Source organism: Kitasatospora sp. NPDC056076, from assembly GCF_042266305.1.
Taxonomy (GTDB): domain Bacteria; phylum Actinomycetota; class Actinomycetes; order Streptomycetales; family Streptomycetaceae; genus Kitasatospora.
Genome location: NZ_JBHJWG010000030.1, coordinates 56,498 through 114,113, shown reverse-complemented (window position 1 = coordinate 114,113; position 57,616 = coordinate 56,498). Strand labels below are relative to the sequence as shown.

The 57,616-nt window shown below is 74.4% G+C and carries 39 protein-coding genes (1 of these 39 only partly in view); 13 read left to right on the top strand and 26 right to left on the bottom strand.

The features are described 5' to 3' along the window. Nucleotides 1-188 precede the first annotated feature (188 nt). The 5 genes from ACFC1T_RS24165 to ACFC1T_RS24145 all read right to left on the bottom strand — a co-directional run bounded on the left by ACFC1T_RS24165 (nucleotide 189) and on the right by ACFC1T_RS24145 (nucleotide 2,517). On the bottom strand, nucleotides 189-701 hold the full coding sequence (locus ACFC1T_RS24165) for a DUF6879 family protein (RefSeq protein ID WP_375891699.1): 513 nt from the start codon (nucleotides 699-701) through the stop codon (nucleotides 189-191). Nucleotide 702: 1 nt separating this feature from the next. Beyond that, nucleotides 703-975, bottom strand: a complete 273-nt coding sequence (locus ACFC1T_RS24160; RefSeq protein ID WP_375891697.1) for a hypothetical protein — start codon at nucleotides 973-975, stop codon at nucleotides 703-705. A 201-nt stretch (nucleotides 976-1,176) separates the two neighbouring features. Next, nucleotides 1,177-1,380, bottom strand: a complete 204-nt coding sequence (locus ACFC1T_RS24155) for a DUF397 domain-containing protein (RefSeq protein ID WP_375891696.1) — start codon at nucleotides 1,378-1,380, stop codon at nucleotides 1,177-1,179. 94 nt (nucleotides 1,381-1,474) lie between these two features. After that, nucleotides 1,475-1,696 (bottom strand): DUF397 domain-containing protein, encoded by a 222-nt coding sequence (locus tag ACFC1T_RS24150; RefSeq protein WP_375891694.1) that lies wholly within the window; start codon nucleotides 1,694-1,696, stop codon nucleotides 1,475-1,477. Beyond that, the gene (locus ACFC1T_RS24145) at nucleotides 1,693-2,517 is read right to left on the bottom strand and encodes a helix-turn-helix domain-containing protein (RefSeq protein ID WP_375891693.1); all 825 of its coding nucleotides are present in this window, start codon (nucleotides 2,515-2,517) and stop codon (nucleotides 1,693-1,695) included. Before ACFC1T_RS24145 ends, ACFC1T_RS24150 begins: the two co-directional genes overlap by 4 nt. 173 nt (nucleotides 2,518-2,690) lie before the next feature. On the opposite strand from ACFC1T_RS24145, the gene ACFC1T_RS24140 reads away from it, so the two are divergent. Next, entirely contained in the window at nucleotides 2,691-2,894 is a 204-nt protein-coding gene (locus ACFC1T_RS24140; RefSeq protein WP_375891691.1) for a hypothetical protein, read from the top strand. Between the two features lie 6 nt (nucleotides 2,895-2,900). Here ACFC1T_RS24140 and ACFC1T_RS24135 read toward each other — a convergent pair whose 3' ends face one another. After that, on the bottom strand, nucleotides 2,901-3,317 hold the full coding sequence (locus ACFC1T_RS24135; protein WP_375891690.1) for a DUF3592 domain-containing protein: 417 nt from the start codon (nucleotides 3,315-3,317) through the stop codon (nucleotides 2,901-2,903). A 284-nt stretch (nucleotides 3,318-3,601) separates the two neighbouring features. Between ACFC1T_RS24135 and ACFC1T_RS24130 the strand changes: the two genes are divergently transcribed. Then, nucleotides 3,602-3,838: a hypothetical protein gene (locus ACFC1T_RS24130; protein ID WP_375891688.1), complete on the top strand. Its 237-nt coding sequence runs from the start codon at nucleotides 3,602-3,604 to the stop codon at nucleotides 3,836-3,838. Between the two features lie 66 nt (nucleotides 3,839-3,904). Further along, nucleotides 3,905-5,089 (top strand): SPFH domain-containing protein, encoded by a 1,185-nt coding sequence (locus ACFC1T_RS24125; RefSeq protein WP_375891686.1) that lies wholly within the window; start codon nucleotides 3,905-3,907, stop codon nucleotides 5,087-5,089. Here ACFC1T_RS24125 and ACFC1T_RS24120 read toward each other — a convergent pair. The 3 genes from ACFC1T_RS24120 to ACFC1T_RS24110 form a co-directional block, all read right to left on the bottom strand. Next, nucleotides 5,086-6,318 carry an NAD(P)/FAD-dependent oxidoreductase gene (locus tag ACFC1T_RS24120; RefSeq protein ID WP_375891685.1) on the bottom strand — a complete coding sequence of 411 codons (1,233 nt, stop codon included), beginning with the start codon at nucleotides 6,316-6,318 and terminating at the stop codon, nucleotides 5,086-5,088. The genes ACFC1T_RS24125 and ACFC1T_RS24120 overlap by 4 nt on opposite strands. Nucleotides 6,319-6,450: 132 nt before the next feature. Beyond that, entirely contained in the window at nucleotides 6,451-6,882 is a 432-nt protein-coding gene (locus ACFC1T_RS24115; protein ID WP_375891684.1) for a nuclear transport factor 2 family protein, read from the bottom strand. 7 nt (nucleotides 6,883-6,889) lie between these two features. Then, entirely contained in the window at nucleotides 6,890-7,693 is an 804-nt protein-coding gene (locus ACFC1T_RS24110) for an MBL fold metallo-hydrolase (RefSeq protein ID WP_375891682.1), read from the bottom strand. Between the two features lie 279 nt (nucleotides 7,694-7,972). On the opposite strand from ACFC1T_RS24110, the gene ACFC1T_RS24105 reads away from it, so the two are divergent. After that, complete coding sequence (locus tag ACFC1T_RS24105) at nucleotides 7,973-11,068, top strand: SpaA isopeptide-forming pilin-related protein (RefSeq protein WP_375891680.1); 3,096 nt, start codon at nucleotides 7,973-7,975, stop codon at nucleotides 11,066-11,068. A gap of 157 nt (nucleotides 11,069-11,225) precedes the next feature. Here the strand turns inward: ACFC1T_RS24105 and ACFC1T_RS24100 are convergent, their stop codons facing one another. Together ACFC1T_RS24100 and ACFC1T_RS24095 are read right to left on the bottom strand one after the other, a co-directional pair. Further along, nucleotides 11,226-11,795 carry a hypothetical protein gene (locus tag ACFC1T_RS24100; protein ID WP_375891678.1) on the bottom strand — a complete coding sequence of 190 codons (570 nt, stop codon included), beginning with the start codon at nucleotides 11,793-11,795 and terminating at the stop codon, nucleotides 11,226-11,228. A gap of 31 nt (nucleotides 11,796-11,826) precedes the next feature. Further along, on the bottom strand, nucleotides 11,827-13,110 hold the full coding sequence (locus ACFC1T_RS24095; RefSeq protein WP_375891676.1) for an MFS transporter: 1,284 nt from the start codon (nucleotides 13,108-13,110) through the stop codon (nucleotides 11,827-11,829). 177 nt (nucleotides 13,111-13,287) lie between these two features. Between ACFC1T_RS24095 and ACFC1T_RS24090 the strand changes: the two genes are divergently transcribed. Together ACFC1T_RS24090 and ACFC1T_RS24085 are read left to right on the top strand one after the other, a co-directional pair. After that, the gene (locus ACFC1T_RS24090) at nucleotides 13,288-14,382 is read left to right on the top strand and encodes a DUF5937 family protein (RefSeq protein ID WP_375891674.1); all 1,095 of its coding nucleotides are present in this window, start codon (nucleotides 13,288-13,290) and stop codon (nucleotides 14,380-14,382) included. A gap of 65 nt (nucleotides 14,383-14,447) precedes the next feature. Next, nucleotides 14,448-15,299: a PhzF family phenazine biosynthesis protein gene (locus tag ACFC1T_RS24085; protein WP_375891672.1), complete on the top strand. Its 852-nt coding sequence runs from the start codon at nucleotides 14,448-14,450 to the stop codon at nucleotides 15,297-15,299. Between the two features lie 51 nt (nucleotides 15,300-15,350). Here ACFC1T_RS24085 and ACFC1T_RS24080 read toward each other — a convergent pair whose 3' ends face one another. The 11 genes from ACFC1T_RS24080 to ACFC1T_RS24030 form a co-directional block, all read right to left on the bottom strand. Beyond that, complete coding sequence (locus ACFC1T_RS24080; protein ID WP_375891700.1) at nucleotides 15,351-16,580, bottom strand: PLP-dependent aminotransferase family protein; 1,230 nt, start codon at nucleotides 16,578-16,580, stop codon at nucleotides 15,351-15,353. Nucleotides 16,581-16,645: 65 nt separating this feature from the next. Then, nucleotides 16,646-17,797 (bottom strand): alpha-hydroxy acid oxidase, encoded by a 1,152-nt coding sequence (locus ACFC1T_RS24075; RefSeq protein WP_375891670.1) that lies wholly within the window; start codon nucleotides 17,795-17,797, stop codon nucleotides 16,646-16,648. Continuing rightward, the gene (gene hppD / locus ACFC1T_RS24070; RefSeq protein ID WP_375891669.1) at nucleotides 17,794-18,927 is read right to left on the bottom strand and encodes a 4-hydroxyphenylpyruvate dioxygenase; all 1,134 of its coding nucleotides are present in this window, start codon (nucleotides 18,925-18,927) and stop codon (nucleotides 17,794-17,796) included. Before hppD ends, ACFC1T_RS24075 begins: the two co-directional genes overlap by 4 nt. 131 nt (nucleotides 18,928-19,058) lie before the next feature. Continuing rightward, the gene (locus tag ACFC1T_RS24065) at nucleotides 19,059-20,354 is read right to left on the bottom strand and encodes an MFS transporter (RefSeq protein ID WP_375891667.1); all 1,296 of its coding nucleotides are present in this window, start codon (nucleotides 20,352-20,354) and stop codon (nucleotides 19,059-19,061) included. An 83-nt stretch (nucleotides 20,355-20,437) separates the two neighbouring features. Beyond that, nucleotides 20,438-21,469, bottom strand: coding sequence for an aminotransferase class I/II-fold pyridoxal phosphate-dependent enzyme (locus ACFC1T_RS24060; RefSeq protein ID WP_375891665.1), 1,032 nt, complete (start codon nucleotides 21,467-21,469; stop codon nucleotides 20,438-20,440). After that, nucleotides 21,469-22,515 carry an SAM-dependent methyltransferase gene (locus ACFC1T_RS24055; protein WP_375891663.1) on the bottom strand — a complete coding sequence of 349 codons (1,047 nt, stop codon included), beginning with the start codon at nucleotides 22,513-22,515 and terminating at the stop codon, nucleotides 21,469-21,471. The genes ACFC1T_RS24060 and ACFC1T_RS24055 overlap by 1 nt, the downstream gene beginning before the upstream one ends. 100 nt (nucleotides 22,516-22,615) lie before the next feature. Continuing rightward, nucleotides 22,616-36,172: an amino acid adenylation domain-containing protein gene (locus ACFC1T_RS24050; RefSeq protein ID WP_375891661.1), complete on the bottom strand. Its 13,557-nt coding sequence runs from the start codon at nucleotides 36,170-36,172 to the stop codon at nucleotides 22,616-22,618. Between the two features lie 125 nt (nucleotides 36,173-36,297). Further along, nucleotides 36,298-46,083, bottom strand: coding sequence for an amino acid adenylation domain-containing protein (locus ACFC1T_RS24045; RefSeq protein ID WP_375891659.1), 9,786 nt, complete (start codon nucleotides 46,081-46,083; stop codon nucleotides 36,298-36,300). 114 nt (nucleotides 46,084-46,197) lie between these two features. Then, nucleotides 46,198-46,410 carry an MbtH family protein gene (locus tag ACFC1T_RS24040; protein WP_375891657.1) on the bottom strand — a complete coding sequence of 71 codons (213 nt, stop codon included), beginning with the start codon at nucleotides 46,408-46,410 and terminating at the stop codon, nucleotides 46,198-46,200. 107 nt (nucleotides 46,411-46,517) lie between these two features. After that, nucleotides 46,518-46,676 (bottom strand): hypothetical protein, encoded by a 159-nt coding sequence (locus ACFC1T_RS24035; protein ID WP_375891655.1) that lies wholly within the window; start codon nucleotides 46,674-46,676, stop codon nucleotides 46,518-46,520. 350 nt (nucleotides 46,677-47,026) lie between these two features. After that, complete coding sequence (locus ACFC1T_RS24030; protein WP_375891653.1) at nucleotides 47,027-48,388, bottom strand: IS256 family transposase; 1,362 nt, start codon at nucleotides 48,386-48,388, stop codon at nucleotides 47,027-47,029. A 342-nt stretch (nucleotides 48,389-48,730) separates the two neighbouring features. Here ACFC1T_RS24030 and ACFC1T_RS24025 point away from each other — a divergent pair, with 342 nt between their 5' ends. Both ACFC1T_RS24025 and ACFC1T_RS24020 read left to right on the top strand, forming a co-directional pair. Further along, nucleotides 48,731-49,717: a LuxR C-terminal-related transcriptional regulator gene (locus ACFC1T_RS24025; protein WP_375891652.1), complete on the top strand. Its 987-nt coding sequence runs from the start codon at nucleotides 48,731-48,733 to the stop codon at nucleotides 49,715-49,717. A gap of 172 nt (nucleotides 49,718-49,889) precedes the next feature. Next, entirely contained in the window at nucleotides 49,890-51,143 is a 1,254-nt protein-coding gene (locus ACFC1T_RS24020) for a phosphotransferase family protein (RefSeq protein WP_375891650.1), read from the top strand. 145 nt (nucleotides 51,144-51,288) lie between these two features. Here ACFC1T_RS24020 and ACFC1T_RS24015 read toward each other — a convergent pair whose 3' ends face one another. Then, the gene (locus ACFC1T_RS24015; protein WP_375891648.1) at nucleotides 51,289-51,567 is read right to left on the bottom strand and encodes a ferredoxin; all 279 of its coding nucleotides are present in this window, start codon (nucleotides 51,565-51,567) and stop codon (nucleotides 51,289-51,291) included. Further along, nucleotides 51,564-52,784, bottom strand: a complete 1,221-nt coding sequence (locus ACFC1T_RS24010; RefSeq protein ID WP_375891646.1) for a cytochrome P450 — start codon at nucleotides 52,782-52,784, stop codon at nucleotides 51,564-51,566. Before ACFC1T_RS24010 ends, ACFC1T_RS24015 begins: the two co-directional genes overlap by 4 nt. A gap of 611 nt (nucleotides 52,785-53,395) precedes the next feature. Here ACFC1T_RS24010 and ACFC1T_RS24005 point away from each other — a divergent pair. The 3 genes from ACFC1T_RS24005 (at nucleotide 53,396) to ACFC1T_RS23995 (ending at nucleotide 55,596) form a co-directional block, all read left to right on the top strand. Further along, nucleotides 53,396-54,481: an S-(hydroxymethyl)mycothiol dehydrogenase gene (locus tag ACFC1T_RS24005; RefSeq protein ID WP_375891644.1), complete on the top strand. Its 1,086-nt coding sequence runs from the start codon at nucleotides 53,396-53,398 to the stop codon at nucleotides 54,479-54,481. Further along, nucleotides 54,478-55,107, top strand: a complete 630-nt coding sequence (locus tag ACFC1T_RS24000; RefSeq protein WP_375891642.1) for an MBL fold metallo-hydrolase — start codon at nucleotides 54,478-54,480, stop codon at nucleotides 55,105-55,107. Before ACFC1T_RS24005 ends, ACFC1T_RS24000 begins: the two co-directional genes overlap by 4 nt. 87 nt (nucleotides 55,108-55,194) lie before the next feature. Then, nucleotides 55,195-55,596, top strand: coding sequence for a pyridoxamine 5'-phosphate oxidase family protein (locus ACFC1T_RS23995; protein WP_375891640.1), 402 nt, complete (start codon nucleotides 55,195-55,197; stop codon nucleotides 55,594-55,596). A 42-nt stretch (nucleotides 55,597-55,638) separates the two neighbouring features. Here the strand turns inward: ACFC1T_RS23995 and ACFC1T_RS23990 are convergent, their stop codons facing one another. After that, the gene (locus tag ACFC1T_RS23990) at nucleotides 55,639-56,616 is read right to left on the bottom strand and encodes a M48 family metalloprotease (RefSeq protein WP_375891639.1); all 978 of its coding nucleotides are present in this window, start codon (nucleotides 56,614-56,616) and stop codon (nucleotides 55,639-55,641) included. Further along, a complete protein-coding gene (locus ACFC1T_RS23985; RefSeq protein ID WP_375891637.1) occupies nucleotides 56,613-57,044 on the bottom strand; it encodes a BlaI/MecI/CopY family transcriptional regulator in 432 nt (143 codons plus the stop codon). Before ACFC1T_RS23985 ends, ACFC1T_RS23990 begins: the two co-directional genes overlap by 4 nt. A 188-nt stretch (nucleotides 57,045-57,232) precedes the next feature. On the opposite strand from ACFC1T_RS23985, the gene ACFC1T_RS23980 reads away from it, so the two are divergent. Beyond that, nucleotides 57,233-57,397 (top strand): hypothetical protein, encoded by a 165-nt coding sequence (locus ACFC1T_RS23980; RefSeq protein ID WP_360234200.1) that lies wholly within the window; start codon nucleotides 57,233-57,235, stop codon nucleotides 57,395-57,397. A gap of 187 nt (nucleotides 57,398-57,584) precedes the next feature. Then, nucleotides 57,585-57,616, top strand: partial view of a lantibiotic dehydratase gene (locus ACFC1T_RS23975; protein ID WP_375891635.1) — the start only. It continues 2,833 nt past the right edge of the window; 32 of the gene's 2,865 nt are visible here — the first part of the coding sequence; it begins with the start codon at nucleotides 57,585-57,587; the stop codon falls past the right edge of the window.

Here is a 57,616-nt window from a genome sequence, read left to right as displayed (position 1 = left end):
CGGACGAGGCCGACAGATCCGGTTGAGGACCCGAGGTCAGTCAGAGGTTGAGTCAGACCTGCCCGGGAACCGCTCATGAACATCCTCACTGTCAGGTGTGCATCCTGACGGATCTCGCGTAGCCGATCTGCTAGCGCCTTCCGGGCCTGCTGAACGCTCGATGAGCGAGAAGTACGCATCTCTTTTGGTTACTTGAGCACGTACTCTTCGTGCGGAGTCGCCCTTTGCCACACGGTCTCGAAGGCATTCTTCACGAGCCGAACGACGTCAGGCTTGGTCGTCCACTCCCGGTCCACCACATCTCCGTCGCCGGAGAAGAAGGTGAACATGATCTTGGAGTCGTCGAACATCCACAGGTCGGTTCCGGGCAGAGCGATGTCTGCCGCCAACCGGCGCGGAAGCCAGCGGACCTGCTCACCGATGGCCAGGTTCAGGAATGTCACGTGGTGCTCGTAGCGGATGTACTCCGTGACCGGCTCGGAGACGATCCGGGCCCGACGCATGATGACGCCACGGTTGATCACCTCCCCGGCGAAGGCGGTCCAGTTCTGGAACCACTCCGGGCGGTCGTCCGGGCCGTAGCGAAGACCCTCCCGATAGCGCCGGAACTGTGGGTCGTTCGGCGTGTAGCTGTCACGCATCTCCAGGTGCACGGCGGAGAATTTGGCCTCGGCCATGGCCGAGGCGATCGGGTTGGCCACGCTATTCCTTCTCGTTCTCTTGAGTCGCCAGCCGTGCGGCGAGGTCCACGACGTACTTGATCATTTCTTCCGGGAGGCGGATCACGGTCTCGTGCTCAGGCACGTCAGTCGAGTGCCCGGGAATCGAACCGACCTCCTTGCAGCGCCTCAAGTCCTCGTCGCTGGCCTTGTACGACTGGATGAGGAGGTCGCCGTTCTCCGGGTCGCGCCAGATCGTCGGCGAGTCGACCTCTGGCGTGTTGGAGATGATCCCGATGAACTGTAGGGGTTCCACGAAGCTCCCTGTGAACTCGGCAATCGCGCGTGGCTACGGGCGATCATCGTGTCGTGTGCATGTAGTGGCTGTCAGGCGTTTCGGCCGACCCGGTGAGCCCAGCGCTGATGCTGCTCTCGCTGGACGGGGAGCCCGGCGAGGTCAGCGGACACTGACTCCGGGCCGCCCCACCGCGCGGTGGGGCGGCCCGGCTGAACTGCGTCAGAAGTCGCCCGCCTTGATCCCGGAAACGAACGCCGCCCAGGCGTCGGTGGGGAAGAGCAAGGACGGCCCTTCGGGGTCCTTCGAGTCGCGAACGGGCACGATCCCGGAGTAGTTGTGGGCGACTTCGACGCACTGTCCACCATCCCCGTTGCTGTAGGTGCTCTTGCGCCAAGTGGAAATATTTGTGCGGGAGTTGATCATATCTCCTGCTCCTGGCTTGTCGTGCGGTGGGCAGTGGGAAATGCGCGCTCAGCGGGAGTCCGCCGCACCGTTGGGTGGATGCAGTGGGCAGGGCTCAGGAGGCTGAGAGCTTGCCGGACTTGAGCTCGGTGACGAACGCGGTCCAGGCGTCGGCGGAGAAGAGCAGCGACGGTCCTTCGGGGTCCTTGGAGTCGCGGACGGGAACGAGGCCGTGTGCGGCGGCGGTCCGTGAGAATTCGAGGCACTGTCCGCCGTCCGAGCCGCTGTAGGACGACTTCTCCCAGTGGGTGCCTATGTGATGGCGTAGCCGGCTCATAGCAGATGCTCCTTACGTACCTGGTCGATGAGGGTCAACGAGTCGTCAGGGGCCAGTGCGTGGGCGCGCAGCCTGTCGCAGTTCTGCGAGAACCTGGTGACCAGCTCGCTTGACCGATACATCTTCCCGCCCTGCGGGTCGCCCGCGTACAGCACGGTGGGTGCTGACTCGAAGGTGAGCAGCGTGAACGGGTTCGTGTGGGCGGCAACTGCTCCCGCAGAGAACGGGATCACCTGAAAGTCGACGGCCGGGGACTCCGCGGACCGCAGGAGGTGCTCCAGTTGTGCTGCCATGACCGACCGGCCGCCCACCAGGGTTCGCAGGCACGCCTCGTGGAGGACCACCCACAACATGGGGGGATCCGGCTTCTCCAGAAGCTTTCGACGAGCCATGCGGGCCACCACCTTGCCGTGTACCACCTCTGGCGACTCGCGCGGGTGCCCCGCGCGGAAGATGGCTCGTGCGTAGTCCTCGGTCTGGAAGATTCCCATGATGCTGGTGGCCGAGAAGTCGAAGATCCCGGCCGAGGTCCATTCCAGCTGGAGGTAAGGAACGAACCACGGGGGACTTTCGCTCTCTGCGATCCCCTCGCGGAGGCGAGTGAAGAGGCCGTGAGTCTGAAATACGAGATCGCACTTCTGAGCGAATCTCTCCGAGGGCATCATGGTGCCCTTCTCGACCTTGCTGACGTACCCCTCGGAATAGCCGGTCGCCATTCCTAGGCCTTTTTGTGTGATATTGCGACCGCGTCGGACCTCTCTGACTTCATGGCCGAAACGCTGCAGCGGAGTCAAGTACTCGGGTCGTTCGTCCCTGGTCACCCGTCTGACCTCCCACTTGTGCAGCACAGGCATGTGATGGGCGCATCGCTGAACTTGACTGACTCATAGTCAAGTCACTCCAGGGTAGCGCGTTTGTGGTGGAGTGACGGAAGAACCCGGCGACCGCTTGCACGGTCCCGGGGTGTGGCCAACCTGGGCGAAAGCAGGCTGACATGGACGACTTCATCGAATCCCGCCTCGGTGGGCGGATCTACCGGGTGTGGATCTTTCTCCGCTACCAGCCGGGCGACTGGTGGTTCGTCCACATCAGCCAGCGGCCGGTTTCGCGTCGGCTGCGCGCGAGGCGACGCGCGCTCCGGGCCGAGCGGGCGCGGCAGGCCAGACGGGGAGCTGTCATCCGGTCGTGGGCGCGGTGACCGAGCTCAGAGCACAGCGGCACCGAGGGTGATCGAGGCCAGCACCATCAGCAGGCCCAGCGCGACGAAGCCGTACTCCAGCCGTACCCGCTCCCGCCCGTCCACCAGGACCTGCCGGGGGTCCGCCGGGTCGTAGCGCACGGGGACGTAGCCGCCGTCGGGCAGGGGGTGGCGGGCGGTGGACGGGACGGGGGAGAACACCTCGACCACCCGGCCGTCCGCGGTCTCGAACTGGAGCAGCGGCCGCGGCGGCAGCGCCCGGTCCTCCGGAGTCGCGACGCGGGACCGCACCAGGGCCGGGACCGGGACCCCGACCCGGCGCAGCCGCCGCAACTCGCGCAGCCCGACCACTCCGGCGAGGTAGGCGACCACGCCGCCCAGCGCCCCGAACACCACCACGGCGAACCCGGCCGTCCCGCCCACCGCACGCCTCCCAGCCCAAATACCAGCCCGAATGCCAGCCCCGAGACTCCCCGAACTCCCAGTATCGCCGAGGGCGGGCGGTCCTGACCCCCAGGAATGGTTCAGTCCACTGCGGGCCTGCGGCCGGAGTACCGTGGAAGGCGTCGAGGCATCACTGCCGTCGGCGGATGCCGCAGGTGTTCCCGGTGCGTGACACGGTCGGCGGCCCGGGCTTCTCAGGGTGCTCGGCCGCCGGGCGGCTGTGCACGGCCCGGGTGCGGCGGACCTGATGACCGGAGGCGCCGGTGGCGCATGCGCGTACGTCCCCGGCCGATGACGCCCGGCAGAGCCCGGTCGGGGCCGTCGGCAAGGTGACGGTGCCCATTCCGCTGGACGGTCCGGGTGAAGTGCTGGTGGCCCTGAGGGGCGGTTCGGAGGTGTTCGCGGCCTGGTGCTCGGAGCCGGTCGGCCGGGACGTCCGGGTGGTCGTGGTGGACGCGCTCTCGGCCCGCTCGGTGATCGTCGAACTCCTGCCGGCCTAGGACGGCCCTTGAGGCGCGCGTCGCAATCCCGCAGGTCAGGTGGCCCAACAGGTCAGGTGGTCGATCATGTTCTTCTGGCACGTTCCCGCGCCCAACGAGGCGATGCTCATCTCCGGTTCCAAGCACCAGGCGCAGGACACCCAGTTCCGCATCGTCACCGGCCACGGCAGCCTGGTCCTGCCGGTCAAGCAGAAGGTCCGGATGCTCTCCCTGGCCCTCCGGGAGGCGGAGATCGCCGAGGACTGCGTCACCCAGCAGGGGATCCGGCTCACCGTGCGTGCGGTCTGCGTCTTCAAGGTCGGCGACGACGCCGTGTCGATCGCCAACGCCGCCCGCCGCTTCCTCTCCGAACAGGACCAGATGGAGGAGCTCGTCGGCCGGATCTTCGCCGGCCACCTGCGGTCGATCATCGGCGGGCTGACCGTGGAGCAGATCATCCGGGAGCGCAGCAGGGTCGCCCAGGAGGTGATGGCGGGCAGCCACGGCGAGATGGAGAAGCTGGGCATCGTGGTCGACGCGCTGCAGATCCAGGAGATCGAGGACTCGACCGGCTACATCGACAACCTGGCCGCGCCGCACGTGGCGGCCGTCGCCAGCCAGGCCCGGATCGCCCAGGCCAAGGCCGACCAGGAGGCCACCGAACGGGAGCAGCAGGCGGCCGCCCTCAAGGCCGAGTACGAGCGCGACACCGCGATCAAGCGGGCCGGCTTCCTCGCCGAGACGGAGCAGTCCAGGGCCCGCGCCGCCCAGGCGGGCCCGCTCGCCGAGGCCCGGGCCTCCCAGGACGTCATCGAGGAGCAGACCGCCCTCGCCCAGCGTCGGGCCGGGCTGGCGGCGCAGCAGTTGGAGGCGGAGGTGCGGCGCCCGGCGGACGCGGAGGCGTACCGGCAGCGGACGCTGGCCGAAGCCGCCCGTGACCGGGTGAAGTTCGAGGCGGACGGCAACGCCTACAGTGAGCGGGCGCTCGCCCAGGCCCAGGCGGACGCCAACACCGCCCGGGCGGACTCCCTGCGCGGCGGCAACCAGGAACTCATCGCCGCCAACCGGATCGTGGAGAACCTTCCGGCCCTCGCGGACGCGGCCGCCCGGGGCATGTCCGGAGCCGAACTCACCGTCCTCAACGGCAGCGACGGCGTCAACCAGATGGCGGCCGGCATCGTCAGCCAGGGCCTCGCGATCCTGCACTCCCTGCAACACTCGACGGCCGTGTCCGGCGACGGCAAGCCCGTACCCCGTCGCCCCGCGGCCTAGACGTCGGTGAGGGGGACGGCCGGGTCCGCCAGGCGGTCGGCGTCCACTACGCGCCTGGAGACGATCAGTTCGCGGATCGGGTCCACCACGTCCCAGACGTTGACGTTCATCCCGGCGAGCACCCGGCCCCCGGAGAGCCAGAAGGCGATGAACTCGCGGGTGGCCGGGTCGCCCCGGAAGACCACCCGGTCGTAGCCGCCGGGTTCGACGTAGCCGACGTACTCCAGGCCCAGGTCGTACTGGTCCGAGAAGAAGTACGGGACCCGGTCGTAGACGGCGTCCGGCTGCCCCAGCAGGGCCCGGGCGGCGGTCTGCGGCTGGTTGAGGGCGTTGGCCCAGTGCTCGACCCGCAGGTGCCGGTCGAACAGCGGGTGGTAGGCGTTGGCGACGTCGCCGGCCGCGTAGACGTCCGGGTCGGAGGTGCGCAGGTGCTGGTCGGTCTTGATGCCGTTGTCCACCTCCAGGCCGGCGGCCTCGGCCAGCGCGGTGGCGGGGGAGATGCCGATGCCGACCACCACTGCGTCGGCCGCCAGCTCGGTGCCGTCGGCGAGCTTCACGCCGCCCACCGTGCCGTCGGCGCCGGTCAGTTCGGCGACCTGCACGCCGAAGCGCAGGTCCACGCCGTGGTCGCGGTGCAGGTCGGCGAAGACCTGGGCGACCTCGCGGCCGAGCACCCGCAGCAGCGGCAGCTCCAGCGACTCCAGGACGGTGACCTCGGCACCCGCCGCGCGGGCCGCGGCCGCCACCTCCAGGCCGATCCAGCCGGCGCCGACCACCGCGATCCGGGCGCCCGGCCGCAGCACGGCCTTGATCCGGTCGCTGTCCTCGACCCGGCGCAGGTAGAGCACGCCGTCCTGGTCCGCGCCGGGCACCGGCAGCCGGCGCGGCACCGAGCCGGTGGTCAGCAGCAGCTTGTGGTAGCCGATCTCGCCGTCGTCGGCGAGGGTCACGGTGCGGGCGGCCGGGTCGATCGCGACGACCGGGGTGCCGAGCCGCAGCGTGACGTCGTGCTCGGCGTACCACTGCGGCGGGTGGACGTGGAGCTTCTCCCGGGCCTCCTTGCCGAGCAGGTAGCCCTTGGACAGCGGCGGGCGCTCGTACGGGCGCTCGTGCTCCTCGCCGATCAGCACGATGCCGCCCCGGTACCCGGCCCCGCGCAGGGCCTCGGCCGCCTTGGCGCCGCCCAGGGAGGCCCCGACGATCACGATCGGCCGTTCGCTGCCCGCCATGCCCGACTCCTTGCTCTCCGTGGACGATCCGGGGTCAGCCTGCCGCCGAACGGGTGGTGTGTCGAGACCGCGCCGGGCGCGCCGCGCCGCGCTCGCCCGTACGGGTGAACGGGGGGAGTTCGACGACGGGCCTCACGGCGTCGCCGCGTCTCTGACCAGCGCGGTGTCGGTGAACTGCTCGAAGCGGACGATCCGGCCGCCGCGCACCACGAAGTGGTGGGCGACCCGTACCGCGAGCGGCCGTCCGGTGGCCTTGTGGACGGCCGTGTAGCGGGCCAGGACCACCACGTTCTCGCCGTCCACCACGTACAGGTCGTCGTGGGCCGTCCAGTTGTCCCACTCGGCGGCCAGCCGCTCCATCACATTGGCGGTGACGCCCTTCGGGGTGCGGTAGGTGCCGGCCAGCGGGAAGCCGGCCATCTCGGTCCACTCGACGTCGTCGGCGAGGGTGCTGCGCAGGGCGGCCAGGTCGCCCCGGGCGGAGGCCAGGTACTGGCGGCGCACCACGTCGGCGGGGGCGGCGGACTCGGCGAAGCCGGCGACGTCCCTGGGGATCTCGATCATCGCGCGCTCAACCCCACGCCATCTCGCCCATGGCGACCTTGGTGCCGATGTCGACGGCGATCCGCAGCCCGAGGTCCGGGAAGCGCCGCTCCAGCGCCTCCTTCGCGGCGGCGGCGTCCGCGGCCCGGCCCAACTCGGTCTCGAAGGCCCGCAGGTAGGCGCGGGTGTGGTCGAGGGCGTTGAGGTCGGTGGGCGCGTCGGCGACCCGGTGGCCGGCCGCCAGCCAGGTCGGGTGGAGGGCCTCCATGCCGTCCAACAGGTCGATCCAGGCGGCCCGTTGGGCCGCGGTCGGGGTGTCGGCCGTCCACACGTGCAGGCCCTCGAAGAGCAGCACCCCGCCGAGCACCGCGCGGTGGTGGTGCTGCCACAGGTAGTGCCGGTCGGGGAGGTGGAAGTCGGCGCCGCGCAGTTCGAACCGGTGGCCCTCGAAGACGATCTCGTCCCCGGTCAGCACCTCCGGCCGGACCAGCCGGGTCGGCAGCTCGGGGCCCAGGTGCGACCAGGCGCGCAGCTTGGACTCGTAGGTGTCCTGGATGTGCTGGACGGTCGAGGCGGTGGCCAGGAAGCGTGCCCCGGGGAAGGCGTCCTGGAGCTCCTGGGCGCCGAAGTAGAAGTCCGGGTCGCCGTGGCTGACGAAGACGGTGGTCAGCCGCTTGCCGCCGGCGCGCACCCGCTCGACCAGCCGGCGCCCGTCGGACCGGGTGAACCCCGCGTCCACCAGCAGCGCGTCGTTCGGTCCGGTGACCAGGACGGCGGTCTTGTTGAGCGAGCTGTCGGGGGCGTCGATGATCTCGAAGTCGAGTGCACTCATGCTTCTGGGTCCCTCCTCGGGCCGGGCACGCCTCGTCGCCAGCATCCCTGCCGGAACCGGCCCGCGCATGCCGGGAAAGCTGATCGGGTGCTCTGTGGGCGGTGCTCGGAGGACATCCCGTGCGCGTCGCCGGTCGCCCCGGCCGCGCCCCAGGAGACTGCCAGGGCCCCATCGTGTTCACGTCATGAGAGGACCGAGGTGAAGCCCAGTCAGAGACCGGCGGCCCCGACCACCGGCTGGAGACGCCGACTAGGCAAGGCGATGAGTTCCGCCCTGGCCTTGACGCTCGTACCCTTCGCCATCTCGCTCGTCGCACCCACCCAGGCCTCGGCGGCCGGCCTGCCCGGCGGGCTCGGGCCCTGCCTGGGCGCGGACTGCCCGGCCCCGTTCCCCCCGGTCAACAACGGCCCCTTCGCGGGCCGCGACGCCGGGATCAACATCTTCGTCGGCGGCGACTTCAACGTCGGCGGCTCGGCCGCCGAGGCCGAGGGCCACGTGGTGACCCTCGGCAGCTTCTCCCAGAACAAGGCCGCGGGAGCCAGCTCCGGGTACAACATCGGCATCGTCGGCGTCGGCTCCCGGGTGCCCCCGCCCGACGGCGCGGACTTCCTCACCGCCGGCGGCAACGTCACCGTCGCCCCCGGCCAGCGGCTCCTGGCCGACGGCGGCGTGGTCCGCTACGCGGGCACCGCCACCGGCACCATCACCGGGACGACGGTCCAGGACGCCCAGGCCGTCGCCGCCTACACGCCGCTGCGCGGCCAGTTGCAGTCCGCGAGCGAGTGCTACGCCGGGGTCGGCACGCCCCGCCCGGCCACCGGGACGGCCGTCAACCAGGGCTACCAGACCCTGTTCACCGGCGACGGCAGCTCCGCGCTCCAGGTCTTCAACGTCGACTTCGACCTGGTCGGCAACGGCGGCGGCGCCCAGGGCGTCGCCTTCGCCAACATCCCCGCGAACGCCACGGTGCTGGTCAACCTCACCGGCGGCGCCCGCACCATCAACACCTTCAGCGGCAGCTTCGACGACAACGACCCGTGGAACCGGCTGCGCCCGCGTCTGCTGTGGAACTTCCCGACCGCGAGCACCGTCACCCTCACGGGCTCCGGGCAGTTCCAGGGCAGCGTGCTGGTCGGCAACCCGGCCAGCACCAGCACGATGAACCTGCCCGGCCTGAACGGGCGCTTCTTCACCACCGGTTCGTTGCTGCACAACTCCGGTTCCGGCATGACCGGCACCGAGTTCCACGCCTACCCCTTCAACGGCGACCTGCCCGACTGCGGCAGCCCGCCGATCTCGACCGCGTCGACCAGCGTGACCAAGGTCGACTCGGTGACCTCGCAGCCGCTGGCGGGTGCGGTGTTCCAGCTGTGGCGGGAGACCAACGGCGTCGCCGGCCTGCAGACCACGGGCACCACCCCGGACACCAAGGTCGGTGCCCCGTGCACCACCGGTCCGGACGGCCTCTGCTCCGTCAGTGACCTGCCGCTGGGCACCTACTACTGGCAGGAGACGGCGGCCCCGCCCGGCTACGACCTGCCGCAGCAGCCGGTGACGACGGTGGTGCTGGACACCAACGGGCAGACCGTCCCGGTGACCGTCGCCGACACCAAGAGCCCGGTCGTCGAGACCGCGTCGACCAGCGTGACCAAGGTCGATTCGGCGACCTCCCAGCCGCTCGCGGGTGCGGTGTTCCAGCTGTGGCGGGAGACCAACGGTGTGCCCGGCCTGCAGACTTCGGGTGCGAACCCGGACACGGCGGTCGGCTCGCCCTGTACGACCCCGGCCTCGGGTGTCTGCTCGGCGACCGGCCTGCCGCTGGGCACGTACTACTGGCAGGAGACGGCGGCCCCGGCCGGGTACGACCTGCCGCAGCAGAACGTGACCGAGGTCGTGCTCGACACCAACGGGCAGAACGTCGGCGTGACGGTGGCCGACACCAGGACGGCGGCCCCGACCGCCTCCACGACCGTCACCAAGGTCGACTCCGCCACCGGGCAGCCGCTGGCCGGTGCGGTCTTCCAGTTGTGGCGGGAGACCAACGGCGTCGCCGGGCTGCAGACTTCGGGTGCCAACCCGGACACGGCCGTCGGCTCGCCCTGCACCACCGGGGCGGACGGCGTCTGCGCGGCGCACGGCCTGCCCCTGGGCACGTACTACTGGCAGGAGGTCTCCGCGCCCAACGGCTACGAGCTGCCCGACCTGAACGTGACGACGGTGGTGCTGGACGCCAACGGGCAGACCGTCCCGGTGACCGTCCAGGACACCAAGACCGTCGCCCCGACCGGTTCGACCTCGGTGACGAAGGTCGATTCGGCGACCTCGCAGCCGTTGGCGGGTGCGGTCTTCCAGTTGTGGCGGGAGACCAACGGTGTGCCCGGCCTGCAGACGACCGGCGCGAACCCGGACACGGCGGTCGGTTCGCCCTGCACCACCCCGGCCTCGGGCGTCTGCTCGGCCGACGGCCTGCCGCTGGGCACGTACTACTGGCAGGAGACGGCCGCCCCGGCCGGGTACGACCTGCCGCAGCAGCCGGTGACGACGGTGGTGCTGGACACCAACGGGCAGAACGTCCCGGTCACCGTCAAGGACTCCAAGACGGTCACGCCGACCGGTTCGACCTCGGTGACGAAGGTGGACGCCGACACGGGTAAGCCGTTGGCCGGAGCCGTCTTCCAGCTGTGGCGGGAGACCAACGGTGTACCGGGCCTGCAGACCACCGGGGCCAACCCGGACACGGCCGTCGGTTCGCCCTGCGTCACGTCCGACACCGGTGTGTGCTCGGTGACGGGTCTGCCGCTGGGGACGTACTACTGGCAGGAGACGGCCGCCCCGGCCGGGTACGACCTGCCGCAGCAGCCGGTGACCACCGTCGTGCTGGACACCAACGGGCAGAACGTCCCGGTCACCGTCAAGGACCGGAAGACGGCCGCGCAGACCGGGAAGACCACCGTCACCAAGGTGGACGCCGACACGGGCAAGCCGTTGGCCGGAGCCGTCTTCCAGCTGTGGCGGGAGACCAACGGCGTGCCCGGCCTACAGACCACCGGGGCCAACCCGGACACGGCGGTCGGCCCGCTGTGCGCGACCGACGTCAACGGCGTGTGCTCGGCGGACAACCTCCCGCTGGGGACGTACTACTGGCAGGAGGTCGTCGCTCCCCCCGGGTACGAGCTGCCGCAGGACGCGGTGTCCACGGTCGAACTGACCAAGGACTGCCCGTGTGTGGAGATCACGGTCGCGGACAGCAAGTGCCCGCCGGAGCCCTGCCCGCCGGAGCCGTGCCCGCCCGAGCCGTGCGACCCGCCGGACCACCCGTGGGGGACGAACGCCGACCGCATCCCGGTGCCCGAGGTCCACGGGGGGCGCGCCTGACGGACCGCCCCGCGCGTGAGCGCCTGACCTGACGACGTGGCCGGAGGAGCCGAGGACGGCGCCTCCGGCCACCGGCGTGCCCGGAGGTCGGCGCCCGGACGTCGGCGCCCGGACGGTCGGGGCCCGGGCGTCAGTGCCGGCGGTCAGTGTCCGGCCGTCAGTGCCTGGTCCAGAGGGTGAGGTCGCTGCTGGTGGCCACGGCCAGGGTGCGGCCGGTGGGGGAGAAGCCGGCGGTGCGGAAGGTCGACCAGGAGGAGTGGAAGACGTGCCACCAGGTCTCCCCGTGCTGCCCGCCCCGCTCGGGCGCCGTGCCGCCGACCAGCAGCACGCGGTGGTGCGGCCACTCGGGCGCCGGGACGTCGACGGACCAGCCGTCGTCCGTCCCGCTGTGCAGGCCGCCGCCCCACAGGCCGGCCACCGGGATCCGCAGGCCGGCGACCGGGCCGAGGCCGGGGCAGGAGAGGTCCGGGCCGTCCGGGTCCTCCTCCGGGTCGTACTCGCGCTCCAGCTTCTCGCCCGTCACCGCGTCGAACAGGCCGTGCCCGCTGCTGGAGACGGTCAGCACCAGGTCGTGCCCGGTGTCGGGGTGGACGGCGAAGCCGATGCCGAGCAGCCCGCCGACCGGGACGATCCCCCGGCCGACCTGCCGCCACAGCGCCGGCGGGGGGATCACCTCGGCAGCCAGGATCCGGTCGCGGAGCTGCTGCTGGAAGGGGGTCAGGACCATGCGGATGATCATCCCATCGACGGGCTGCGCCCTACTCCTCCGTACGGGCCAGCCGCAGCAGCGCCAGCGCCCCGACCGCCGTGGTCACCGCCAGCCCGCCCCACAGCAGACCCGGCCCCGCGGCCAGCAGCGCCGTCAGCACCGCCGGAGCCGCCGCCCGGCCGACCCCCATCGACAGCTCCCAGCGGGCCACCGCCCGCCCCAGCAGGTGCGGCGGCGCGATGGCCGCCACCAGGGCCGTACCGGAGCCGGTGTAGAGGATCTCGCCGAGCGTGTACAGCACGGACACCAGCACGATGCCCACCGTGCCCGGGACCCCGCCCAGCGACCCGGCCGCCCAGAAACCCAGGTACGACAGGCTCAGCGTCGCCCCCGCGGCCGCCAGCACCGACTGCCGGGAGCGCTTCGCCAACCGCAGCACCAGCGCCAGCTGCAGCGCGATCACCAGCACGGTGTTGCCCACGAACACGCCCGAGGACCAGGCCGCGGAGGCGTGCAACTGGAGCACCAGCAGCGCGGGCAGCGCCACCTCCAGCACGTCGAAGCAGAACGCGTACGGCAGGTTGGCCAGGCTCAACAGGGTGATCCGGCGCAGCGGTTCGCCGCCGTCCCCGGCCTCCCCGGCCCGCTCCGCCACCGTCTGCGGCGCCCGGACCCGCAGCGAGGCGACCAGGGCGGCGGCCAGCAGGCTGGCCGTGCCGGTCAGCCCGGCCAGCACCCGGATGGTGTCCGTCCCGCCGGCCACCGCGACCGTCGCCAGCAGGGCGCCCGCGCCCATGCCCGCGTTGCGCAGCGAGCGCCCGGCGGCCAGCGCCGCGTCCCGCAGCCGGCCCTCGGTCAGGGTGCTCACCACGGCGGTGTGGGTGGTCGGCCAGGACTGGCTGCCGATGCCGAACAGCACCGCCGCCGCGGTGAACAGCGGCAGCCCGTCCGCGGCGAGCAGGACCAGCGCGCCCGCCGCCCGCAGCAGCAGGGTGACGGCGGCGGGCAGGGTGCGGGCGCCGGTGTCGATCCAACGGCCGGTCAGCGGCACCATCACCAGCCCGGCGACCATCCCGGCCGACAGGGCCAGGCCGACCGCCCCGGCGGGCAGGTGCAGCATCCCGACGCCGTACAGCAGCAGGAACGGGCGCAGCATGCCGCCGCCCACCGCGTCGACGGCGACGGCCGCCGCGTACCGGGGGCCGCCGGCGGCGGTCAGCAGGCCCAGCAGCGCGGACGGGCCGACCCGGCCGGTGCCGGCCGGCGGGGCGGGCGGTTCGGTGGTGGGGACGGAGGCGGTGTCGTGGCCGGACTTCTCCTGGATCGGGCTCATGGCCGGTACGGTCCGCCCAGGTGGCGCCGCGTGTCGCGTGGATTGACGGTTAGCGTCAATCGGCGTGGGAGGGGGTGCGGGCGGTGGCAGGATTTCGATCGTGAGTGAGCGAAGCGAGCGAACCGCCAAGAGGTGCGTGTGGGCGAATGCCCCTGCCGAGCGCAGCGAGGTGGGCGCATGAGTGTGACCATCGACATCACCGGCCTGCCCGAGGAGCGCCTGCTCTTCGCGCCCTCGCCGCTCGCCGAGCTGAACGCCATGCTGCACGTGCTCGCCGAGCCCGCGCACCACCCGGCGTTGCAGGGCTGGGCGGCCTCCACCACCACGGCGATCCCGCCGGAGCTGTCCGAGCGGCTGCTGGAGGCGGACTTCCTCTGGCGGTCCTCGCGGGCCGACTTCCTGGTGCCCGGTCAGCCCGCCGCCACCCTCGCCGAGGAGCTCGACGCCGTCGACCGGGTCGACGACGAGCTGTACGTGACCGCGGCCCTGATCACCACCTGCGGCTCCTCCCGGCTCAACCGGCGGACGGCCTCCCCGCTCAGCGACCCCGCCGCCAACGAGCGCGCCCGCGAGCTGGCCCTCGCCCGCGGCCCCCGGCAGGCGGCCTTCGCGGACCGGCTGCTCGCCGACCCGCCCGCCGTCCGGGCGCTGGTGCGCCGGATGCTGGAGGACTGCGAGTCGGCGTTCTTCGCCGACGCCTGGCAGCGGGTCCTGCCCGGGCTGGCCGCGGACTCCCGGCACAAGGCCGACCTGCTCGCCCGCCGCGGCCTGGCCGAGGCCATCGGCGCGCTGTCGCCGTCCGTCGGCCTGGACGAGAGCGGCGGGCGGCGGCGGATCGTCATCGACAAGCTCCAGGACTCCGGCACCAGCGGCACCGACGGCAACGGGGTCACCTTCATCCCCACCGCCTTCGGCCGCCCCCACCTGCTGGCGGTGCACGCCCCGGGCTGGCGGCCGGTCCTGCAGTACCCGGTGGCCGAGGCCGGGCTGCCCGAGCCGGTCTCGCTCGCGCTGGTCCAGCAGCGGCTGGAGGCGCTCGCCCACCCGATCCGGCTGCGGCTGGCCCGCACCATCGCCCGCGGCCCGCACACCACCGGCGAACTCGCCGCGGCCTGGCAGTTGAGCGCCCCCGAGGTGTCCCGCCACCTGGCGGTGCTGCGCAAGGCCGGGCTGCTGGTCACCGAGCGGCGTGGGCGGTACATGCTCTACCAACTGGACCTGTCCGGCAGCGCCCGGCTCGGCGCGGACTTCCTGGAGGCGGTGCTGCGGTGAGCGGGCCGTACGTGGACGAGGGGAACGGCGGGAACAGCGGGCGGCCGGAACACGTTCGTCCGGTCATGACCGACGACGCTCCTGAGATCCTCCGCTACGCCGCCTTCGCGATCCGCCCCGAGGGCGGCAACCCCGCCGGCGTGGTGCTCGACGCCACCGGACTGACCGCCGAGCGGATGCTCGCCGTCGCCGCCGAGGTCGGGTACTCCGAGACCGCCTTCCTGACTCCGGGCAGCGAGCAGGGCGCCTACCACGTGCGGTACTTCAGCCCGCTGCTGGAGGTGCCGTTCTGCGGGCACGCGACGGTGGCCGCCGCCGTCGCGGTCGCCGAGCGGTCCGGCCCGGGCCGCTACGTGTTCGGCACGGCGGCCGGGGACGTCCCGGTCGAGGTCGAGCGCGGCGCCGACGGCCTGCGGGCGACGCTCACCAGTGTCGAGCCGAAGGTCGAGGAGGTGTCGGCGGCGGACGTCGAGGAGGCGCTCGCGCTGCTCGGCTGGTCGGTCGCCGACCTGGACCCGGCGCTGCCGCCGCGGATCGGCTACGCGGGCGCCCGGCACCTGGTGCTGGCCGCCGGCACCCGCTCCCGACTGGCCCGGCTGGACTACGACTTCGACGGGCTGGCCGCGTTCATGAACGCCCGCGACCTGGTCACCCTGCAGCTGGTCTGGCGCGAGGCCCCCGAGGTCTTCCACGTCCGCGACCCGTTCCCGGTCGGCGGCGTGGTCGAGGACCCGGCCACCGGCGCGGCCGCGGCCGCCTTCGGTGCCTACCTGCGCGAGCTGGGCGCGGTGACCGCCCCGGCCGTGCTGACCCTGCACCAGGGCGAGGACCTCGGGCGCCCGGGCGTGCTGCGGGTCGAACTGCGGGCGGAGGACACCCGGGTGCGGGTCTCCGGCACGGCGGTGGCGATCCCGTAGTGCCTCGGCGCCGAGGGGGAGGGGAGAGGTCCTCCCCCTCGGCGCCCCGGCTCAGGACCGGGCGGCGAGCAGGGCGGCCAGGCCGTCCAGGCCCCGGTCGACGGTCGCCGGGTCCACCTGGCTGACGGAGAGCCGCAGTTGGCGCTCCCCGCCCGCACCGGGGTAGAAGTGGGACATCGGCGTCCAGATCACCCCGTACCGCGAGGCGGAGAGCTCCAGCAGGGCGTCGTCCACCACGCACGGCACCGTGAGCACCAGGAAGAAGCCGCCGCGCGGCTCGTTCCAGGTCACCCCGCCGCCCGGCGGGAAGCGCCGGGCCAGGCCCGCCAGCACCAGGGCGAGGTTGCGCCGGTAGAGCGCGGCGACCTCGGTGTTGGCGGCCCGCAGGCTGTGGCCGTGTTCGAGCAGCGCGCCGCCGATCACGGCCTGGGCGATCGGCGAGGTGTTCACCGTGGTCATGCTCTTGACCATGCCGAGCAGGTCGGCCAGCAGGACGCTGCCGCCCGCGCCGTCCGCCACCAGCTGGTCCGCGACCACGTAGCCGACCCGGGCGCCCGGGAGGGCCGTCTTGGCGAAGGACCCTAGGTGGACCACCCGCCGTGCGGTGTCCAGCGCCTTGAGCGAGGGCAGCCGCTCCTCGCCCGCGAACACGCAGTACGGGTTGTCCTCCAGGACCAGGAAGTCCTCCTCGGCGGCCAGCTCCAGCAGCTCCCGGCGCAGGTCCAGCGGCAGGCTGGCGCCGCTCGGGTTGGCCACGTCCGGGACCAGGTAGAGCGCCCGGGGGCGCAGTCCCTCGGCCCGGGCGTCGGCCAGCTGCCGGCGCAGGTCGGCGAGGTCGAGCCCGTCCGGGCCGTCGGCCACCGGCCGCACCGGCAGGTCCGCCAGCAGGGCGGCGCCGGTCAGCCCGACGTAGGTGGGCGAGACGGCCAGCACCACGTCCTCGGGGCCGCGGCGCAGCGCCCGCAGCACCAGGAACATCGCCTCCTGGCAGCCGACCGTCACCACGATCGACTCGGCGGGCACCTCGATGCCCTCGTCCACCGCGAGGTGCGCGGCGATCAGCTCGTGGATGATCCCCTTGGTCCGCCCGTACTGGAGCACCTGGCGCCGGGCCTGCTCCTCGGACAGGCCGCGCTCGCCGCGCAGGTGCGCGGTGTAGCGGTCCAGGTACCGGTGGACGGCGTCCAGGTCGAAGAACTGCTCGGCCGGGCGGCCGGCCGCGAAGGAGACCGCCTCCGGGTAGCGGATGGAGATCTCGTTGAGCAGGTTCATCGAGGTCATCGCCGGGTCGGCGAGGGAGGGGTGCAGGTCGGTCAGCCGCAGCTCGTGCGGCGGGGCGGTGACGGTCACGGGGCACTCCAGGCGGGGCAGGGCAGGGGGGTGGTGCGCAGCTCGGCGGCGGCGGTCAGGTCGGCGCAGCCGGCCAGGCCGAGGGCGTGCCGCAGTTCGGCGGCCAGCAGCTCCAGCACCCGGGCACAGCCCGGTTCGCCGTCGGCCGCCAGGCCCCAGATCGCCGGGCGGCCGAGCAGCACCCCGGATGCCCCGAGGGCCAGCGCGGTGAGCACGTCCGCGCCGCCGCGCACCCCGCTGTCCAGCAGCACCTGGCAGCCGCGCCCGGCCAGCGCCTCGGCGACGGCCGGCAGCGCCGTCAACGAGGGCACCGCCCGGTCGAGTTGGCGGCCGCCGTGGTTGGAGACCACCACGGCGGAGGCGCCCAGCTCGGCGGCCCGCAGGGCGTCCGCCGGGTCGAGCACCCCCTTGACCACCAGTGGCAGCCGGGTGTGCTCGCGCAGCCAGCCGAGGTCCGCCCAGGTGACGGCGGGGGAGAGCAGCTCGGCGGTGTGGGCGGCCACTGCCGAGACCTCGGCGGTGCTCCGGTGCGCCCGCCCGGCGGCGCCGCCCTCCAGCAGCGCCGCGCGGACGTCCCCGGGCAGGGCGAAGGCGTTGCGGGCGTCGCGCAGCCGGCGGCCCATGTACGGCACGTCGGCGGTCACGACCAGGCACTCGCTGCCCGCCGCCTCGGCCGCCGCGACCAGGTCGAGCAGCCGGGCCCGGTCGCGCAGCCAGTACAGCTGGAACCAGAGCGTGGCCCCGGTCGCGGCCAGCTCCTCGAAGCCGACGCTGCTGAGCGTGCCGACGGTGAACGGCACCCCCGCCGCGGCGGCCGCCCGGGCCGAGGCGAGTTCCCCCTCGGGGTGGAACAGCCGGTGGTAGGCGATCGGCGCCACCGCCACCGGCAGGGCCGAGCGGCTGGCCACCAGGGTCGCGGAGGTGTCGCAGGCGGAGACGTCGGCGAGCACCCGGGGCACCACGGCCTGCCGGTCGAAGGCCGCCCGGTTGGCGGCCAGGGTGCGCTCCTGCTCCGCACCGCCGGCCAGCCAGTCCCAGACCGGGGCGCTCAGCACGGCCCGGGCCGCCCGCTCGTACTCGGCCACGGACAGCGGCTGCCGCGGCGCGGCGGTGCCCGCGCCCGGCGGGGTCAGGACCGGCGCGCTCATCCGGCCACTTCGCTGGCGTTGCGCTGGAGTTCGACGGCCTCGTAGAGGGCGCGGATGTTGTTGCTGCCGAAGTTGCGGGCCCGGATGCGCTCGATCACCTCGAAGAAGAAGGTGCCGCGGGGGTGCTGGGAGCGGGTGAAGATCTGGAACAGCTGGCCGTCGTGGTCCTGGTCGACCAGCAGGTTCAGCTCGCGCAGCTGGTCGAAGGAGTGCCGCAGCGGGGTCAGCCGGGCGGGCAGGGCGTCGAAGTAGGTGCTCGGGGTACGCAGGAAGGGCACGCCGCGGGCGGCCATGGTGGAGACGGAGTGGACGGCGTCCTGGGAGGAGAAGGCCACGTGCTGGACCCCGGCGCCGCCGTGGTCGGCGAGGAAGGAGGCGATCTGGCCGCCGGCGTCCGGGGTGAGCGGCTCGATCAGGGTGAGGGTGACGCTGTGGTCGGGGCTCTGCACGACCATCGAGTCCATGCCGAGGGCGCCGACCTCGATCCGCTCCTCGAAGACCATCCGGAAGCCGAAGACCTCCTGGTAGTGCCGGACGGTCGCGCGCAGTTCGCCGGAGGGGACGCAGACCGCGAAGTGGTCGACGGAGCGCAGGCCCACCTCCGCGGCACCGGTCACGGGGGCCGCGTCGGGCAGGCCGGGGATCCGGTCGGCGGGGACGTCCGGGCCCCGCTCGATCAGGGTGTGCACCACGTCGCCGAAGGCGCCGACCACGGCGGTGACACAGCCGTCCGCGGCCTGCGGCGGGCGCAGCCCGTCGGCGCCCCGCCCGGTCAGCGCGCGGTAGGCGGCGGTGGCGTCCGGGACCCGCAGGGCCAGTGCGGCCACGCCGTCCTCGTGGCGGGCCAGGTACGCGGTGGCCGGGTGGCCGGCGGCCAGCGGCTGGGTGAGCAGCAGCCGGATCGCGGCCTGGCCGAGCAGGGCGGAGACGCAGCGCTCGGCGCTCGTGCCGCGCTCGGTGGGCGGGACGAGCAGGTCGAAGCCGTACTCCGCGGTCAGCCGGGCGACGTCGGCGGCGAGGTCGGTGACGTAGAACTCGACGTGGTCCAGGGCGAGTTCGAGCGGCTCCCCGGCGTCGGTGGTGAGGTCGGTGAGGTCGGTGGGGAGCTCGGGAGAGGAACGGTCGGGCATCTGAGGGGCTCTCTCGTGAGGAGTGCGCGGAGGCCCGCCCCGGCGGCGGTGCGGTGCGGCAGGGCCGCCGCCGGGTGGGCCGGTGGCGTGGTGCGGGCCTGGGTGGTGCGGGGACGGGAGGTGCGGGACGGTCAGGTGGACTGGAGGCGCGGGGCGGGCTCGGTCTCCTCGGCCGGGGCCTGGGCCGGGGCCGGGGCGAGCTCTCGGGCGGGCTGCTCCGCCGACTCCACCTCGTCCTCGTCGTCCTCGATCGCCGCGTCGGGCTTGCCCAGCAGGTAGAGGCCGGACAGCAGCGCGCCGATCACCATGGCGACCAGCACCGTGCGGAAGTCCAGCGCGGCCACCAGGCCGGCGCCGACGCCGATGGCGATCGCCTGCGGGGCGGTGAGGGCGAGGTTGACGGCCGCCTGGGTGCGGCCCATCAGCTGCGGCGGGGTCAGCGACTGGGCGGCGGTGGCCAGGCCGACCACGCCGGCCGGCATGCCGGCCCCGGCGATCAGCAGACCGGCCGCCACCACCCACACCGAGGGCGCCAGCAGCAGCAGGGCGCCGACCCCGAAGGTGGCCGAGCCGAGCATGACGGTCCTGCGGGGGCCGAGCTTGCCGATCAGGATGCCGCCCAGCACCGAGCCGCCGAGCGCCCCGACCGCCTCCACCGTCTCCAGCACGCCCAGGAACTGCGGCGAGCGGCCCAGTCCGTGCTGGATGAGCGAGAACAGCACCGGCTGGAGGAAGCTGAGCACGGTCGCGGTGGCGGTGGTCGCGATCAGCAGCGGCAGCAGCGAGGCGGTGGAGCGCAGGTGCTGGAAGCCCGCCAGCACCTCGGTGCGCCAGTGCCGCCCGGACGGCTCCGGCTTGGACTCGGGCACCCGCAGCGCCAGGAAGGCGAGCGCGGCCGCGAGCAGGATGCCGATGTCGACCAGGGCGACGGCCCGGCCGCCGAGCCACCCGTACAGGCCGGAGCCGACCAGCGGTGCGACCAGGGTGGTGCCCGCCCGCATGGTCTGGGTGAACCCGACGGCCGCGCCGAAGTCCTGACGCTCCGTCAGGATGGTGCGCAGCATCGCGCTCTGGGCCGGGGTGAGGACGGCCCCGGCCAGCCCGTAGAGCACCGCGGTGCCGTAGATGATCCACAGGTGGCCGCGGCCGTCGACCAGCAGCAGCGGCGAAACCGCCACCGCCAGACCGAGGTTGACCGCGACCAGCAGCGGCCGTCGGCGGACCCGGTCGGCGACCAGGCCGCCGAGCGGCAGCAGCAGCATCGGGACGGCGTAGCAGAACATGACCAGACCGGCCGCCGAGCTGCTCCCCGTCAGGACCTTGGCCCAGATGCCGAGGGCGATGAAGAGCGCGCTGTCCCCGAGGACGGACAGCGTCTGTCCCGCGATGTAGAGCCGGAACTCCGGCCGCGCCAGAAGTGGGTGCATGTCCTGTCCTGTCCTTGACTGCTGTGTGTGCGGTGGGTGGTGCGGGTCCAGCGGGTCCAGCGGGTCCAGCGGGTCTGGCAGGCCTAGCGGGGCGGTGCGTCGGCGGCCCGGTGGGCGCGGGTGAAGCCCTCGATCACGGCGTCGACGGCGTCCTTCTCGCCGACGGCGATCCGGATGCCCTGGCCCGGGTAGAAGCGGACGGCCACCCCGAGCCGCTCCAGCTCCGCCTTGACCGGGAGCTGCTCCTCGGGTGAAGGCGCCGTCACCCAGAGGAAGTTGGTCAGGCTCGGCGGCACCGACCGGCCCAGGGCGAGCAGTTCGGCCCGCAGCCGGTCGCGTTCGGCGGCGATCTCGGCGATCCGCCGGTCCACCTCGTCCTGGGCGGCGACGGCGGCCAGCAGGCCCGCCTCCTGGAGCCGGTTCACCGCGTACGGCACCTGGACGTCGCGCACCCGCCGCGCCACCGACTCCTCGGCGACGGCGTAGCCGATCCGCAGCGCGGCGAGGCCGTGCGACTTGGAGAGGGTGCGCAGCACCACCAGGTTGGGCCACTCGGCTATCCGGTCCGGCACCGCCGGGGCGGCCCAGCCCCGGGCGAAGTCGACGTAGGCCTCGTCCAGCAGGATCAGCGCGGTGGCCGGCACCTTGCGGAAGAAGTCGGTCAGTTCCGCCCAGGAGTAGACCGTGCCGGTCGGGTTGTGCGGGTTGCACAGCACGATGATCCGGGTGCGCCCGTCCACCCGGCCGGCCATCGCGGCCAGGTCGTGCCGGGCGTCCGGGCCGAGCGGGACGGACCGGGACTCGGCGCCGGCGATCGCGCAGAACAGCGGGTACGCGTCGAAGCAGGGGTCCGAGTGCACCACGTTGTCGCCGGGGCGGACGACGGAGTGGAAGAGGTCCAGGGCGACGCCGGCCGAGCCGTGGCCGACCACGACCTGCGCGGCCGGGACGTCCTGCCAGTCGGCGATGATCCGGGCGAAGCGCTCCGGGCGGAAGTCCGGGTAGCGGTTCAGGTCGCCGACCGCCCCCGCCAGGGCGGTCAGCACGGACGGCAGCGGCGGGTACGGGTGCTCGTTCTGGGCCAGCAGGTGTGCGGCCCCGGCTGCGGCGGCCATCAGTCGGCCTGGAGGACGTAGAGCCAGCTGTGCGGGGTGGCCAGCGCCTCGACCCGGTCGATCCGCAGCCCGGCGTCGGTGAACAGCTGCTCGTAGGTCTCCTTGGTGTGCAGCGGCACGCCCATCATCGCGTGGGCCAGTTCGAAGCCGACCGAGAAGACCGGCATCGCGCTCTGGGACTCGCCCGGGCCGCGCAGCATGGTGTCGCCGAGCACGAAGGTGCGGGCCTTGGGGAAGGCCTCGCGCATCCGGGTGAAGATCGAGGAGCGGGTGCTCGGGTCGGCGAGCAGGTCGTGCAGCAGGAAGAAGCTCATCACGGTGTCGACCTCGGCCACCTCGGCGGCCTCGGCGTCGTTGTCGATCTGGGTGCCGAGCAGGCCCAGCACGTCGGCCCGGACGGCGGTGACCCGGTCCTGCATCCCGGCGGCGGCGATGTCGGCGCGGGCGATGTCGGTGGCCGGGCGGCTGATGTCGATGCCCAGGCCGCGGCTTCCCTCGCGCTGGGAGACCACCCGGCGCACCCGGGCGGAGGTGCCGCTGCCCAGGTCGGCGATGGTGCGGAAGTCGATGCCGGAGAGCACGTCGGTGAGCTGCGCGGCGAACATCGACTGGTCGCACTGGGCGGAGCCGAGGGCGACCATCGCCTCGTCGCGGTACACGTCCTGGTTGTAGTGGTGCGAGCCGGTGCTCAGGTGCCCGGCGCGGCCGAACACGTCGTGGTAGCCGCCGACCGCCCAGGTGAAGTAGCCGCGGGCGGCGGCGATCTCGATGCCCGCCTCGGTGGGCAGGTAGCCGGCGCCGTCGGCCTTGAGGTAGCCGTAGTCGGCGGCGGCGCGCAGCACGGCCTCGGTGCGGGCGGTGTCGCCGCGCTGGGAGGTGGCCGTGGCGGCGGACAGCGCCTCGCCGCGGCCGATCTGCTCCAGCACGCCGATCCGGTCCAGCGCGAAGATCACGTTGGCGGCGATGAAGCCGTTGTAGGCGTCGGTCGACGAGATCGGCGCCGGGGTGACGCCGCGCCAGGTGTCGGGGATGACGGCAGTCTGCATCGGTGTGTCCATTCCTCGTGTGGGCCGGGTCGCGGCCGCTTGGCGTGGTGGTGCGGGGGGTGTCGCGGTGGTGCGGGGTGGTGCGGTGGTGAGGGGAGGCTCAGGGGCGGGGCGTGGGGGCCTGCGCGGGGTCGCGCAGGCGGTCGGCGAGCACCGGGCCGATGACCGCGAGGGCCTCCGGGCCGGTCATCGCGCCGTGGGTGCTGGGCACTTGGTGGACCTCCAGCCGGCCGCCCACGTGGGGCCGCCAGCTCTCGGGGTCGGGGGCGTCGGCCGGGCGGTCCTGGGCGGCGACGAAGACCAGCGCGTCGCCGTCGTAGCCGGGCAGCGGGGCGTCGCCGGCCAGCGCCAGGTTGGCCAGGAAGACCTCGACCACCCGGGCCACCCCGGCGCCGCTCAGCCCGGCCAGCGGGCCGGCGCCGTGCCGGACCAGCTCGGCGTAGCCCGCCTCGTCGGCGGGCCAGTCGGTGATCTCGCCGGCCTGCTGCCCGAGGGACTCCAGGATCGCGGCGAGCAGCGCCGGGTCGCGGTCGGGGGAGCCGCCGGTGGACCGGGGGCGGGAGCCGCCGGTGATCCGGTCGGGGGAGGCGCCGGTGATCCGGGCGTACTCGTCCAGCTCGGGGTAGCCGTCCAGCACGGCGAGCAGGTCGACCCGCTCGCCCTGCTCCCGAAGCAGCGCCGCCACGGCGTGGGCGACCGGGCCGCCGAAGGACCAGCCCAGCAGGGCGTACGGGCCCTCGGGGCGCACCGAGCGCAGTTCGGCCAGGTAGTCGCGGGCCATCTCCGCCAGGCTCGCCGGGTGGCGGGAGAGGTCGGCCAGGCCGGGGGCCTGGAGGCCGTAGATCGGCTGCTCGGCGTCCAGGTGGCGCAGCAGGCCGGTGTACACCCAGCTGATCCCGGCCGCCGGGTGCACGCAGAACAGCGGCGGGCGCGTGCCGCGGGTGCGGATCGGCAGCAGCACCGGGAAGTCCTCCTCGGCGGGGGCGCCGTCCCGGGCCGCGGCCAGCAGGTCGGCCAGCCCGGCGACGGTCGGCGCCCGGAACAGCGCCCGGACGCCGAGTTCGGCGCTGCCGGTCAGCTCGCGCAGCCCGGCGACCAGGCGCCCGGCCAGCAGCGAATGGCCGCCCAGCTCGAAGAAGTTGTCGTCGATGCCGACCCGCTCCAGGCCGAGCACGTCGGCGAACAGCCCGCAGAGCACCTCCTCCAGCGGGGTGCGCGGCGCCCGGCCGCCGCCCGCCCGGCCCGGCTCGGGGGCGGGCAGCGCCCGCTCGTCGAGCTTGCCGTTGGGGGTCAGCGGCAGGCGTTCCAGCGGCACCAGGGCGGCGGGCAGCATGTAGTCCGGCAGCTCGGCGGCCAGGTGGGTGCGCAGCGCGTCCAGGTCCGGCGCCCCGGCGTCCGGGGCCGGCACCAGGTAGCCGACCAGGCGCTTCTCGCCCGGGGCGTCCTCGCGCACCACCACGGCGGCGGAGGCCACCTCGGGCCGGCGGCTGAGCACCGAGCCGATCTCGCCCAGCTCGATCCGGAAGCCGCGGATCTTCACCTGGGCGTCGATCCGGCCCAGGTAGTCCAGTTCGCCGGAGGCCGTCCAGCGGGCCAGGTCGCCGGTGCGGTACATCCGGGTGCCGGGGGCGCCGAACGGGTCGGCGACGAAGCGCTCGGCGGTCAGCGCCGGGCGGCCCAGGTAGCCGCGGGCCAGGCCGGCCCCGGCGACGTACAGTTCGCCGGGCACCCCGGCGGGCACCGGGCGCAGCCGGGAGTCCAGCAGGTACAGCCGCAGGTCCGGGATGCCGGCGCCGATCAGCGACCGGGACTGCCCGGCGGCCGTGGCGGTGTCCAGCGGGCGGTAGGAGACGTGCACCGTGGTCTCCGTGATGCCGTACATGTTGACCAGCACCGGCGCGTCCTCGGCGTGCCGCTCGTACCAGGGCGCCAGCCGGGCCAGGTCGAGCGCCTCGCCGCCGAACACCACCCGGCGCAGGGCGAGTTGCGCGCCGAGTTCCGGCTCCTCCTGGTCGGCCTGCATCAACTGGTAGAAGGCGGACGGGGTCTGGTTCAGGACGGTGACCCGCTCGCGCACCAGCAGCTCCAGGAACTCCCGGGGCGAACGGCTGGTCCCGAAGGGCACCACGACCAGGCGGCCGCCGTGCAGCAGCGCGCCCCACAGCTCCCAGACCGAGAAGTCGAAGGCGTAGGAGTGGAACAGGGTCCAGACGTCCTGCGGGCCCGGGGCGAACCAGTGGTCGGTGGCGGCGAACAGCCGGGCGACGTTGCGGTGCGGGATCACCACGCCCTTCGGCCGGCCGGTCGAGCCCGAGGTGTAGATGACGTACGCCGGGTGGTCCGGGCCGAGCGCGGGGGCGGGGGAGGGGGCCTCGGCGGGCGTCCGGGCCAGTTCGGCGGCCGTCCCCGGGGCGTCGAGCAGCAGCAAGGGCAGCTGGGGGTCGGGCAGTCGGTCGGCGGCCGCGGTGGTGGTGAGCAGCAGCGCGGGCGCGGAGTCGGCCAGGGTGTAGGCGATCCGGTCGGCCGGGTAGTCCGGGTCGATCGGCACGTAGGCGCCGCCGGCCTTGAGCACCGCGAGTACGGCGACCACCAGTTCCACCGAGCGGGGCAGCGCCAGCGCCACCAGGCGCTCGGGGCCGACGCCGCGGGCGGCGAGGAGCCGGGCCAGCCGGTTCGCCCGGGCGTCCAGTTCGGCGTAGTCGATCCGCTCGTCCTCGTCGACCACCGCCACGGCCTGCGGGGTCCGGGCCGCCTGGGCCGCGAACAGCTCCGGGAGGGTGCGGGGTTCGGCGGCCGCCGGCCGATCGGTGGGCGCGCTCCAGTGGTCCAGGATCAGGGCCCGCTCGGCGGGGTCGAGGATCTCCGCCGCGTCGACCGGGCGGGCCGGATCGGCCAGCACGGCGGTCAGCAGCCGCTCGAAGCGCTCGCCGACCGCCGTCACCGTGGCCGGGTCGAACAGCTCCTCGGCGAACTCGACGACCACGCCGATCCCGGCCGGGGAACCGTCGGCGGCCAGCCGCTCGCTGAAACCGAAGGCCAGGTCGAACTTGGCGAGTTCGGCCGCCGAGGGCTCCACCCGGGCGGGCAGGCCGGCGAAGTCCAGGGCGGCCTCGGCCTCGGGCCCGGCGGCGAAGGTCAGCATCACCTGGAACAGCGGGTGCCGGGCCGTCGAGCGGGCCGGGTTGAGCACCTCGACCAGCCGCTCGAAGGGCACGTCCTGGTGCTCGAAGGCGTCCAGGTTGGCCTGCCGCACCCGCTCCAGCAGCGCGTGGAAGCTCGGGTCGCCGGAGAGGTCGGCGCGCAGCACCAGGGTGTTGACGAAGAAGCCGATCAGCTCGTCCAGCGCCTCGTCGGTGCGTCCGGCGACCGGGGTGCCGAGCGGGATGTCGGTGCCCGCGCCCAGCCGGCCCAGGGTGGCGGCCAGCGCGGCCTGCACCACCATGAACACGCTGGTACGGCTCTCCCGTGCCAACTCGACGACGGAGGCGTGGAGTTCGGCCGAGAGCCGGAACTCGACGGTGTCCCCGCGGCGGGTGGGTGACAGCGGCCGCTTGCGGTCGTAGGGGAGCGTCAGCTCCTCCGGGAGACCGGCCAGCGCCCGCTGCCAGTAGGCGAGTTGGACGTGCTGGGCGCCGTCCGGGTCGTCCTCCGCGCCGAGCAGCTCGCGCTGCCAGAGGGCGTAGTCGGCGTACTGGACGGGCAGCGGCCGCCAGTCGGGCTCCGCGTTCGCGCAGCGGGCCCGGTAGGCGGCGTCCAGGTCGCGCAGCAGCGGGCCGACGGACCAGCCGTCGCTGACGATGTGGTGCATCAGCACCAGCAGTGCCTGCTCGCCCTGCGGCAGGGAGAACAGCGTGGCCCGCAGCGGGAGTTCGACGGCCAGGTCGAAGGCCTCCCGGCTCGCGGCGGCCAGCGCGGCCCGCAGCTGCGCCTCGTCGGCCACCGTGCGGGTGTGCAGGGCGGGTTCGGCGCTCGGGGCGACCAGCTGGTGCGGCCGGCCGTCGGCGCCGGGGAAGGTGGTGCGCAGCACCTCGTGCCGGGCGACCACGTCGGCCAGGGCGCCGGCCAGGGCGTCGGCGTCCAGGGTGCCGTCGATCCGGAGCACGAGCGGGGTGTTGTAGAGCGCGCTCGGGCCCTCGAACTGGTCGATGAACCACAGGCGCTGCTGGGCGTGGGAGAGCGGGACCAGCTCCGGGCGCGGCCGGGGCAGCAGCCGGGCGCGGACCGGGCCGGTGCCCTCGCCCAGGTGGCCGGCCAGGGCGGCCACGGTCGGGTGGTCGAAGAGGGCGCGGATGGGGAGTTCGACGTCCAGGGCGGTGCGGATCCGGCTGATCAGCTTGGTGGCGAGCAGGGAGTGGCCGCCCAGGGCGAAGAAGTCGTCGTCGATGCTCAGGGCGGGTAGGCCGAGGGTCTCGGCGAACAGGGCGCACAGGGCCCGTTCGGCGGTGCTGCGGGGGGCGCGGCCCTCGGGGGTGCCGGAGTAGTCGGGGGCGGGCAGGGCGCGGCGGTCCACCTTGCCGTTGGCGGTGACCGGCAGCGCGTCCAGGGTGACGATCGCGGCCGGGACCATGTAGCCGGGCACCCGGTCGGCGAGGAAGGTCCGCAGTTCGTCGGGGGTGGCGTCGCCGGTGACGTAGGCGACCAGGCGCTTGTCCCCGGGCTGGTCCTCGCGGACCGTCGCCACCGCGTGCCCGACCGCCGGGTGGGCGGCCAGCGCCGTCTCCACCTCGGCCGGCTCGATCCGGAAGCCGCGGATCTTCACCTGGTCGTCGGCGCGGCCGAGGAACTCCAGCACGCCGTCCGCGCTCCACCGGACGATGTCGCCGGTGCGGTACATCCGCTCGCCCTTGCCGCCGAACGGGCAGGCCACGAAGCGCTCCGAGGTCAGCCCCGGGCGGCCCACGTAGCCCCGGGCCAGGCCGTTGCCCGCGAGGTACAGCTCACCGGGCACCCCGGCGGGGACGGGCCGCAGGGCGTCGTCCAGCACGTACGCCCGGGTGTTGGCCAGCGGGCGGCCGATCGGCACCACGGCCGGGACGTGCCCGCCGGGCGTCATGGTGAAGGTGGTCTTGATGGCCGTGGTCTCCGTCGGCGCGTACACCGCCACCACGTCCGTCTCCGGGCACGCCCGGAACAGCTGCCGGACGGCCTCCGGGGGCACCACGTCACCGCCGGTCCACACCTGGCGCACCCCGCGGAACGCCTCCGGGGTCTCCTCGGCCATCAGCCGCAGCAGACCGGAGGGCGCCTGCACCAGGGTGACGGCGTGCCGGGTGATGGTCGCGGCCAGCGCGGGGAGGTCGAGCTGTCCGGGGGCGGCCAGCACGATCCGCCCGCCGGTCACCAGCGGGGCCCACACCTCGGTGGTGGAGGCGTCGAAGGCGGTGGGCGAGTGCAGCAGGACGCTCTCGTGGTGGCCCTGGTGGAAGTGCGGGTTGGTGAGCAGGTCGACGACGTTGCGGTGGGTCACCGCGACGCCCTTGGGGAGGCCGGTCGAGCCGGAGGTGTACATCACGTAGAGCAGCTGGCCGGGGTGGGAGCGGCGGCCGGCGGGGGTCTGGGCGTTGGGGGTCCGGGCGGCGGGGGCGAGGCCGGTGGGGGCCTCGGTGACGTCGAGGGGGGTGGGGCCGGTGCCGGTGCCGTCGGTGCCGCTGTCGAGGACCGGGTGGTCGCGGTGGGCCGGGTCGACCAGGACGAGCTGCGCCCGGGTGTCGGCGAGGATGTGCCGCATCCGGTCCAGCGGGTACCGGGCGTCCAGCGGGACGTACGTGCCGCCCGCCTTGGTGACCGCCAGGATCGCCGTCACCAGCTCGGCCGAGCGGTCCATCAGGATCGCGACCGGCTCCTCCACCGCCAGCCCGCGGGCCAGCAGCACGGCGGCCAGGGCGCCCGCCCGGGCGTCGAGTTCGGCGTAGCTCAGCCGCCCGGTGTCGGACACCACGGCCACCGCCTCGGGGGTGGCGGCCGCCCGGGCCTCGAACAGCTCGGACAGCGTGCTGTCGGCGATCGGGACGGCGGTGTCGTTCCAGCCGGTGAGCAGCTGCTCGCGCTCGGCCGGGTCGAGGATCTCGATGGTGCCGATCGGCGCGTCCGGGTCGGTGGCGGCGGCCTCCAGGACGCGCAGCAGGCGCTCGGCGAGGGTGGCGACGGTGGCGTGGTCGAAGAGGTCCGCCGCGTACTCCACGGCCGCGGCCACGCCGAGCGGGGTGCCGTCCGCGTCGTGCTGCTCGGTGAAGTTGAAGTTCAGGTCGAAGTGCGCCTGGGACTCGCCCGCGCCCTCCAGCACCCCGCTGACCCCGCCCAGGCTGAGCACGGGGGCCGGGCCGCTGCTCACCGTGAGGACGGTCTGGAAGAGCGGGTGGCGGGCCGGGGTGCGGGTGGGGTTGAGCTGTTCGACCAGGCGCTCGAAGGGGAGGTCCTGGTGCTCGAAGGCGTCCAGGGCGGTGCGGCGGACCCGGTCCAGCAGCTCGCGGAAGCCGGGGTCGCCGGAAGTGTCGGTGCGCAGGACGAGGGTGTTGACGAAGAAGCCGACCAGGTCGTCCAGGGCTTCGTCGGTGCGTCCGGCGACGGGGGTGCCGAGCGGGAGGTCGGTGCCGGCGCCGAGCCGGGTGTACAGCGCGGCGACGGCGGCCTGCACGACCATGAACAGGCTGGCCCGGTTGGCAGCGGCCAACTCGCTGAGCCGCCGGTGCAGTTCGGCGTCCAGCCGGTACTCCACCGTCCCGGCCCGGTGGCTCGGGGCGGCCGGTCGCGGCCGGTCGTACGGGAGCGCCAGCTCCTCCGGGAGCTCGGCCAGGACCTGCTTCCAGTGGGCGAGTTGGGTGTGCTGGGCGCCGTCCGGGTCGTCCGCGGTGCCGAGCAGGCCGCGCTGCCAGAGGGTGTAGTCGGCGTACTGGACGGGCAGCGGCCGCCAGCCGGGTTCCGTGTGGGCCAGGCGGGCCCGGTAGGCGGTGTCCAGGTCGCGCAGCAGCGGGCCGACGGACCAGCCGTCGCTGGCGATGTGGTGCAGCAGGACGACCAGGGCGTGCCGTTCGGCGTTCAGCGAGAACAGCGAGACCCGGATCGGCAGGTCCTCGGCGAGCCGGAACACCGCGCCGGTGGCCTCGGCCACGGCGGCGCGCAGCTCCGTTTCGTCGGCCACCGTGCGGGCGTGCAGGGCGGGTTCGGCGTGCGCGGCGATCAGCTGGTGAGGCCGGCCGTCGGTGGCCGGGAAGGTGGTGCGCAGCACCTCGTGGCGGGCGACCAGGTCGGTCAGGGCCCCGGCCAGGGCCTCGGGGTCGATCTCTCCGCTGAGGTGGGCGACGAACGGGGTGTTGTAGAGCGCGCTCGGGCCCTCGAACTGGTCGATGAACCAGAGGCGTTGCTGGGCGGGGGAGAGCGGTACCAGGGCGGGCCTGGCCTGCGGGCGCAACGCCGGGCGGGCCGGGGTGTCGACGGTCGGCAGGGTGGTGGCCAGGGCGGCGACGGTGGGGTGGTCGAAGAGGGCGCGGATGGGGAGTTCGACGTCCAGGGCGGTGCGGATCCGGCTGATCAGCTTGGTGGCGAGCAGGGAGTGGCCGCCGAGGGCGAAGAAGTCGTCGTCGATGCCGAGGGCGGGCAGGCCGAGGGTTTCGGCGAACAGGGCGCAGAGGGCCTGCTCGGTGCCGGTGCGGGGGGCGCGGCCCTCGGGGGTGCCGGAGTAGTCGGGGGCGGGCAGGGCGCGGCGGTCGACCTTGCCGTTGGGGGTGACGGGGAGGGCGTCGAGGACGAGGACGGCGGCCGGGAGCATGTAGCCGGGGAGGCGCTCGCCTGCGAAGGCGCGCAGTTCGCCGGGGGTGGCGTCGCCGGTGACGTAGCCGACCAGGCGCTTGTCGCCGGGCTGGTCCTCGCGGACCAGGGCGAGGGCCTGGCCGACGGCGGGGTGGGCGGTGAGGGCGGCCTCGACCTCGCCGAGTTCGATCCGGAAGCCGCGGATCTTGACCTGGTCGTCGGCACGGCCGAGGAACTCCAGCACGCCTTCGCTGGTGCGGCGGACGAGGTCGCCGGTGCGGTACATCCGGCTGCCGGGGGCGCCGTGCGGGTCGGCGACGAAGCGTTCGGCGGTGAGGGCGGGGCGGCCGACGTAGCCGCGGGCCAGGCCGTGTCCGGCGAGGTAGAGCTCGCCGGGGACGCCGACCGGGACGGGCCGCAGACCGCTGTCGAGGACGTAGGCCCGGGTGTTGGGGAGCGGGCGGCCGATCGGGACGCTGTCAGGTACCTCGGCCGGGGTGGTCATCCGGTGGTGGGTGGCGAAGGTGGTGGTCTCGGTCGGGCCGTAGCCGTCGACCACGGCCAGGCCGGGGCAGGCGGTCATGACGCGGCGGACGGCGGCGGGGGCGACCACGTCGCCACCGGTCCACACCTCCCGGAGGCCGGTGAAGAGGGTCGGCGCCTCGGTGGCCATGACGTTGAACAGTCCGGCGGTGAGCCAGGCGGCGGTGACGCCGCCTCGCTGGAGGGTGTCGGTGAGTTCGGTGACGCCGAGGCGTCCGGCGGGGGCGAGGACGAGACGGGCGCCGGAGAGGAGCGGGGCCCAGAGTTCGTAGGTGGAGGCGTCGAAGGCGGTGGGGGAGTGGACCAGGACGCGTTCGTGGGCGCCGCCCGCGAAGGTGCCGCCGAGCGCGAGGTCGACGACGGAGCGGTGGGTGACGCCGATGCCCTTCGGCGTGCCGGTGGAGCCGGAGGTGTGCATCACGTAGGCCAACTGCTCCCCGGTGGCCACGAGTTCGAGGTTGGCGGCTCGTTCCTCGCCGACCGCGAGGGTGGTCAGCCCGGCCAGGGCGGGGTGGTCGCGGTCGGTGACGGCGATCCGGGCGCCCGCGTCGGCGAGGACGGCCGCGAGGCGCTCGTGCGGTTGGGCGTCGTCCAGCGGGACGTAGCTGCCGCCGGCCTTGAGCACCGCGAGCAGGGCGATGACCAGGGCGGGAGAGCGCTCCAGCAGCAGGGCGACGGGGGTCTCGGTGCCGACGCCCGCCTCGGCCAGGCGCAGGGCCAAACCGTTGGCCCGGGCGTTGAGTTCGGCGTACGTCAGCTCGGTGGAGCCCGCGACCAGGGCGATCGCCTCGGGCGTCGCGGCGGCCTGGGCCTCGAACAGCTCGGGCACGCTCCCCGAGGGCAGCTGCGTCACCGGGCCGTGCCAGCCGGTGAGCAGCTGCTCGCGCTCGGCCGGGTCGAGGATCTCGATGGTGCCGATCGGCGCGTCGGGGTCGGCGACGGCGGCCCGGAGGACGCGCAGCAGGCGCTCGGCGAGGGTGGTGACGGTGGCGTGGTCGAAGAGGTCCGCCGCGTACTCCACCGCGCCGGAGAGGCCGCCCGGTCCGCCTGGTCCGCTCAGCTCGGCGAAGCCGAAGGAGAGGTCGAACTTGGCCACGTTGAGGTCGAACTCCAGCTCGCCGCAGGGGAGGCCGCCGAAGGTCTGCTGCGCCTTCGCCTGGTTCTCCAGGGCGATGAGGGTCTGGAAGAGCGGGTGGCGGGCCGGGGTGCGGGTGGGGTTGAGCTGCTCGACCAGGCGCTCGAAGGGCACGTCCTGGTGCTCGAAGGCGTTGAGGTCGGACTGCCGTACCCGGTCCAGGAGTTCGCGGAAGCTGGGGTCGCCGGAGGTGTCGGTGCGCAGCAGGAGGGTGTTGACGAAGAAGCCGACCAGGTCGTTGAGGGCTTCGTCGGTGCGTCCGGCGACGGGGGTGCCGAGCGGGAGGTCGGTGCCGGCGCCGAGGCGGGTGTAGAGGGTGGCGACGGCGGCTTGCAGGACCATGAACAGGCTGGCCCGGTTGGCGGTGGCCAACTCGCCCAGCCGCTGGTGCAGTTCGGCGTCGACGGTGAACTCGACCAGCTCGCCCCGGTGGCTCGGCGCGGCCGGTCGCGGCCGGTCGTAGGGCAGCGCCAGTTCCTCCGGCGCGTCGGCCAGGGACGCCTGCCAGAAGGCGAGTTGCCGCCCGATCAGGCTGTCCTGGTCCTCCTCGTCGCCGAGGAGTTCGCGCTGCCAGAGGGTGTAGTCGGCGTACTGGACGGGCAGCGGCTTCCAGTCGGGTTCCGTGTGGGCGAGGCGGGCCCGGTAGGCCTCGCCCAGGTCGCGGAAGAGCGGGGCGACCGACCAGCCGTCGCTGGCGATGTGGTGCAGCAGGAGCAGCAGCACGTGCCGTTCGCCGGGCAGCGAGAACAGCGCCGCCCGGAGGGGCAGTTCGGTGGCGAGGTCGAAGGCGTGCGCGTTCGCCCGGTCCAGCAGCCCGGCCAGCTCGGTCTCGTCGGCGACGGTGGTGACGGTCAGGGTGGGCTCGACGGAGTCGGTGACCAGCTGGTGGGGCTGCCCGTCGGCGACGGGGAAGAGGGTGCGCAGCACCTCGTGCCGGGCCAGCAGGTCGTGCAGGGCGGCGGTCAGGGCCCCGGTGTCGACCGGGCCGGTGAGCCGGAGTGCGAAGGGGGTGTTGTAGAGGGCGCTCGGGCCCTCGAACTGGTCGATGAACCAAAGGCGTTGCTGGGCGTAGGAGAGCGGTACCGGCTCAGGGCGGGTGCGCGCCGTCAGCCCGGCCCGCCCCGGGGTGGTGTCCGCGCCGAGGTGCTGGGCCAGGGCGGCGATGGTGGGGTGGTCGAAGAGGGTGCGCAGGGGGAGTTCGGTGCCGAGGGCGGTGCGGATGCGGCTGGTGAGCCGGGTGGCGAGCAGGGAGTGCCCGCCCAGGTCGAAGAAGTTGTCGTCGATGCTCGGCTCGGCGGTTCCGAGGACCTCGGCGAAGAGCGCGCACAGGGTCTGCTCGGTGGCGTTGCGGGCCGCCCGGCCGGGGGTGGCGGCGGAGTAGTCGGGGGCGGGGAGGGCTCGGCGGTCGACCTTGCCGTTGGAGTTGACCGGGAGGGCGGTCAGCGGCACGACGGCGGTGGGGACCATGTAGCCGGGCAGCCGGTCGGTGACGAAGGCGCGCAGCTCGTCGAGCGGGGCGTCGCCGGTGACGTAGGCGACCAGGCGCTTGTCACCGGGCCGGTCCTGGCGGACCGTCGCGAAGGCCTGCCGGACGGCCGGGTGGGCGGCGAACGCGGCCTCCACCTCGGCGAGTTCGATCCGGAAGCCACGGACCTTGACCTGGTCGTCCGTTCGACCGGCGAACTCCAGTTCTCCTGTGGTAGTCCAGCGGGCGAGGTCGCCGGTGCGGTACATCCGGCTGCCGGGGGCGCCGTAGGGGTCGGCGACGAAGCGTTCGGCGGTGAGGGCGGGGCGGCCGACGTAGCCGCGGGCCAGGCCGTGTCCGGCGAGGTAGAGCTCGCCGGGGACGCCGACCGGGACCGGCCGCAGGGCGTCGTCGAGGACGTACACCCGGCTGTTGGGCAGCGGCCGACCGATCGGCACCACGGCGGCCGGCACCTCGGCGGGGGAGGTCATCGCGCGGAGGGTGGCGAAGGTGGTGGCCTCGGTCGGGCCGTAGGCGTTCACCACCTTCAGCCCGGGGCAGGCTTCCAGGACGCGTCGCATGGCCGCCGGTGAGGCGATGTCCCCGCCGGTCCAGACCTCGCGCATCCCGGCGAAGGACTGCGGGGCCTCGGTGGCCAGCACGTTGAACAGGCCGGCGGTGATGAAGGCGCCGGAGACCTGCTGCCGGCCGAGCAGGTCGGCGAGTTCGGTGACGCCGAGCCGCCCGGGCGGGGCGATGACGAGACGGCCGCCGGAGAGCAGCGGGGCCCAGAACTCGTAGGTGGAGGCGTCGAAGGCGGTGGGGGAGTGCACCGCGACCCGGGCGAGGTGCTCCCCGGTGAAGGCCCCGCCGAGGGCGAGGTCGACGATCGCGCGGTGGGTGATGCCGATGCCCTTGGGGGTGCCGGTGGAGCCGGAGGTGTGCATGACGTAGGCCAACCGGTCGTCCACGATGGCCAGTTCGAGGTTCTCCGCGGTCTCCTCGCCGACGGTGAGGGTGGTCAGCCCGGCCAGCGCGGGGTGGTCGCGGTCGGTGACTGCTATCCGGGCGCCCGCGTCGGCGAGCACGGCCGCGAGGCGCTCCTGCGGTTGGGCGTCGTCCAGTGGGACGTAGCTGCCGCCGGCCTTGAGCACCGCCAGCAGGGCGACGGCCAGGGCGGGGGAGCGCTCCAGCAGCAGGGCGACGGGGGTCTCCGCCCGCACCCCGGCCTCGGCCAGGCGCAGGGCCAAACCGTTGGCGCGGGCGTTGAGTTCGGCGTACGTCAGCTCGGTGGAGCCCGCGACCAGGGCGATCGCCTCGGGCGTCGCGGCGGCCTGCGCCTCGAACAGCTCGGGCACGGAACCGGCCGGAAGCTGCGCCACCGGCCCGTGCCGGCCGGTCAGCAGGTCCTCGCGCTCGGCCGGGTCGAGGATCTCGATGGTGCCGATCGGTGCGTCCGGGTCGGCGGCGGCCGCCCGCAGCACCCGGGCGAGGCGCTCGCCGAGGGTGGCGGCGGTGGTGTGGTCGAAGAGGTCCGCCGCGTACTCCACCGCGCCGGTCAGGCCGTTGGCGGCGCCCTGTGCGTCGTGCTGCTCGACGAAGGCGAAGGACAGGTCGAACTTGGCGAGGTGCTGGTCGAGGACGTGCTCCCGGCAGGCGAGCCCGGCGAAGTCGGCGGGGAGGTCCTCGTCGCTGTCCAGCGTCAGCATGGTCTGGAAGAGCGGGTGGCGGGCCGGGACGCGGGCCGGGTTGAGCTGTTCGACCAGGCGCTCGAAGGGCACGTCCTGCTGGTCGAAGGCGTCCAGGTCGAGGCGGCGCACGCGGGCCAGCAGCTCGCGGAAGCTGGGGTCGCCGGTGGTGTCGGTGCGCAGGACGAGGGTGTTGACGAAGAAGCCGACCAGCTCGTCCAGGCCCTCGTCGGTGCGCCCGGCCACCGCGGTGCCCAGCGGGAGGTCTGTGCCGGCGCCGAGCCGGGTGTACAGCGTGGCGACGGCGGCCTGGAGGACCATGAACAGGCTGGCCCGTTCCTTCGCCGCCAACTCGGCCAGGTCCGCGTACAGTTCGGCGTCCAGGGCGAGTTCGGCGGCGCCGCCGAGCCGGGTGGGCGCGGCGGGTCGCGGCCGGTCGTAGGGGAGGGCCAGCTCCTCCGGGGCCTCGGCCAGGGCGCGCTGCCAGTGGGCGAGTTGGGTGGCGAGCACGCTCTCCGGGTCGTCCTCCTCGCCGAGGAGTTCGCGTTGCCAGAGGGTGTAGTCGGCGTACTGGACGGGCAGCGGCTCCCACTGCGGCGCGGCGCCGGCGAGGCGGGCCCGGTAGGCGGCGTCCAGGTCGCGGAAGAGCGGGGGGACGGACCAGCCGTCGCTGGCGATGTGGTGCATCAGCACCAGCAGCACGTGCTCCTCGGCGGAGAGCGAGAACAGCGAGCAGCGGATGGGCAGTTCGGTCGCGAGGTCGAAGACGTGCCCGGCCGCTGCGGTGAGCCGGGCGGTCAGCTCGGCCTCGTCGGCGACCGGGACGGCGGCCACCTCGACGGCGGTGACGGCGGGGCTCTGCGGCTCGGCGATCGACTGCTGCGGGCGGCCGTCGACGGCGGGGAAGGTGGTGCGCAGCACCTCGTGCCGGGCGAGCACGTCGCGCAGCGCGAGGGTGAGGACGGCGGCGTCGAGCCCACCGGTCAGCCGGACGGCGAACGGGGTGTTGTAGAGCGCGCTCGGGCCCTCCAGCTGTTCGATGAACCACAGCCGCTGCTGCGCGAACGACAACGGGATCACGGTCTGCCTCCGACGGATGACGTGCTGAGTGGGGACTGGGCGTTCGGGCCACCGGGGACGGCCGGTGGCCCGCGCGACCTGCGACGAGCGGCGAGCTGCGGGGACCCGGGAGGACCGGGGAGGCCCTACGCCGGACCGCCGGGCCGGCGCATCGGCCGGAGGGCGGGCCGGGCCTTGCGGGCCGCGGGCAGCGCGTCGGCGAGCTCGCCGACCGTGGGGTGGTCGAAGAGGGTGCGGATCGTCATCTCGACGCCCAGGGCGGTGCGGATCCGGCTGACCAGCTTGGTGGCGAGGAGCGAGTGGCCGCCGAGGTCGAAGAAGTCGTCGTCGATGCTGACCGTGCCCAGCCCGAGCACCTGGGCGAACTGCTCGCACAGGCTCCGCTCCTGGGTGGTGCGGGGGGCGCGGCCCTCGGAAGCGCTGCTGTAGTCGGGGGCGGGCAGGGCGCGGCGGTCGACCTTGCCGTTGGCGGTGACGGGGAGGGCGTCGAGGACGAGGACGGCGGCCGGGAGCATGTAGCCGGGGAGGCGGTCGGTGACGAAGGCGCGCAGTTCGCCGGGGGTGGCGTCGCCGGTGACGTAGCCGACCAGGCGCTTGTCGCCGGGCCGGTCCTCGCGGACCAGGGCGAGGGCCTGGCGGACGGCGGGGTGGGCGGTGAGGGCGGCCTCGACCTCGCCGAGCTCGATCCGGAAGCCGCGGATCTTGACCTGGTCGTCGGCGCGGCCGAGGAACTCCAGCACGCCGTCCGACCGGCGCCGGACGATGTCGCCGGTGCGGTACATCCTCTCGCCCTTGCCGCCGTACGGGCAGGCGACGAAGCGCTCGGCGGTGAGCGCCGGGCGGCCGAGGTAGCCGCGGGCCAGACCGGCTCCGGCGAGGTAGAGCTCGCCGGGGACGCCGACCGGGACGGGCTGGAGGCCGTCGTCCAGGACGTACGCCCGGGTGTTCGCCATCGGCCGGCCGATCGGCACCGTGTCCGGCACCGAATCGGCGGCGGGCAGCGGCAGTTGGGTCGCGCAGAGGGTGATCTCGGTCGGGCCGTAGAGCACCCGCACGCCGATCCCGGGGACGGCCGCCAGCACCCTGCGCACGGCGGGCGCGGAGACCACGTCCCCGCCGGTCAGTACCTCGCGCACCCCGGCGAAGACGCCCGGGTCCTCCTCGGCGATGACCCGGAACAGGCCGGCGGTGACGTGCACGTGGGTGAGTCCGTGCGTCCGGACCAGCGCGCCGATCGCGGCCGCGTCCAGGTCGCCCGCCGGGGCGACGACCACCTGGCCGCCGGAGAGCAGCGGCGCCCAGATCTCGTAGGTCGAGGCGTCGAAGGCGTGCGGGGCGTGGAACAGCACCCGCAGCCCGTCGGGGTGCTGCCAGCACGGGTCGGTGGCGAGCTGGACGACGTCCCGGTGGGTGATGGCGATGCCCTTGGGTACTCCGGTGGAGCCGGAGGTGAACATCACGTAGGCGAGCTGTTCCGGGTGGACGGCGGGGCGGTGGGAGCGCCGCCGCAGCGGGGCGTCGAAGCGCTCCGGGGTGAGCGTCAGGACGGGGCAGGGGGCGTCGGCGGCGAGTGGGTGGTCGCGGTGGGCCGCGTCGACCAGGACGAGCGCCGCCCCGGTCTCGGCGGTGATCTGCCGCAGCCGCTCGGCCGGGTGCCGGTCGTCCAGCGGGACGTAGCTGCCGCCGGCCTTCAGGACGGCCAGCAGGGCGGTCAGCAGCTCGGCGGAGCGGTCCATCAGCAGGACCACCGGGGTGTCGGTGCCGACGCCCGCGTCGGCGAGGTCGGCGGCCAGGTGCTCGGCCCGGGCGTCGAGTTCGGCGTAGCTCAGCCGTCCGCCGTCGGTGACCACGGCCACCGCGTCGGGGGTGGCGGCGGCCCGGGCCTCGAACAGCTCGGGCAGGGTCGCGTCGGGGACGGGGAGCGCGGTGTCGTTCCAGCCGGTGAGCAGCTGTTCGCGCTCGGCCGGGTCGAGGATCTCGACGGTGCCGATCGGCGCGTCGGGGTCGGCCGCGACGGCGCGCAGCACCCGCAGCAGGCGCTCGGCGAGCGCGCCGGCGGTGGCCGGGTCGAAGAGGTCGGTCGCGTACTCGAGCGCCACCGTCAGACCCGCCTGCGGGCCCTGTTCGGTGAAGCGGAAGGACAGGTCGAACTTGGCGACGTCCAGTTCGAAGGGGTGCTCGGCGCAGGCCAGGTCGCCGAAGGCGGTGGGGACGGCCGCGCGGCTCTCCAGGGCGATGAGCGTCTGGAAGAGCGGGTGGCGGGCCGGGGTGCGGGTGGGGTTGAGCTGTTCGACCAGGCGCTCGAAGGGGAGGTCCTGGTGGTCGAAGGCGTCCAGGTCGGTGCGGCGGACGCGGTCGAGGAGTTCGCGGAAGCCGGGGTTGCCGGAGGTGTCGGTGCGCAGGACGAGGGTGTTGACGAAGAAGCCGACCAGGTCGTCCAGGGCTTCGTCGGTGCGTCCGGCGACGGGGGTGCCGAGCGGGAGGTCGGTGCCGGCGCCGAGCCGGGTGTAGAGGGTGGCGACGGCGGCTTGCAGGACCATGAACAGACTGGCCTGCCGATCGGCGGCCAACTCGGCCAGTGCGGCGTGGAGTTCGGCGTCGACGACGGCCGTGGCCAGGCCGCCGCGGTGGGTCGGCGCGGCCGGGCGCGGGCGGTCGTAGGGCAGCGCCAGCTCTTCCGGGGCGTCCGCCAGGACATGCTGCCAGTGGGCGAGTTGGGCGCTCAGCAGGGCGCTGGGCTGCTCCTGGTCTCCGAGCAGCTCGCGCTGCCAGAGGGCGTAGTCGGCGTACTGGACGGGCAGCGGCCGCCAGTCGGGTTCCGTGTGGGCGTGGCGGGCCCGGTAGGCGGTGGCGAGGTCGCGGAAGAGCGGGGCGACCGACCAGCCGTCGGCGGCGATGTGGTGCATCAGGACCAGCAGGACGTGCTCGTCGTGCGGCAGGGAGAACAGCGTGGCGCGGACGGGCAGGTCGCGGGCGAGGTCGAAGACCTCCCGGCCGGCCTCGGCCAGGGCGGTGCGCAGCGCTTCCTCGTCGGCCACCGGCACGGCCCGCAGGGGGAGTTCGGGGGCTTCGGTGACCAGCTGGTGCGGCCGGCCGTCGGTGGTCGGGACGAGGGTGCGCAGCACCTCGTGCCGGGCCACCACGTCGCGCAGCGCCAGTTCCAGGGCGGAGTGGTCGACCGCGCCGGTGAGCCGGACCGCGACGGGCGTGTTGTAGAGCGCGCTCGGGCCCTCGAACTGCTCGATGAACCACAGGCGTTGCTGGGCGGGGGAGAGCGGTACCAGGGCGGGCCTGGCCTGCGGGCGCAGTGCCGGGCGGACCGGGGTGTCGACGGTCGGCAGGGCGGCGGCCAGGGCGGCCACGGTCGGGCGGTCGAAGAGGGTGCGGATCGGCAGCTCCGCGCCCAGGGCGGCGCGGATCCGGCTGGCCAGCTTGGTGGCGAGCAGGGAGTGGCCGCCCAGGTCGAAGAAGTCGTCGTCGATGCTCACCGAGGCCAACCCGAGGACCCCGGCGAAGAGTTCGCACAGCGCCCGCTCGGCCCCGGTGCGGGGGGCGCGGCCCTCGGGGGTGCCGGTGTAGTCGGGGGCGGGCAGGGCGCGGCGGTCGACCTTGCCGTTGGGGGTGACCGGCAGCGCGTCCAGGGTGACGATCGCAGCCGGGAGCATGTAGCCGGGCAGCCGGTCGGTGACGAAGGCGCGCAGCTCGTCGAGCGGGGCGTCGCCGGTGACGTAGGCGACCAGGCGCTTGTCACCGGGCCGGTCCTGGCGGACCGTCGCGAAGGCCTGCCGGACGGCCGGGTGGGCGGCGAACGCGGCCTCCACCTCGGCGAGTTCGATCCGGAAGCCACGGACCTTGACCTGGTCGTCCGTTCGACCGGCGAACTCCAGTTCTCCTGTGGTGGTCCAGCGGGCGAGGTCGCCGGTGCGGTACATCCGGCTGCCGGGGGCGCCGTGCGGGTCGGCGACGAAGCGTTCGGCGGTGAGGGCGGGGCGGCCGACGTAGCCGCGGGCCAGGCCGTTGCCCGCGAGGTAGAGCTCGCCGGGGACGCCGACCGGGACGGGCCGCAGACCGCTGTCGAGGACGTAGGCCCGGGTGTTGGGGAGCGGGCGGCCGATCGGGACGCTGTCCGGCACCTCGGCCAGGGTGGTCATCCGGTGGTGGGTGGCGAAGGTGGTGGTCTCGGTCGGGCCGTAGCCGTTCACCACCCGCAGTCCGGGGCAGTGCTCCAGCACCCGGCGCAGCGCGACCGGCGAGACGACGTCCCCGCCCGTCCACGCCTCGCGCAGCCCGGCGAAGGCCTGCGGCGCCTCGGCGGCCAGCACGTTGAACAGGCCGACGGTGAGCCAGGCGGCGGTGACGCCGCCTCGCTGGAGGGTGTCGGTGAGTTCGGTGACGCCGAGTCGCCCGGGCGGGGCGAGGACGAGGCGGGCGCCGGAGAGCAGGGGGGCCCAGAGTTCGTAGGTGGAGGCGTCGAAGGCGGTGGGGGAGTGGACCAGGACGCGTTCGTGGGCGCCGCCCGCGAAGGTGCCGCCGAGGGCGAGGTCGACGATCGCGCGGTGGGTGACGCCGATGCCCTTCGGCGTGCCGGTGGAGCCGGAGGTGTGCATCACGTAGGCCAACTGGGCCGAACGCAAGGGGAGATCGAGATTGGCGGCACGTTCCTCGCCGACGGTGAGGGTGGTCAGCCCGGCCAGCGCGGGGTGGTCGCGGTCGGTGACGGCGATCCGGGCGCCCGCGTCGGCGAGGACGGCCGCCAGGCGCTCGTGCGGCTGGGCGTCGTCCAGCGGGACGTAGCTGCCGCCGGCCTTGAGCACCGCGAGCAGGGCGATGACCAGGGCGGGGGAGCGCTCCAGCAGCAGGGCGACCGGCGTCTCCGCCCGCACCCCGGCCTCGGCCAGGCGCAGGGCCAAACCGTTGGCCCGGGCGTTGAGTTCGGCGTACGTCAGCTCGGTGGTACCCGCGACCAGGGCGATCGCCTCGGGCGTCGCGGCGGCCCGGGCCTCGAACAGCTCGGGGACGCTCCCCGAGGGCAGCTCCGCCGCCGGCCCGTGCCCGCCCGCCAGCAGCCGCTCGCGCTCGTCACCGGTCAACACCTCGACGGTGCCGAGGAGTTCGGCCGGATCGGCGACGATCCGGTCGAGCAGGGCGAGGAAGCGGTCCAGCAGCGTACGGGCCTCGGCGGGGCCGAAGGCGTCCGGCTGGTGGTCCAGCCGCAGCTGGAGGCCGTTGCCCGGGGTGAGGGCGAGCAGTAGCGGGTAGTGGGCGCTGTCGACGTCTTCGACCAGGGTGACCTGGGTGGCGCCGCTCGGGTCGGCCGCGTCCAGGGCGGACGGGTCGGGGTAGTTGCCGTACACCGTGACGGTGTCGAACAGGCTTCCCAGTCCGGCGAGTTGCTGGATCTCGGTGAGGCTGAGGTGCTGGTGGTCCAGCAGTGCGGACTGCTCGTGCTGGAGGCGCAGCAGCAGCTGTCCCCAGGACTCGGCCGGGTCGAGGGTGACCCGCACCGGCACGGTGTTGATGAGCAGGCCCATCATCCGCTCGACGCCCGGCAGGTCGTGCGGGCGGCCGGAGACGGTGGTGCCGAAGAGCACGTCGGTGCGGCCGGTGAGCCGGGCCAGCAGGACGCCCCAGGCGGCCTGGACGAGGGTGTTGAGGGTGACGCCGTAGCGGCGGGCGGTGCGGCCGAGCGCCTCGGTGGCCGCCGGGGTGAGGCCGGTGTGCAGGCGCAGCGGCAGCTGCGGGGAGTGGGTGGCGCGGCCGGCGGCGAGCAGGGTGGGCTCGTCCACGCCCGCGAGGGCCCGGGCCCAGGCGGTGCGGGCGGCGGCGCCGTCGCGCCGGGTGATCCAGCGCAGGTACTCCCGGTAGGGGGCGGCCGGGGGCAGCGGCTGCCGGAAGTAGAGGGCCCAGAGTTCCTCGGCGAACAGCGGGGTGGACCAGCCGTCCAGCAGGATGTGGTGGGCGGCGGCGATCAGCCGGTGCCGGCCGGGGGCGAGGGTGAGCAGGGTGTAGCGCAGCAGCGGCGGCCGGGTGAGGTCGAAGCGGCGGCCGTACTCGGCGGCGGCGATCCGGTCGGCCTCGGCCTCCGGGTCGGCGTGGCCCGTCAGGTCGAGGACGGTGAAGGGCAGTGCGGCCCGGTCCGGGACGGCCTGGACGGGCGGTCCGTCGGGGCGCTGGTGGAAGCCGGCCCGGAGGTTGGGCTGGCGCAGCAGCAGGGCCTCGGCGGCGGCGCGCAGCCGGTCGGCGTCGACCGGGCCGGTGAGGTCGAAGGTGCAGACCGAGGTGTAGACGTCGGCGCCGTCGGTGTCGTACGCGGCGTGGAAGGCCATGCCCTGTTGCAGCGGGGAGGTCGGCCAGACGTCCACCAGCTGTGCGGGGGCGTGGAGTTCGGCGAGCCGGTCGATCTCGTCCTGGTCGAGGGCGACGAGCGGGAAGTCGGCGGGGGTGTGCCCGCCGGCGTCCGGCCGTTCGGCGTGCTCGGCGAGGGCGCGCAGGGCGGTGAACCAGGTCTCGGCGAGGGCCCGCACCCGCTCCTCGTCGAGCAGTTCGCCGGCCCAGGACCACTGGGCGACCAGCAGCGGGCCCTGCGGGGTGTCGACGGTGGTGGCGTCCAGGCCCAGCACCCGGCCGAGCGCGAGGTCGGGGGCGGCGCCCTCGGTCATCGCCTCGGCCCCGGCGTGAACGTCGTCGGCGCTGACGCCCTCGGGCTGGAAACGGCCCAGGTAGTTGAACTCGACCTGGGGGTCGGCGTGTTCGGCAAGCACCTCGGCGGTGGCCGGGTTGAGGTGGCGCAGCAGGCCGTAGCCGATGCCGTTGTCGGGGACGGCGCGCAGCTGCTCCTTCACCAGGCCGAGGGCCCGGCCGAGCGCCGGTCCGGCGGCGGTGACCTCGGCCCAGGTGAGCGGGCCGGGGGCGAGCCGGACGGGGTAGACGGAGGTGAACCAGCCGGCGGTGCGGTGCAGGTCGACGCCCTCGACCACCTCCTCGCGGCCGTGCCCCTCGACGTTCACCAGTACGGCGCCGTCGGGGTCCGTCGCGTCGCCGCGCCAGTGGGTGAGGGCGAGCGCCAGCGCCGTCAGCAGGACGTCGTTGACCTGGGCGTGGTAGGCGGCGGTGACCTCGGTCAGCAGGGCCCGGGTGGTGTCGGCGGGGAGCACGACGCGCAGGGTGCCGCCGGTGGCGTAGGTGTCCTTCGCCTGGTCCAGCGGGCGCGCGCCGAGCAGCGGGTCCGGGGTGGCCAGTGCGGCCTGCCAGTACGGGAGTTCGGCGGCCCGGCGGTCGCTGCGGGCCTCGGCGGTGAGCCGCTGGGCCCAGCGCCGGAAGGAGGTGGGCACCGGCGGGAGCTCGGGGGTGCGGCCCGCGCGGGCGGCGGCGAGCGCGGCGAGCAGGTCCTCCTCGACGATCCGCCAGGTGACGCCGTCCACCACCAAGTGGTGGATCACCAACAGCAGCCGGGCGGGCCGGTCCGGGCCGGCCTCGAAGCGGACGGCCCGGAGCATCCGGCCGTCCTCGGGCGAGAGCCGGTCGCGGGCGGCCTCGGTGGCGGCGCGCAGGGCGTCCGGGTCGGCCGGGCCGGGGACGCTGCTCAGCACCTCCTCGGCGGGGACGGCCCCGGGGGCGGGGACGTGCAGCGTCCAGGGGCGTTCGGCGAGCGGGGAGGTGCGGGCGCGCAGCAGGTCGTGGTGGTCGAGCAGCGTTTGGAGGGCCGTGGTGAGGTCCCGCTGCCCGGTCCCGGCGGGGAGGGTGAGCAGGGTGGACTGGTAGAAGCTGCCGACGGCGCCGCGCTGCTCGGACAGCCAGTGCACGATCGGGGTGGGCGGCACCTCGCCGAGGCCGGCGCCGGGCGGCTCGACGGCGACCGGGCCCTCCAGTGGGCGGGCGAGCAGGGCCAGCGCCTCGACGCTGGGCGCCTCGAAGACGGCGCGGGGGGTGAGCCGGAGTCCGGCCTGCCGGGCCCGGGAGACCAGTTGGATGGCGACGATGGAGTCGCCGCCGAGCTCGAAGAAGGAGTCGGCGACCCCGACCCGGGGCAGCCCGAGCACCTCGGCGAAGAGCCGGGCGAGGGCGTGCTCCACCTCGCCGGCCGGGGCCCGGCCGCCCTCCTCGGCGGCGCCGAGCGCGGGCGCGGGCAGGGCGCGCTTGTCCACCTTGCCGTTGGGCGTCAGCGGCATCCGGTCCAGCACCACGACGACGGGCACCATGTGATCGGGCAGCTGCCCGGCGCAGTGGGCGCGCAGCTCGGCCGGGTCGGCGGTGCCGACGGTGTAGCCGACCAGCCGGCGCTCGCCCGGGCGGTCCTCGCGGACCAGTACCACGGCCTGGCGGACGCCGGGGTGGGCGGAGAGGGTCTGCTCGATCTCGCCGAGCTCGACCCGGAAGCCGCGGATCTTCACCTGGTCGTCGGCCCGGCCGAGGAAGTCCAGCTGGCCGTCGGGGCGGAGGGTGCCGAGGTCGCCGGTGCGGTACATCCGCTCGCCGGGCGCGCCGAACGGGCAGGCGACGAAGCGGTCGGCGGTCAGGCCGGGGCGGCCCAGGTAGCCGCGGGCCAGGTGCGGGCCGGAGACGTACAGTTCGCCGACGGTGCCCGGCTCCACCGGGCGCAGCCGCTCGTCCAGCAGGTGGATCCGCACGTCCTGGCAGGGGTGGCCGATCGGGGGCTGCTCGGTGCCGGTGAGCGGCTCGCTCATGGTGACGATGACGGTGGTCTCGGTCGGCCCGTAGCTGTTGAGCATCAGCCGGTCCCGGCCGAGCCGGGCGGCCAGTTCGCGCGGGATGGCCTCGCCGCCGCCGATCAGGGTGCGCAGGGTCGGCAGCGGGGCGTCCGGCAGGGTGGCGGCCATCGCGGTGGCGACGTCGGCGTGGGTGACGCCGTACCGGTCGATCAGTTCGGCCAGCGCCTCGCCGACCAGCTGGCTCTGCTCGCGGGGGAGGACGAGCGCGGCGCCGGTGGTCAGCGCCACGGCCAGGTCGGAGACGGAGACGTCGAAGCTGAGCGAGGCGGCCTGGAGCACCCGGCTGCCGGGGCCGACGCCGGTGGCGGCGACCTGGGTGCCGATCATGCTGGGCAGCCCGGTGTGGGTGACGGCCACGCCCTTGGGCAGGCCGGTGGAGCCGGAGGTGTAGATGACGTACGCGGTGTGGTCGGCGCTCAGCGGCCGGACCCGCTCGGCGTCGGTGAACGGGGTGCCGGGCCGGTCGGCCAGGTCGGCGAGGCGCGCGGGGGAGTCGAGCAGCAGCCGGGGGGCGCCGGTGTCGGGCAGCCGCTCGGCGGCGTCGGCGGTGGTGAGCACCAGGGCGGCGCGGGAGTCGGTGAGCATGTGGCGCAGCCGCTCGGCGGGGTAGGCCGGGTCGGCGGGCAGCCAGGCGGCGCCGGTCTTGGTGACGGCCAGGATCGCGGCGACCGCCTCGGGGGACTTGGGCAGGGCGAGCGCGACCACGTCCTCGGTGCCCAGGCCGCGGGCGGCGAGCACCCGGGCCAACCGGTTGGCGCGGGCGTCCAGTTCGGCGTACGTGAGGGTGGTGGACCCGGCGTACAGCGCGGGGGCGTCCGGGGTGCGGGCGACCTGGGCGTCGACCAGGGCGCCGAGGGTCGGACGCGGGTCGGCGGCGGTCGTGCGCGGGTCGGCGGCAGCCGGGGCCGCATCGGGAGCGGTCGGGGCCGGGTCGGCCAGCCGGGTGGCCAGATCGGCCGGGGTCGGGGCGTCCAGCAGCAGCGGCAGCGGCACCCGGAACCCGAGCTCGGCGCGCACCCGGGCCAGCAGCCGTACGGCGGCGGGCCGGTCGCCGCCCAGCTCGAAGAAGCCCGCCGCGGGGTCGACCGACTCCCGGCCGAGCACCTCCGCGAACAGTCGACACAGCACCTCGGCCGGTCCCGGCCGCGGGTCGGTTCTGTGCGTCTGCTGGTCCCCGGACATCTGCTTCTCTCTCCCTCGTTGCTGCGTGACCCGCGGGCGGTCGGCCCGGTCGGCGTGGCTGATCAGCGGCCGGTCGGTGGTGGCCGGTCGGTGACGGTCGGTCAGGCCGGTCGGTCAGTGGCCGGACAGGTGGGCGACCAGGCTCTTCGGCCGCAGGTCCTGCCAGTTCTGCTCCACGTACTCGACGCACTCCGGCCGGCGGGCCGCGCCGAAGACCTGGTGCCAGCCGTCGGGCACCGGGCTGAACACCGGCCACAGCGAGTGCTGGCCCTCGTCGTTGGCCAGGACGAGGTAGTCGGCCTCGGGGTCGTCGAACGGGTTCGCCATCGTCGGTTTCCTCTCTGTTGGGAGAATTACGAGGAGGGGGGAATTTCGTCGGCGCGCGGTTAACGGCTCACGTCGGCCGGCGGTTCACCGGGTTCGCCCCAGTGCGTTCACGGGCCCCAGCCGGAGTCGTCCCCGTGCACGGCCGAGGGACCTGCGGCAACGGCGGACTGGTACGGTGCGGCGTGCATCTGGACGCCGATCCCGGCGACCACGAGAACGGCGAGAATCCCGAGCATCTTGTGAATGCGAACGGCAAGATTCGTCATGGCGAATTCCTCTTCCTGAGGCGGGCGGTGTGTGCGCTCCTCGCTGTGAATGAATCCTGCCGAGGCCCAAACTGGCGTGGAAGCTCTGGCCGTTATCGGGATCACGCAATGCGGGAACCGGAAGCGTGAACAGACTGTGCCAAAATCGGGCAGAACTGATGCAAAGAACACCTGGGTCTGTCAGATCAGTGGTGGGAAGGCGGGCGCACGGTGGCCCGGCGCGTGGCCGGAACCCCACCGCGGAGGCCGGGAGCCCGGGCCGACGGAGGTCGGGAGCGCCCACGACAGGTCACGGCCGGGATTGCTGAGGCAAGGTCAACTGTCAGTAAAGCAGAGGCAGTTGGACGGCATCAGCGCCGGGAGCCCCGGCGCAGCTCCGCGCGGACGGCCGGCCAGTCCCCGGTCCACGGCCGGCGGGCCCCGGCCGGCGACTCCAGGGCGAGGGTCGCCAGGTAGACGCGCTTGAGCGCGGCCCGCTCGTCCCGCACCCGCCCCGCGGCCTGCTCGATCCGGCGCAGCCGGGCGTGCAGCCGCTCCAGCGCACCCCCGCCCGCCAGCAGCCGCCGTGCCTCCGGGCCGAACCGGAACCCCGGGGCGAGCAGCGGCCACGCCGCCCGCCAGACCCGGAACACCTCGCGGTGGCCCGGCCCCCACTCCCGCTCGGCCCGGCCCAGCCGCTCCAGCGCCGCCGCCTCGGTGGGCGCCGTGCAGATCTCGTGCAGCACCCGGGCCAGCCCGCCCCAGTCCTCGCCCGGCGCGTGCCGCAGCGCGGCGTGCAGCAGGTGCGCCACCGACGTGTGCACCACGGTGCGCGGCCACCGCGCGGCCGCCGCCTCGGCCAGCTCCGCACCGGCGGCACCGACCAGCACCCAGACCTCGCGCACCCCGCGCTCGGCCAGCCCGGCCAGCACCTGCGGCCACTGCTCGCCGTCCTCGGCGGGCCACAGGCCCAGCACCTCGCGCAGCCCGTCCGTGGAGATCCCCAGCGCCAGGTGCACCAGCGGGCCGCCCGAACGCCCGCTGCGCACCGAGTCGACGAAGACCACCGGGTACACCGGGTCCAGCGGGCGCCCGCGCCGGTCGGCGAGCTCGTCGAGGACCTGGTCGGTGATCACCGAGACGGTCTCCCGGCTGATCTCCACCCCGTACACCTCGGCCAGGTGCGCCACCAGCTCGCCCGAACTGAGGCCGCGCGCGGTGAGCGAGACCACCAGTCGGTCCAGTCCCGGCAGTCGGCGTGCCCGGGGGCGGACCGTACGGGGGGCGAAGCTGCCCTCCCGGTCCCGGGGGACCCGCACCTCGACCGGCCCGATCTCGGTCAGCAACCGCCTGGCCCGGGCGCCGTTCGGGCCGTTGGGGCCGCGGTGGCCGGCGGGCCCGCCGGAGCCGCCCGGGCCGCCGGCCGCCCCCGCGGGGTTGTTGGTGCCCGGGCCGCGCAGGTGCTCCTGGAACTCCAGCTCCAGCGCACGCTCGATCAACTGCTTGGCCAGCGCCTGGAGCAGGCCGCCGTCGCCGAGCAACTGCACCGAGCCCGCGCCGACCTGGGCCGCGGCCGCCTCGGCGAGCTGCCGCACCAGCCGCTGGTCCACCAGCCCGGCCGGATCCACCAGCCCTGCGGGGTCCACGAGCCCGGCCGGATCCACCGGTCCGGCTCGGTCCACCGGGCCGGGCGTCTCCACCGGCGGGGGCGGGTCGGGATCAGCTCGCAACAAGGGGGTGCCCTCCGTCCGTCCGTCGGCCGGGCCGGTCCACCGGCCCTTCGCTCCGGCCGCCCTGACGGGGCGACGCGCGCAATGCGGCGGCCATCCGCCCGTTACCGCAGCCGGGTACGGTCGTCCTCGCCGTCACCACCGTCGGACGCCGTTGCCGGGCATGCCCGGTTTCGCCGTCAACCGCTGATTTCCGCGCCTTTAGGGCGTACACTCGCGGCTGTCGTGGCCCGGGGGGGATGCGTCCGAACGGCAGGTGAGCACCATCCTGCCCTTCCGGACGTCTGGCTGTTGCCGGTGCGGGCATTCGTGAAAGCGCAATGCCGAAGCCGGAAGGATGCCCAGATGTGCCTATCCCAGGACACCAGCGCGGAAATGGGGACACCCCAACTGTGTGACCGGGGGGTCGAGTTCTACCGGATCGCACTCGCCGAGGGCGGTGCCAGCGCCGGACAGGCCCCGGAATGCCTGGTCAGCATGGGCCTGCTGCGCACCCTGCCCGGCGCCGGGCACCGGCTCGCCCCCGTCCCGCCCGACCTCGCGGTCACCGGCCTGACCCGGCCGCTCGAACTCGCCGTGCTGGCCCACCAGGAGCAGCTCGCCGAACTGCGCACCGCCTTCACCGCCGCCGAGCACGCCTACCGCGACGTGATGAGACAGGCCCAGCTCCCGATCCGCCTGCTGGCCGGCGAAGAGATCAACCCGGCGCTGGAGAAGGCCGTCGCGGCCTGCACCGAGGAACTGCGCACCGCCCAGCCCGGCGGCGGCCGCGGCGCCGACCACCTGGCCGCCGCCCTCCCGCGCGACCTCGCCCTCGCCGAACGCGGCGTCCGCCAGCGCACCCTCTACCAGCACACCGTCCGCTCGCACGGCCCGACCCTCGCCTACATCGAGCAGGTCTCCGCCCGCGGCGCCCAGGTGCGCACCCTCAACGAGGTCTTCGACCGGATCATCATCTGCGACCGCTCCACCGCCTTCATCCCGGCCGGCGCCCAGCGCGAGGCCGCCGCGGTGCTCATCCAGTTCCCGCCCCTGGTCGAGTACCTGCTCAAGATCTACGAGTTGATGTGGGAACGCGCCGAGCCCGTCACCTACCTGGAGGGCCACCACCGCCCCCAGCTGCTCACCGACCGCACCCGCCGCAACGTCCTGCGGCTGATGGTCAACGGGTTCACCGACGAGGCGATCGCCAGCCGCCTCGGGATGAGCACCCGTACGGTCTCCAGCCACATCCAGAAGGCCAGCGAGCTCCTCGGCAGCCGCAGCCGGGGCCACCTCGGCTACATCATCGCGCGCGAAGGCGTCCTGGACGAGCCGCTCGACGACCTCTGACGTCGATCCCGGTGACGACTCCCGGGTGCGACGGACCGGGTGAGACGGACCGGGTGGGAACGCCGGCAGGAGGCTCCGGGCAGCGCAGCCTCACGGTGGCCCCCGCGACGAACGGTCCGCCTCCCGGGAAAACCGGTCGCCACCGCCTCGCTCCGTGGGCGAAGCTGCTCGGATGCAGCGAGCGAACAGCCGGACCGTGACCGTCGACCTCACCCACGAAGGCGCCTACTACGGGCAGTTGGGCCCCTTCGAGACGGACCTCGGCTGGTGGTCGGCGGTGGACGGCGTGGTCGCCCGGGCCACCGAACTGGCCGGCGTGCCGGTGCTGGTGGCCAGACTCCTCGACGGGCACAGCGCGGACCCGGGCCACGGCGGCCGGGTCCGCTACCACGCCGAGGCGCTCCGGGCGCCCGCCGCCCTGACGCCCCGCCCGCCGGACGCCGGGACGGCCGCCCTGCTGGCCCCCGCCGCCCGGCGGGCCGCCTGGGCCACCCCGGACGGGCTGCGCTCGGCGCTGGAATGGGCGCGGGAGCGGCTCGCCGACCTCGGCCGGCCGACCGGGGCGGCGCGGCAGATCCGGACCTGGAACCTCTCCGGCCTCTTCCGGTTCCCCTCCCCCGTCGGGGCCGACGCCTGGTTGAAGACCACCGGCCCGGAGTTCAACGCCGCCGAGGGGGAGGTGATCGCGCTGCTCGGCGGCGTCGACCCCGCCCTCGTCCCGCCGGTGCTCGCTGCCGACCCGGCCGCCGGCCGGCTGCTGCTCGACCACGTCCCCGGCGAGGACTGCTGGAGCCCGAGCGAGGCGACCGTCGCCGACGTCGTCCCGCGCTTCGTCGCCGCCCAGGCCGCGCTGGCCGGGCGGCCCACGGCCCTGGCCGGCCTGCGCGACCGCACGCCCACCACCCTGCACACCCAGCTGACGGCGCTGCTGGACCGGCTCCCCGCCGAGACCGACCTGACGGCACCCGAACGCGACCGGCTGCACCGGTTCGCCGCCGAACTGCCCGCGCTGCTGGACGAACTGGCCGCCTGCGGCCTCCCGGAGACACTGCTGCACGGCGACTTCCACCCCGGCAACTGGCGCACCGGCGACGCCCGCCCGGTCGTGGTCGACTACGCCGACGCCTGCCTCGGCCACCCGGCCCTGGACGGGCTGCGCCCCCGCGCCTACCTCACCCCGGCGGCCTGGCACCACCACGCCGAGGTCTGGACGGCGGCCTGGCGCGAGCACACCCCGGGCTCGGACCCGCACCGCGCCCTCGAACTCGCCGCTCCGCTCCACCACGTGTCCTACGCGCTGCGCTACCAGGAGTTCCTGGACCACATCGAGCCCAGCGAACGCCCGTACCACGAGGGCGACCCGGCCGCCGAACTGCGCGCCGCCCTGGCCGCCGCCCCGCGTGGGGGAGCCCGCGACGCACGCTGATCCCCGGTGCCGTGCGCGGCGGAGGCCGTCGACACGACACCGGGGATCAGAAGGTCACGGGGCACCGGATCAGGTGGTCACCCGGTCCGGCGGGTCACTCTGCCCGGTGCGTCACTCTGCCCGGTGCGTCACTCCGCCCGGTGCGTCACTCCGCAGGTTCGATCCGGTAGCCGCCGCGGGCCGAGAACAGGGTGAGCGCCTCGACCGGACAGAACTCCACCGCCTCGGTCAGCCCGTCCGTCAACTCCGCTCCGCCGGCGGCGTACCCGGCCACCGGCCGGGCCTGCCCGTCGGTGTCGAGGGCCAGCGACCCGGGGGCGCTCAGGGCGCACATCCCGGAGCCGATGCAGCGGTCCCGGTCGACCCGGACCAGCACGGATTCGGCCGCCGCCGGGTCGGCGGGCCCGGTCGGACCCCCCGTCACCAGGTGACCCTCAGGGTGTTGGGGCTGCGGGTGAGCAGCCCGCGCCGCCAGTCGATGTCCCGGGCCTCGTCGGCCAGCCGCAGCGCGGGCAGCCGGCGGGCCAGCCGGTGCAGGGCGAGTTCCAGCTCCATCCGGGCCAGCCAGGCGCCCAGGCAGTGGTGCGGTCCGGCGCCGAAGGTGAGCATCGGCGCGGCCAGCGGGGAGAACAGCTCGGTGCGCAGGTCCCCGGTGAAGACCTCCGGGTCCTGGTTGGCGGTGCCGGTGTCGGCGGCGACGACGCTGCCGGCCGGGATGACCACCCCGCCGATCTCGACGTCCTCCACCGTGCGGCGCAGCAGCCCGGGCATGTGCTCGGCGGCGTCGCCGAGCGGTACGGCGCGCAGGATCTGCTCGGTCGCGGCGGCGGCGCTGGCCTCGTCGGAGGCGAGCCGCTGCCAGGCGTCCCGGCCGTCCTGGAGCAGGTAGACCAGGGCGTTGCCGAGGCTGGTCATGGTGGTCTCGTGACCGGCCACCACGAGGCCGATGACCAGGGCGATCAGCTGCCCCTCGGTGATCGAGCCGTCCTCGGCGGCGGCCGACAGCAGGCTGCTGACCAGGTCATCGCCGGGTTCCGCGCGGCGCTCGGCGATCACCTCGGCGCCGAAGGCCGCGAACTCGGTCATCGCGGTGGCGATCGCCTCGGCGCTGTGGGCGGTGGTGGAGAGCGCGTGGTCGCTCCAGTGGGCGAGCCGTTTGCTGTCGAGGTTGTCCAGGCCCATCAGCCGGCTGATCACCAGGACCGGCAGCGGCCGGGTGTAGGTGGCGACGATGTCGGCGGGCGAGCCGTGGTCGATCAGTTCGTCGATCAGCGACTCGATCACCGAGGCGACCCAGGGCTTCCAGCGCGCGATCGCGCGCGGGGTGAAGGCCCGTTGCACGGTGCGGCGCAGCCGCTGGTGCTCGGTGCCGTCGATGTTCAGCATGCTCTGCGGGTCGTCCAGGATGTTGGGCGTGACCATGAGCGGCGGGGCGTCCGGCGCGTAGAGCGGGGCGCGCCCGAGCCGCGGGTCGGTGAGCACCTGCCGGACGTCGGCGTGCCGGCTGACCAGCCAGACCGGCGTGCCGGTGGGCAGCGCCGCGAGCCGGGGCGGACCGGGCTCCAGGTGGCGCAGGCAGTGCATCGGGGGGAGCGGGGCGGTGCCGGTGCCGGCACCGGTCGCACTGTTCTCGGTGGACATCCGTACTCCAGACTCCAGGGCAGGGACCGCGCGGGGCGGCCCGACGGGGGGTGGATCCGGGGTTCGTGCGGGACGGGCGGTTCGGCCGGGGCGGCTCGACTCGGGGCCGGCGGTGCGGTGGGACGCGGTGGGACCGGGAACGCTGCCCGCGCGGGGGCGCGGGCCCGTCCGCGGGATGGCGCGGGATGGCGCGAAACGTGCGGGGGCGTACGGTCGGTACGCGCCCGGCACGAGCGGCGCGCGGTGGCGTGCCGTCAGGTGGGGCGGGTGTGCTGAGCGTGGTCGCGTGGACCGTCTCTGCTACGACCGTACGTGGACGGCGGGGTGCCCGTCTGCGGCACTTCCAGCCAACGGTGGCGCTTTCCGGGCAGTTCGTGGCACGTTGACGGGCGCTCACCGCCGCCCGCGCGCCCCTGGTCCGGGGCCGCGCGGGGGCGAGTGCCCGGTGGGCCCGGCAGGACTGCCGGGCATGCCTGTGGCACATGCGCCCGGCCGGGCGGGCGCTACCCTTCGTAGGCACTCCTTCGGAAGTGCTTCTAGAGTTCTCTCGCAGTCGTTTGTCGCAGGTCACGCCGGTGCGTAGCCGTACCGGCCGACGGAGGTGGAATCGGATGGCCCAGCAGGTCAAGGCAGTCATCGCGCGCGCCAAGGGCGCACCCGTGGAGGTGACCACGATCGTGGTGCCGGACCCGGGGCCGGGCGAGGCGGTGGTGCGGATCCAGGCGTGCGGCGTCTGTCACACCGACCTCCACTACCGCGAGGGCGGCATCAACGACGAGTTCCCGTTCCTGCTCGGCCACGAGGCCGCGGGCGTCGTGGAGTCGGTGGGCGAGGGCGTCACCGAGGTCGAGCCGGGCGACTTCGTCGTCCTCAACTGGCGCGCGGTGTGCGGCCAGTGCCGGGCCTGCAAGCGCGGGCGCCCGCAGTACTGCTTCGCCACCCACAACGCGAAGCAGAAGATGACGCTGCTCGACGGCACCGAGCTGTCCCCGGCGCTGGGCATCGGCGCCTTCGCCGAGAAGACCCTGGTCGCGGCGGGCCAGTGCACCAAGGTCGACCCGGCCGCCGACCCGGCCGTCGCGGGCCTGCTGGGCTGCGGCGTGATGGCGGGCCTCGGCGCCGCGATCAACACCGGCAACGTCGGCCGCGGCGACACCGTCGCCGTGATCGGCTGCGGCGGCGTCGGCGGGGCGGCCGTGATGGGCTCCCGGCTGGCGGGCGCGGCGAAGATCATCGCGGTGGACATCGACGACCGCAAGCTGGAGAAGGCCCGCTCCCTGGGGGCCACCCACACCGTCAACTCCCGTACCACCGACCCGGTCGAGGCGATCCGCGAGCTCACCGGCGGCAACGGCGCCGACGTCGTCGTGGAGGCCGTCGGCCGCCCCGAGACCTACAAGCAGGCCTTCTACGCCCGCGACCTCGCGGGCACCGTCGTCCTGGTCGGCGTGCCGACCCCGGAGATGACCCTGGACCTGCCGCTGCTGGACGTCTTCGGCCGCGGCGGCGCGCTCAAGTCCTCCTGGTACGGCGACTGCCTGCCCTCCCGGGACTTCCCGATGCTGATCGACCTCCACCTCCAGGGCCGCCTGGACCTGGACGCCTTCGTCACCGAGCGGATCGGGCTCGACGAGGTCGAGCAGGCCTTCGAGCGCATGCACCACGGTGACGTCCTCCGCTCGGTGGTGATCCTGTGACCGCCCGAGTGGACCGCCTGGTCACCGCCGGGACCTTCGAACTCGACGGCGGCAGCTGGGAGGTGGAGAACAACGTCTGGATCGTCGGCGACGACGAGGAGGCGGTGGTGATCGACGCCGCGCACGACGCCGCGGCCATCGAGGCCGCCCTCGGCGGGCGCCGGCTGCTGGCGATCGTCTCCACCCACGCCCACAACGACCACATCGACGCCGCCCCGGAGCTGGCCGCGCGCACCGGTGCGCCGATCCTGCTGCACCCGGACGACCTCCCGCTGTGGAAGCTCACCCACCCCGAACGGCTCCCGGACGGCGAACTCGCCGACGGGCAGCGGATCGAGGTGGCCGGCACCGAGCTGACCGTGCTGCACACCCCGGGCCACGCGCCCGGCGCGGTCTGCCTCCACGCCCCCGGGCTCGGCACCGTGTTCACCGGCGACACCCTGTTCCACGGCGGGCCGGGCGCGACCGGACGCTCCTTCTCGGACTTCCCGACCATCATCGAGTCCATCCGCGAGCGGCTGCTGTCGCTCCCGGCCGACACGGTGGTGCGCACCGGCCACGGCGACCCGACCACCATCGGCGCCGAGGCCCCGGCCCTGCCGGAGTGGATCGCCCGCGGGCACTGAGGCCCCGTTCGCAGTCCCAAGGCTGCTCGCCGCGTACCGTACGGCCCCCGGGGAGGACGCCGCCCCGGGGGCCGTACGATCGCGATCATGGCCCATGACCCGCGTGACCTCGACGACGCCTTCCTCGCCTTCTGGCGCGAGCGGCACATCGCCACCCTGACCACCACCCGGCCCGACGGCACCCCGCACGTGGTGCCGGTCGGTGTGACCTTCGACCCGGAGACCGGCACCGCCCGGGTGATCACCAGCCGTACCAGCCGCAAGGCCCGCAACGTGGCGGCGGCCGGACCCGAGGGCCTGCGCGTCGCGGTCTGCCAGGTGGACCGGGCCCGCTGGTCCACCCTGGAGGGCGTCGCGGTGGTGCGCGACGCCGCCGAGCAGGTCGCCGACGCCGAGCGCCGCTACGCCGAGCGCTACCGCCCGCCGCGGGAGAACCCGGACCGGGTGGTCATCGAGATCACCGTCACCCAGGTCCTCGGCCGCGCCTGACCGGGCCGCCACCGGGCCGCACCCCGCCGCACCGCTCACGCGTCAGCGGCCGGTGATCCGCTCCGCCGCGTACTCCACGTACTCGTGCAGGCCGTAGGCGAGCCCGACGGCCAGCAGGGCCGAGCACACGACCGCGACGCAGAACGCGGCGGCCGCCAGGCGTGGTCCGCGCCCCTGCGGCCCGGCGGGCTCCGGTCCGAGCAGCGCCTGCACCCGCTGGGGCACCGGCCCCGTGTCCACGGCGAGCACCCGGCCGCCGCCGTGTCGTCCTCCGCCGTACCGGCCGCTGCTGTACCGTCCGGCACCGGCACCGGCACCGGCCAGCGCGGCCCGGGCGATGGCGGTCGCGGCGGTCCGCCGGTCGGCCACCACCCGGGCGGCGGCCTCGTCCGCCCACCGCTCCAGGTGGAACTCCAGGGCGGTGCGCAGCCGCCCCAGCGCCGGATGGACGGCGGCGGCCAGGTCGGTGACACCCGCGAGCAGGTGGTGGCGTCCGTGCAGATGGGCCCGCTCGTGCGCGAGCAGCACCGCCCGTTCCGACGGTGTCAGGGCCCTGAGCATGCCCTCCGTCACGACGACCCGGCCGGCGCGCCCCCGGTGGCGGGGCAGGGCGAAGGCCTCCGCCTCCTCGCCCGGCACGACCAGGAGGTCGCTCCCGGGCGCGGCCGCGCCGGTCAGCTCCCAGGCACGCGCCAGTAGCGCGCGGTGGCGGCGCGCGGCCAGCGCGAGCCGGACCGCCTGCGCGGCGAGCAGCGCCCCGGCCGCGCAGGACACCGGCAGCGCCGCCGGCCAGTCCGCGACCACCCGGCCGAGCGCCATGTGCTCCAGCCCCGCGAGGAACGGCACGTGGAGGAGGCCGACCAGCGCCGCGAGCGTGCCGCCCGCGAGGAGCACCGCCGCCCCGGTCAGCACGAAGGAGGCCGCGCGGGGCGGGAGCAGTCCGGCCAGGCGGTCCGCCGCGGGCACCGCTGCCCAGGGCAGGGCGACGGCGAGGGCGACGATCACGAGGAACAGCGTCATGCTCCGCCTCCCGCTGCTCCCGCTGCTCCCTCGCCCGTCACGGCCGCGGGGGATTCGCCCTCCGCTTCGAGGAGGAGGCGGCGCAGGGCGTCCCCGTCGTCCGCCGAGAGCGAGGACACGAACCGCTTCAGGACGAGGTCCCGGTGCGGCTCCTTCTCCAGCTCCCGGCGCATCCGGCCGGCCGCCAGGCCGGCGGCGTCCGCGACGGGCGCGTACGCGAAGGAACGCCCCGGCCGGGTGCGGGCCACGGTCCCCTTCTCGTGCAGGCGGGTGAGGATCGTCGCCACCGTCGTCCGGGCGAGGTCCTGGTGCAGGGCGCCCTTGACCTGCTGGGCGGTCAGCGGCTCCCCGGCCGCCCACAGCACCGCCAGCACGTCCGCCACGAGCTCGCCGTGCGGGCGCCTGGCCTCCTGGCCGTCCCTCGCCATCTCTCTCCCCGGTCCGTACAGGTTAGGTGTGCCTCAGCTAACTTTACCGGGCCGGAGGCGGGCCACCGGAGGGTGTCCGGGCCGTGGACGGAGACGGCGCTCTCCGTATATCGGCTGTAGATCGGCGCTTGTGAAGGTTCTCCTGTCAGCCCGAACGGGCCGACGGAACGAGAGGAAGGACCGTCACCATGGACATGCAGCTGAACTCGCTCGACCTGGACGCCCTGGACGTCACCGGCATCGAGCTCGCCGAGGGCGACGCCATCGGTTCGCTGGCCACCGACAGTGCGCACACCGAGGTCGGCGCCTCCTGCGCCCCCTACGGCTGCCACTGCTACTTCAGCCTGACCTGATCGATCGGGCAGGGCACCCGCCCGACGGGTAGCCACTGAGGAGCGTCCCGCCGGTCCCCGTCGGACCCGGCGAGGGCCTGCGGGACGCTCCCCGGCAGCACGACCACCGGTGACTGACCGGCGGTACCCCTCCGGCGCGCTGGGAAGAGCCCGTCGGACCCTCCGGAGACGAAACGGCGTTCCCACCGTGATTCCCCCCACCACCCCTGCCGTCCGCCG

What these genes read in the sequence shown, in the direction of transcription:
- ACFC1T_RS24150 (WP_375891694.1), bottom strand. Translation starts at nt 1,696, where the DNA reads ATGAGCCGGCTACGCCATCACATAGGCACCCACTGGGAGAAGTCGTCC.
- ACFC1T_RS24125 (WP_375891686.1), top strand. Translation starts at nt 3,905, where the DNA reads ATGTTCTTCTGGCACGTTCCCGCGCCCAACGAGGCGATGCTCATCTCC.
- ACFC1T_RS24040 (WP_375891657.1), bottom strand. Translation starts at nt 46,410, where the DNA reads ATGGCGAACCCGTTCGACGACCCCGAGGCCGACTACCTCGTCCTGGCC.
- ACFC1T_RS24045 (WP_375891659.1), bottom strand. Translation starts at nt 46,083, where the DNA reads ATGTCCGGGGACCAGCAGACGCACAGAACCGACCCGCGGCCGGGACCG.
- ACFC1T_RS24140 (WP_375891691.1), top strand. Translation starts at nt 2,691, where the DNA reads ATGGACGACTTCATCGAATCCCGCCTCGGTGGGCGGATCTACCGGGTG.
- ACFC1T_RS24075 (WP_375891670.1), bottom strand. Translation starts at nt 17,797, where the DNA reads ATGAGCGCGCCGGTCCTGACCCCGCCGGGCGCGGGCACCGCCGCGCCG.
- ACFC1T_RS23995 (WP_375891640.1), top strand. Translation starts at nt 55,195, where the DNA reads ATGGCCCATGACCCGCGTGACCTCGACGACGCCTTCCTCGCCTTCTGG.
- ACFC1T_RS24055 (WP_375891663.1), bottom strand. Translation starts at nt 22,515, where the DNA reads ATGCAGACTGCCGTCATCCCCGACACCTGGCGCGGCGTCACCCCGGCG.
- ACFC1T_RS24035 (WP_375891655.1), bottom strand. Translation starts at nt 46,676, where the DNA reads ATGACGAATCTTGCCGTTCGCATTCACAAGATGCTCGGGATTCTCGCC.
- ACFC1T_RS24155 (WP_375891696.1), bottom strand. Translation starts at nt 1,380, where the DNA reads ATGATCAACTCCCGCACAAATATTTCCACTTGGCGCAAGAGCACCTAC.
- ACFC1T_RS24005 (WP_375891644.1), top strand. Translation starts at nt 53,396, where the DNA reads ATGGCCCAGCAGGTCAAGGCAGTCATCGCGCGCGCCAAGGGCGCACCC.
- ACFC1T_RS24085 (WP_375891672.1), top strand. Translation starts at nt 14,448, where the DNA reads ATGACCGACGACGCTCCTGAGATCCTCCGCTACGCCGCCTTCGCGATC.
- ACFC1T_RS24060 (WP_375891665.1), bottom strand. Translation starts at nt 21,469, where the DNA reads ATGGCCGCCGCAGCCGGGGCCGCACACCTGCTGGCCCAGAACGAGCAC.
- ACFC1T_RS23985 (WP_375891637.1), bottom strand. Translation starts at nt 57,044, where the DNA reads ATGGCGAGGGACGGCCAGGAGGCCAGGCGCCCGCACGGCGAGCTCGTG.
- ACFC1T_RS24025 (WP_375891652.1), top strand. Translation starts at nt 48,731, where the DNA reads ATGTGCCTATCCCAGGACACCAGCGCGGAAATGGGGACACCCCAACTG.
- ACFC1T_RS23990 (WP_375891639.1), bottom strand. Translation starts at nt 56,616, where the DNA reads ATGACGCTGTTCCTCGTGATCGTCGCCCTCGCCGTCGCCCTGCCCTGG.
- ACFC1T_RS24010 (WP_375891646.1), bottom strand. Translation starts at nt 52,784, where the DNA reads ATGTCCACCGAGAACAGTGCGACCGGTGCCGGCACCGGCACCGCCCCG.
- ACFC1T_RS24100 (WP_375891678.1), bottom strand. Translation starts at nt 11,795, where the DNA reads ATGGTCCTGACCCCCTTCCAGCAGCAGCTCCGCGACCGGATCCTGGCT.
- hppD (WP_375891669.1), bottom strand. Translation starts at nt 18,927, where the DNA reads ATGCCCGACCGTTCCTCTCCCGAGCTCCCCACCGACCTCACCGACCTC.
- ACFC1T_RS24115 (WP_375891684.1), bottom strand. Translation starts at nt 6,882, where the DNA reads ATGATCGAGATCCCCAGGGACGTCGCCGGCTTCGCCGAGTCCGCCGCC.
- ACFC1T_RS24065 (WP_375891667.1), bottom strand. Translation starts at nt 20,354, where the DNA reads ATGCACCCACTTCTGGCGCGGCCGGAGTTCCGGCTCTACATCGCGGGA.
- ACFC1T_RS24080 (WP_375891700.1), bottom strand. Translation starts at nt 16,580, where the DNA reads ATGACCTCGATGAACCTGCTCAACGAGATCTCCATCCGCTACCCGGAG.
- ACFC1T_RS24020 (WP_375891650.1), top strand. Translation starts at nt 49,890, where the DNA reads ATGCAGCGAGCGAACAGCCGGACCGTGACCGTCGACCTCACCCACGAA.
- ACFC1T_RS24090 (WP_375891674.1), top strand. Translation starts at nt 13,288, where the DNA reads ATGAGTGTGACCATCGACATCACCGGCCTGCCCGAGGAGCGCCTGCTC.
- ACFC1T_RS24120 (WP_375891685.1), bottom strand. Translation starts at nt 6,318, where the DNA reads ATGGCGGGCAGCGAACGGCCGATCGTGATCGTCGGGGCCTCCCTGGGC.
- ACFC1T_RS24095 (WP_375891676.1), bottom strand. Translation starts at nt 13,110, where the DNA reads ATGAGCCCGATCCAGGAGAAGTCCGGCCACGACACCGCCTCCGTCCCC.
- ACFC1T_RS23980 (WP_360234200.1), top strand. Translation starts at nt 57,233, where the DNA reads ATGGACATGCAGCTGAACTCGCTCGACCTGGACGCCCTGGACGTCACC.
- ACFC1T_RS24110 (WP_375891682.1), bottom strand. Translation starts at nt 7,693, where the DNA reads ATGAGTGCACTCGACTTCGAGATCATCGACGCCCCCGACAGCTCGCTC.